Source organism: Enhygromyxa salina (assembly GCF_002994615.1).
GTDB classification, from domain to species: Bacteria; Myxococcota_A; Polyangia; order Nannocystales; family Nannocystaceae; genus Plesiocystis; species Plesiocystis salina_A.
Genome location: NZ_PVNK01000201.1, coordinates 1 through 43,401, shown reverse-complemented (window position 1 = coordinate 43,401; position 43,401 = coordinate 1). Strand labels below are relative to the sequence as shown.

The window sequence follows — 43,401 nt, the reverse complement described above, 5'->3', positions numbered from 1 at the left end:
CCGCCCCCCTCATCGGCCCCCGGGCCCCCGGTCTCGGCGGTCTCCTCACCGCCAGCGTCCGCGCTCGTGTCGGTCGGATCTGCGTCGCCATCTCCGTCGCCTGGGTCGCCGTCGCCGTCGCCGTCGCCGTCGCCTGGATCCCCGTCGCCATCGCCGTCCCCGGGGTCCCCGTCTCCGTCGCCAGCGGCCTCGCCGGGCTTGAACGCGTCCTCATCGAGGGGCGGCGGGACCACGCCGGTCCACTCGTAGGCGCCGATGTCCGGGCTCGCGTCGCGCTCGAAGCCGGCGAAGTCGAGGGCGACCGTGGCCATGGCCACGCCGTCGACCAGCGCGCCGCCCTCGCTCGGGACGAGGTAGCCAGGCTCGCCGAAGATCGACGACTGCACGGCCGCGCCGTCGACCATGACCGTGCCCGGGGCTCCGTTGGCGTTGGCGTCGGTCGCGTTGGCGTCGACGGTGGCCGCCGCGGACGGCGGCCGCAGCCCGTCGGCGCCGTTGCTGACCAGCGCGAGGTTGCCGACGAAGCTGCTCGGCCGCGCGCCGTCGTCGAGGGCCCAGTCTGCGGCGGTCCAGCGGATCCCGTGGGCATCGGCGCCGCCGACGGTCTGGACCACGGTGTTGTGCAGGACCTCGAGCGAGCCGTAGTAGGTCGAGCCGCCGTAGCTGCGCGGCTGCAAGAAGATTGCGATGCCGCCAGCGTCGATGACGATGTTGTTCTCGATCGTGGCGCCGGCCGCCGCGTTGATGCCCTCGTTGCGCGGCCGGACCAGCAGGTTGCCGACGATCCGGTTGCTGCCCGCGAGCTCCGAGCCGACCGGCTTGGGCGCGCTGTGATAGACGATGATCCCCGCGCGCGTGGTCCCGCCGACGTCGACCATCACGTTGTCGGCGATCAGGTTGTCGTGGTTGCCGCTCTTGAGCTGGATCCCGTAGTGCGTGTCCGAGGCGTCGTCGGCCGGGCAGCGCTCGAGCAAGTTGGCGACGATCTGCGAGTGGTGAGCCCAGCGCAGCGGGTTGTCGTCCTCGTAGTAGCCCCAGTAAAAGCACGACCCGCCGATGTCGTGGATGTGGTTGGCGGTGACCACGATGTCGTGGATCTCCCGCGCCTGCGAGCTGATCGCCACGTTCCCGGTGTCGTGGAGCTCGAGCTTGTCGATCACGACGTGGTGGCTGGCCTCGCCCATCCCGCCGAACTTGATCAGATCCACGCCGTTGCCCGTCGTCCCGCCGACGAAGCTGAGCTCGAAGTCACGCAGCTCGACGTAGCTCGACGAGATGATGTCGATGACGTTCGAGCCGCTCGACTGGCCGATCACGTGGCTGAGCCGCTCGCCCGCCATGCTCAGCGTCCCGCGGATGACGATCGGCGCGCCCTCTTGGCCCGCGAGGCCGTCGAGGGTGAGGTTGTCGAGGGGGAATTCACCGGGCTCGAGGGTCAGCGTGTCGCCGGGTCCGAGCCCGGCGAGGCAGGCTTGCAGCGCCGCGGTGTCGGCCGCGCTGCAGTCGGCAGCCGACGCGGGGCTCGGGCGGGCGCACAGCAGCGTGAGGACAGATAGCGGGATCAAAGCACGAGCGCAGGACATACCCGACCATCGCACGCCGCTGGCCCGGTCGAAGGCCGCCAGGGGGCCACACATACGATCGCGTACAACGGGCGCCGAGGAGCGAAGCGGCCGGGCGCGCAGTTTCCGCAGCCGCCGAGATGCGAAAGTGTCTGTGGGGGTCTAAAGGTTAGGGGTGAGGCTCACGAGCGCAGCGGCGCTGTCGATCTTGGTCACGATCACCGCGTGTGGCGGGGCGTCAGCGCCTACCGCCGCCGACGCCCGCGGCCAGGGGTCCGACAAGGGCGACGACGGCGACGACGGGCCGGGCTCACGAGACAAGACCTTCGCCCCGCCCAAGGTCCACCTGATCCGCTACGCCTGCCAGGGCTTCGACGCCGCGGTCGCCGACGCGGCCCCACCCGATCAGCTGCTCTCACGCTCGGCTGCCCGCGCGGTCGAGCTCGGCGGCGCGCCGGTCGAGGCCGCGACTCGGCGCTGGGCCCTGCTCCCGCCGCAGGGCTTGCTCAAGGAGATCGAGCGCTACGAGGGCCAGGCCGAAGCCAGGGCCGACGAGTGCGCGGGCTTGCGTGCGCACCTCGAGCGCATGGCGATCCGGTCGAGCAGTCACTGAGCTGCGTCTTTGCCACCCGGCTCGCGGCTGGTCGCGCCCGGCGGTGGCCCGACCGCGCGCAGGTGGGCGAAGCTCGAGTGCTTCGGGGGCTCGAGCGGGGCATAGCCGCTCTCCTCGATCAGCTCCTGGGCTTCGGCCGAGAACACGAAGGCGATGAACTCGGCCGCCAGCGGGTCGGCCTCGTCGGCCGGGACCACGAACGCGAGGTCCTTGTAGATCGGGTAGCTGCCCGTGCGCACGGCCTCCTGGTTGGGCTGGTGGCCCTCGAACTCGAGCACGACGATCGGCAGGTCCTGGATCACCGCCAGGCCCTGATCGAACAGCCCGACCGCGCCCGGGGTCGAGATCAACGCCTCTTGCATCGCGCGATCGTTAAACAGCTTGCGGCCGCGGTCGGCGGCCCAGGCCTCGGCTTCGACCGCCTCGAACTCGGGCACGACTTTTTGGGCCGCGCGATGACTCGAGTCGCCGGGCTCGCGCTTGAGCAGCACGATCGGCGAGCCGTCGGACCAGTGCTCGCGCCGACCGGCGTAGAGGTCGAGCAGCTCTTCGCGGGTGATGCCGCGGACCGGGACCGAGGAGTTCGCGGCCAGGACCACGGCCACGCGCGCGTAGGGGATCGCAACCAGCCCCTGGTCGACCTCGGCCGGCTCGAGCTCGCGCGAGATCAACCCGATCTCGATCGCGCGCTCGAAGGTCGCGCGCACGCCCCCAGCCGAGCCGATGCTCTCGTGGACCCGGACCCGCAGCCACGGGCGCTTGGCCACGAACGCGCCCGCGAGCGCTCGCGTCAGCGGCAGGTTGCTGCCCGAGCCCGCGAGCCGCAGCAAGTTGGCGGGCTTGGGTGCGGCCTGAACGATCGAGAGCTCGGGGTCGACGCCCTCGGCGCCGTCGTCGAGGTAGGGCGGCTGCGGGCTGCTCTCGACCAGGCGGATCAGCAGCCAGCCCGTGATCAGCAGCAGCGCCGAGCCGATCAGGGCCAGCGCCCACCCGACCGCCCGCGCTCGCTCAGTCATCGTCGTTGCGCGAGGTCGGGCCCGAGCCTGGCGGCGGCGGCCGTCGGAGCTCGCGCAGGAGCTCGGCCTCGGGGCTGTCGGGCTCGGGCTCGTGGGCGTAGGTCCAGCGCACGCGCGGCGGCAGCGACATCAGGATCGACTCGGTCCGTCCGCCGGTCTTGAGCCCGAACAGCGTGCCGCGGTCGTAGACGAGGTTGAACTCGACGTAGCGACCGCGACGCAGCTCCTGCCACTCGCGCTCGCGCGGCGACGAGGGCGTGCCGACGCGACGGTTGACGATCGGGACGTAGGCGTCGAGGAAGCGCCGGCCCGCGTCACGCACGAACGCGAACACCCGCTCGCGCCGCTGCGGCTCGTCCTTGGACACCCACAGATAGTCGAAGAACAGCCCCCCGACCCCGCGCCGCTCGCCGCGGTGCGGCAGATAGAAGTAGCGGTCACACCAGTTCGACCACGCCGGGTAGTCGCCGACGCCCTCGTGGGCCTCGCAGACCTCGCGCCAGACCTGGTGGAAGTGGAGCTTGTCCTCGGCGTGGAAGTAGTAGGGCGTGAGGTCGGCCCCGCCGCCGAACCACGCCTTGTCGCCGTGCTCGAGGTGGCGAAAGTTGGCGTGGACCGTCGGCACGTGGGGGTTTCGCGGGTGCAGGACCAAGGACACCCCGCTGGCCCAAAACGACTTGCCCGAGCCGGGGACCTTGGCCGCGAACTCGTCGCTGAACTCGCCGTCGACCTGCGAGAACGAGACCCCGCCCTTCTCGAACACCATCCCGTCCGAGAGCACCCGGCTGCGCCCCCCGCCGCCGCCCTCGCGCTGCCACAGATCTTCACGAAAAGAGGCCGAGCTGCCATGCTCGCGCTCGATCGCCTCGAGGCCCGAGCAGATCTCGTCCTGGAGGGCGCGCATGTAGCTCTCGACCTCGCCGCGGAACGCCGCGTTGGCTGGATCCGTCATCGGCGAGAGTGTAGCGCCAAGATCGAGGCTGTGGGCGCCGGCCGGCCTGAACGGAAATGCACAGGAATCGAACCTGCCCGGGACGCTCTCGCGCCCCACACCGGTTTTGAAGACCGGGGGCCGCACCAGCGGGCCATGCACTTCCGTCGGCGACGATAGCCCTCGAACGCCAACGGCGCCAGGGGCTGGCCAACCCGGTCAGCCGCTGGCTGCTTCAGACGGGAAGCAAGACTGCGAGCAGGCCTCGAGATCCGGGACGCCGTCGTCGTTGAGGTCGACCTCGGTCCAGACCGTGTCGGCCTTGATCTGAAACACGTGCTTGGCGAGGTCGCCGTCGCTGTTGAACAGGCCCATGGGCAACGAGTGGAACTCGTAGGTCGCGCTCAAGTCCCCGAAGCTCGAGAGCGAGAGATCGTGCGAGTCGCCCTCCATCGTGCCGCCGGTGTCACCCGTGCCGCCATCGCCGCTCGGAATGCCGACGACCGGCGGGGGCTCGCCCGGCGCGAACTCCTGCCAGATCATCGTCGACTCCTCGTAGGTGTAGGCGAAGCACTGACAGCTCCACGTCGACAAGCCCGCGTTGACACAGGTCGAGCTGTTGACGTCGATGTCGGTGCCCTGCTCGTGACACGCGGCGGCCGCGACGACGCCGTCGTCGGGCTTGAAGCGGAGCAAGAAGCGGTTTTTGCGGCCCTGATCGATGTCCTGGTAGGGCATCCCCTCGAGCGAGTACTTCTCGAGCGTCCACACGCCAGCCTCGTCGAACAGGCGGGTGTCTTCCTCCTTGCAGCTCGTCAAACTAGCGAGCGCGATGGCGACGGCGGCGACGGTGATGGCAACGCGGGGGCTGGGCATGACGCTTCTCTCGTGAGGCTGGCAATCCCGCAATCGGGGCCGGGACCATACCACAGGGGGAGTAGTAGCCATCCCCGCCAGGGCCGCGCAACAGCGCTGGTTGACACACACTCTACCCGGCCTTAGCTTCCCGCGCGGTGTCCGCAAAACGGGATTACTACGAAGTCCTTGGAGTCTCGCGGGAGGCCACCTCGATCGAGATTAAACGCGCTTATCGCAAGCGTGCGATGGAGTTTCACCCCGATCGCAACCCTGACAACCCCGAGGCGGAAGACCTGTTCAAGGACTGCGCCGAGGCCTTCGAGGTCCTCAGCGACGATCAGAAGCGTCAGCTCTACGACCAGTTCGGCCACGAGGGTCCGCGCGGCGCCGGCTTCCAGGGTTTCTCCGGAACCGACGAGATCTTCGCGCACTTCGGCGATCTGTTCGGGGATCTGTTCGGCAACCTCGGCTTCAACGGCGGCGGGCGCCGACGCGGCGGCCCCCAGCGCGGCGCCGATCTCAAGATGGCCATGGAGATCCCCTTCATGGAGGCCGTCGAGGGCAGCGAGCACGAGATCACCGTGCCCAAGCGGGTCGAGTGCGAGGCCTGCGATGGCACCGGCGCCGAGCCGGGGACCTCGCCCACGACCTGCCCCGACTGCAAGGGTCACGGCCAGGTCGTCCACGCCCAGGGCTTCTTCCGGGTCCAGACCACCTGCCCGCGCTGCCGCGGACGCGGCCAGATCATCGAGACCCCGTGCAGCACCTGCTCCGGCAGCGGCGCGGTCCAAAAAGAGACCAAGCTGACCGTCCGGATCCCCGCGGGTGTCGACGACGGTCAGACCCTGCGGGTGCCCGGCGGCGGACAGCCCGGCGTCTTGGGCGGACCAGCGGGCAACCTCTACGTGCTCCTGCGCGTCGAGCCCGACGAGCGGTTCGAGCGCGAGGAGTACGACATCTTCAGCGAGATCGAGATCTCGATGTTCCAGGCCACGCTCGGCACCAAGGTCACGATCCCGACCCTGACCGGCGAGACCGAGCTCGACATCGATCCCGGCACCCAACCCGAGAGCGTCATCACCCGCCGCGGCGAAGGCATCCCCGTGCTCGGCGGCCGCGGCAGCAAGGGCGATCACCACATCCGCGTGCGCGTGACCGTGCCCAAAAAGCTGACCAGCGAGCAAGAAGAGACCCTGCGCGAGCTGGCCAAAGAGATGGGCCTCGACGTCGCCGCCAAGAAAAAAGGCCTCCTGGGCTGGCTTTCTTAGACCCCCCCGGGCGTTGGCGACTCTGCCACGCACGGCCGCAAGCGGCCGGTCGCTCCTCGCTGCGCTCGTCGCTCGGTGGGCTGGTAGGAGCTGCGCAACGGTCTGCGTGGCCCCCTAAAAGGGGGCTTGGCTTCTTTGACCCCCCCGGGCGTTGGCGACTCTATCGGGATAGGGGCGCCGGGTCTCCCCGGCGGGCCCCTCCCACACCACCTGGCATGCGGGTCCGCACCAGGCGGTTCGATCGCTTGAGGTCACTTGACCAGGGTTGGGACCCCCAGTGCAGCGAGGTACGAGTTCGTGAGCACGCGATTCACCCTGCCTGTCGAGATGCGCCACTTGTGTCGGATGTGTGCGGCCACCCTCCGGGCGACCTTGTCCGAGGCTCCCAGAGCCCGCAGCGCCTTGTAGGCCCGCTTCGGTTTCTTGTACTGGGAGAGGATGAGGCACCGCACGCGGCGCCTCATCCATCCCTCTACGGCCTGGATCTTCCCAGGCGCTTCCGTGATTCCGAAGTAGTTCCACCATCCCAGCAGGTAGGCGCTCAGCTCGGCGACGACCTGCTTCACCGCACGGCCGCGAGTCCTCTTCGTGAGCTCGCGGACCCGTTCCTTCATCGCGCCCATGGCCTTGCTCGCCACCCCGATTTTCGGGCGTCCTTCCTTGTCTTCCCACAAGGAGAAGCTCAGGAACGGCCGCTCGTAGACCCGGGCGACCGTGCTCTTCGATTCGTTGACCCGAAGTTTGAGCTTGCCGAAGCGCTTGACCAGCCAACGCATCACGCGCTCGCCGGCTCGCTTCGACTTCACGAGCACCCGCAGGTCGTCCGCATAGCGGACGAACGCGTGCCCTCGCTGCTCGAGCTCCTTGTCCACCTCGTCGAGGTACACGTTCGCAAGAAGCGGCGACAGCGGACCTCCTTGCGGTGTCCCGTCGTCCCGCACCACCTTCACCCCGTCCACCATCACGCCGGCGTTGAGGTAACGGCGGATTACCCTCAGCACCTCTCGGTCCTCCACCCGCTTCGCCAGCCTGTCCATCAGTATGTCGTGGTTGACCCGGTCGAAAAATTTCTCGAGGTCGATGTCCACGACCCACACCCGGCCTTCGACGACGATGTCCCGCATCTGCGAGACCGCGTCATGGGCCGAGCGGCCCGGACGAAAACCGTAGCTGTGGTCACTGAAGGTTGGGTCGATGTGCGGCTGCAGCACCAGCAAGATCGCTTGCTGGATCAGCCGGTCGATCACCGTCGGGATGCCGAGCATTCGCTCGCCACCCCCGCGCTTCGGGATCATCACCCGTCGCACCGGTGAGGGCTCGTACGTTCCCGCGAGCAGCTGCTCGCGGACCTCCGGCCAGTGCTTGTGCACCCAGCCGGCGAGCTCGCCGACCGGCATACCGTCGATGCCTGGGGCTCCCTTGTTGCTCATCACTCGCTTCGCCGCGCGTTCGATGTTGAGGTGGTCAACCACCTCGCGCATCAGCGCGCGCGTGCCTGGGCCTTCGTTTCCAGTCGCCGCCGTCGAAGTCTGCTCGCTTCGTTGGGTCTCGCGGGATGCACCGGTCGACCACAGCGGGAGCTTCAGTTGTTTGAACGTCTGAGCCATGACTTCTCTGAGACTCCTGGGCGTCGCGCCCTCGCTCTCGTTCGGTCCTTCAGCGCGCTGCGCGCCTACTATGACCTCTGCTGACTGCTCGCTCCGCGTGCGTGACCACGTTGCCCTTTCAGGCCCTAGAGCGAGCTCTCCCTGGGTAAGAGCACTGACCTTCCCAGCACGCCGCCGGATATACGTGATGCCCTTTCTTGACCGTGATGAGCTCGCGCTGTGGCGCACGCTCGCCCGGACACCCCGCCTCAAATCCGATTTCTGTACGTCGACCCGCTGGTTCGTTTCACGCTTCCTCCAGACCCTCCGGCCCCTGTGGACCTTCGCGTCCTTGCGCTTCCCTTTCCTCGTTCACGGTCTCCTTGGGGAGGACTCTCACCTCCTGGTCAGTGCCCATGCCAGGCACACGCCACGCACGGCCGCAAGCGGCCGGTCGCTCCTCGCTGCGCTCGTCGCTCGGTGGGCTGGTAGGAGCTGCGCAACGGGCTGCGTGGCCCCCTAAAAGGGGGCTTGGCTTCTTTGACCCCCCCGGGCGTTGGCGACTCTGCCACGCACGGCCGCTGCGCGGCCGGTCGCTCCTCGCTGCGCTCGTCGCTCGGTGGGCTAGTATCAGCTGCGCAACGGTCTGCGTGGCCCCCTAAAAGGGGGCTCGAAACTTGCCCTCGGTCGGCACCACTCGACCAACGGTCCGTCCGAATGGTGCGCGACCGGACCGGCCGCAAGCGGCTGGTCGCTCCTCGCTGCGCTCGGCGCTCGGTGGGCTGGTAGGAGCTGCGCAACGGGCTGCGTGGCCCCCTAAAAGGGGGCTAGAAACTTGCCCTCGGTCGGCACTACTCGACCAGCGGTCCGTCCGAATGGTGCGCGACCGGACCGGCCGCAAGCGGCCGGTCGCTCCTCGCTGCGCTCGGCGCTCGGTGGGCTGGTAGGAGCTGCGCAACGGGGGGCTCGAAACTTGCCCTCGGTCGGCACCACTCGACCAACGATCCGTCCGAATGGTGCGCGACCGGACCGGCCGCGCAGCGGCCGTGCGTGGCAGAGTCGCTAACGGCCGCGGGGGGTCGAAGAAAGGGAGAGGCGCTTGCCTCTCCCTCTGGTCGCCCCGGGCGGTCCCGGTTCCTCGTTTCGAGGTCCCCCGCGGGCCTCGGGTTGGTTATCGCGCGTCATCAAGGGCGGGGGCTGACGCGGTGGCCGGGATCATCGGCCGGGGTTGTTGTGGCTCGTCTGGAGCCGATTCACGGGCAAGCACCCGTGTCAGGAGTGTGATCGTGGGGAGGCGGTGGCGCGCTCGAAGTTTGTTGGCCGACCGCCCAGCCGTGGACTAGGAGCTGCCTCCTTTCGCGGCGCAGGCTGTCCAAAAGCGGGAAGGGGAAAGGATCGGGGCTCGTGTTTCGATCATGTACACCTCCTGTACCGGGTGCCTGTGGCGACAATTCGATCCTAGCAGTGACTGCGGGTCGCGGCCAAAGCAGATCCTCAACCGCGGACGCATCGCCCCGAGCTGCGGAGCCGCTACCTCCGCAGTTCGGGGCCCTTTCCTTGGTCGGACGAGGTGGTCGCGGCGCCACGAACTCGAGTGCGGAATTTGCTTGCTGCCGATCAGCCCGCGATTGGCTATTCTATGCGTCTGTCCGTAGACGCGAGCCCGGCGCACAACGACATGTGTGTGCTGTCGCCATGAGCGGGTTCGCGGCCAGTCCAGCGTTGACTTGCCCCCGCGCGCGTGGCAACGCAGCGTGGTGAGCGAGCGCCGCCCCGATCACCTGCTCGTCCGCGACGATCCCCAGCGCTTTGGCCTGCGCATCGTCGATGACAACCTGTACATGGAAGACGTCGATCTGCGCACGATCGCGGCCGAGGTCGGGACCCCGGTCTACGTCTACGGCGCGGCCCACATCGAGCAGCGCTACCGCGGCCTGGTCGAGGCGCTCGCGGCTCGCCCAACCTTGATCTGCTACGCGGTCAAGGCCAACAGCAACCAGGCCGTGCTGCGCACGCTCGCGCGGCTCGGTGCCGGGGCCGACATCGTGTCCGGTGGCGAGCTCGAGCGCGCGCTCGCGGCCGGGATCCCCGGCGACAAGATCGTGTTCTCCGGCGTCGGCAAGCAGCCCGCTGAGATCGACGCCGCGCTCGCGGCCAAGGTGCGCTCGATCAACCTCGAGTCGGCCGAGGAGCTCGAGCTCGTGGCCGAGCGCGCGGCGAAGCTCGGGGTTCGGGCGCCGGTCAGCCTCCGGATCAACCCCGACGTCGATCCCGACACGCACCCCTACCTCGCCACTGGCCTCCGCGAGGCCAAATTCGGCATTGCGATGGAGCAGGGTCTCGCGCTCGCGCTGCGGGCTCACGAGCACCCGGCGCTCGAGCTCGTCGGCCTCGCCTGCCACATCGGCTCGCAGATCGTCGACTCCGCGCCCTTCCTCGACAGCCTCGCGCGGATGCGCGAGCTGATCGACGCGCTCGCCGAGCGCGGCGTCAAGCTCCGGCAGCTCGATCTCGGCGGCGGCCTCGGGATCGCCTACGAGGGCAACGACCCGGTGCTCGAGGCGGATCGTTGGGGCCGCGCGCTGGTCGACGCGACGGCCGATCTCGACTGCGAGCTGGTCCTCGAGCCGGGCCGCTACCTGGTCGGGAACGCGGGCGTCTTGCTCTCGCGGGTGGTCATGCGCAAGCAGGGCGAGACCAAAAAATTCGTGATCGTCGACGCGGCGATGAACGACCTCCTGCGCCCCGCTCTATACGAGGCCTATCACGCGATCGTTCCAGTCGAGCTGCCCGCCCCCGACGCCGCGCTCGAGCCCGTCGACGTCGTCGGCCCGATCTGCGAGTGCGGCGACTTTCTCGCCCGCGAGCGTCCGATCCCGTGGCCCGCGCGCGGGGAGCTGCTCGCGGTGCTCGGCGCGGGTGCCTACGGCATGGCCATGGCCAGCACCTACAACACGCGCCCCTTGGCGTCCGAGGTGTTGGTCAGCGGCGATCGCTGGGCGGTCGTACGTCCCCGACGCCGAGTCGAAGAGCTGCTCGGCGACGAGCGCTACCCCGACTGGCTGAGCTGAGCCCACCCAAGCGCCCGACTTGCGTGGCGCGAGTTCGGGCTTACCGTGAGGCACGTGAACCCCCCCTTGTTCGCCAAGCCCACCGCCACGGACCGACGCGATCGCTGGTCGTGGCACCTCGGCCGGATCCTGGGCATCCCGACTCGCATCCACGCCAGCTTCGCGCTGGTGTTGGTCTGGATCGGGATCTCCACCTGGAGCGCCGCGCACTCGTCCGCCGCGGTCTTGTTCGGCCTCGCGTTCTCTCTCGCGGTGTTCGCCTGCGTCTTGCTCCACGAGTTCGGCCACGCCCTCGTCGCTCGTCGGTTCGGGATCGAGACCCGGCGGATCACCTTGCTGCCGATCGGCGGCGTCGCCGAGCTCGAGCGCTCGCCCGAAGATCCCCGCGCCGAGATGTGGATCGCTGGCGCCGGCCCCGCTGTGAACTTCGCGATCGCCGCCGCGCTCGGCCTGGTCGGCGCCGCAACCGGAATCTTCGCGGGGGGCGGGTTGCTGGCTGTCGTGTTTCAGGGCCTGGTCTGGGCCAACCTGATGCTCGCGCTGTTCAACCTCGTGCCCGCGTTCCCAATGGACGGCGGCCGCGTGTTCCGGGCCTGGGCGACCAGCCGCTACGGTCGCGTCCGCGCGACCGAGCTCGCCGCGAAGCTCGGCCGCTGGCTCGCCGTCGGCTTCGGCGTGTGGGGCCTGTTCGGCGGCAACCCGGTCCTCGTGCTCGTCGCCGCGTTCGTGTGGTTCGCCGCCGGGCGCGAGCTCGCGGCCGCGCGCCGGCTCGCCGCGTTCGAGGGCCAACGCCAGGCTCGCGCTCAGTGGATCGACGCGCACTACCGTCGCCCCAACCCCCAGGGTGTCGACCCTCGCGCTGCTCACGGCCCCCGCGCTGCTCACGGCCCCCGCGCTGCTCACGGCCCCCGCGCGGCTCACGGCCCCCGCGACCCCAGGTACGTGGACGTCCACTTTCAAGCGCCGCGTTCTTCGGCTTCGGCTTCGGCCACCAGCCGCCCGCGGGTCGTGCAGCTGTGGCCGCCCCACCGCTGAGCGGTCACGCAGCGGTCACTGCAAGGGCAAGGTCCGCTGCGCGCGGACCTCGACGAACACGTCGACGAGGCCAAAGCGGCCGGCGCTGACGTGCTCGGCGTCAAAGCGGCTCGCGCTGACGCGGAGCAGCTCGGCCTCGGCCCCCTCGACCCCGAGGCCCGCGCTGGCCAGGGGCGCGAGCGCGAGGTCGGCCCGACCGGTGTCGGCGACCAGGCAGGTGACCTCTTCGCCGGCCAGCTCGCGGACGCCGTCCTCGCCCGGCGCGAAGGCCTGGAGGCGCAAGACGATCGTGCGCGAGCTCTGACCGGGTGGGCGCCAGTCGATCGTCAGGCGCCCGTCGCCGACCCGAGCGGCCTCGAGCGCGAGCTGAACGGGGACATCGACCGCGGCGCTGAAGCCCTCGAGGGTCCCGTCGGGCGAGCCATCCACGCTCACGACGACCGGCGAGGTCCCGTCGGGCTCGACGGCCAGGCGCGGGATGCGATCGTCGACCTGCGCGTACTCGACGCCCGAGAGCCAGGGCAACAGATCCGGGACCAGCGCGAGCGGAGCGACGAGCTCGCGGTTGCCGAGCAGGACCCGCAGATCCCCGGCGTCGATCATCGAGAGCTCGCGCGCGCCCTCGTCCTCGCGCGGGGTCGCAGCCGAGGGCAGCAGCTCCTCGCTGGCGATGCACTGACCCGGGACGAGCTGCTCCCAGGCGGGGACCGGGAGGTTGGTCCGGGCCCGGACGAAGTCCTCGGATACGCCGCGGTACTCGACGAAGCGGCCGAGGACCTGAAGCTGCGGCTCGGGCTCGATCTCGTCGGGCCAGGGCTGGAGGACGACGTGGACTCGACCGAGGTGACCGACGGTCGCCTCGTCGGCCGCCGCGGCCTCGGCGTGGAGCGGGCGACCGATATCCGCCGGGTCTTCGGCGCAGCCACCAACCAACGCACAGACCACGGCGAGGCCCGCGAGCCGCGCCATCGTGGTGCCGGGGTGGGACGTCGGCATGGCATTAGGGATAACGCGCCTTTGCCAATGTGTCAGCAAAGCGGACAGATCAGGGCCAGGTCCCGGGCTCGGCGTGCGATGTCCGCGGTCCGGAGCGCTCGGCGCAGAATCCTCCCCGGAGCTCGAGGCCCCTGCGCGGGCGATTTCGCGGGTCCGAGCGGCCCATCTCGGCGGCCTCTGGCTGTCTGACCTGGAGTCGTGGAAACCCGCCGACGGGTGCTCTAACCTGCCGCCCGCATGCCTGACGCAGCCAGTCCGCTCGTGCGGGAGCTCGCCAGCCTGGCCCGCCTCGAGCTGTCCGCGGAAGAGGCTGCAGGCTTCGGCGCCCAGCTCGAGACGATCCTGGGCTACATCCAGCGGCTCCAGAGCGTCGAGGTCGAGGGTGTGCCCGAGTACCTGACCGCCGAACAGGTGCGATCGGGTCTGCGCGATGACCTCGAGCGCCCGGAGCTCGATGCGGAGCAAGCGCTGGCTGGAGTGCCCGTGGTCCGCGATCGACTGGTCGCCGTGCCCCGGTTCAAGGACTGACGAAGTGGGCGCAGCGGGCGACATCCTCGAGCTCTCGGCCCGCGGCCTCGCGGCGGCGATTCGCGGCGGAGAGCTCTCGGCCAGCGAGGTCGCGCGCGCCTACCTCGAGCAGATCGACGCGCTCGAGCCCAGCCTCCACGCCTATCGCCGCGTGACCCCGGAGCTGGCCCTGGCCCAGGCGGCGGCGGTCGACGACGCTCGGCGAGCGGGTCAGGCGCTCGGTCCCCTCGCCGGGGTCCCCGTCGCGCTCAAGGACATCTTCGTGACCGAGGGGGTCGAGACCACGAGCGGCTCGGCGATCCTCGCCGGCTGGATCCCGCCCTATCAGGGCGCCCACGCCCGACGCCTGGCCGAGGCCGGCGCGGTCCTGCTCGGCAAGCTCACGATGGACGAGTTCGGCATGGGCTCGGCCAACGAGAACACGCCCTTCGAGCCGGTCCACAACCCCTGGGCCCTGAGCCACGTCGCGGGCGGCAGCTCGGGCGGCAGCGCGGCCGCGGTCGCGGCTCGCTCCTGCGCGCTCGCCCTCGGCAGCGACACCGGCGGGTCGATCCGTCAGCCCGCGAGCCTGTGCAACCTCGTCGGCCTCAAGCCGACCTACGGCCGGGTCTCGCGCCACGGCATGATCGCGTTCGCGTCGAGCCTGGATCAGGCCGGGCCGATGGCGCGCGAGGTCGGGGACGCGGCCCTCGCCCTCGGCGTGCTCGCGGGCGCGGACCCCCTCGACGCGACCAGCCTCGACGCGCCCGTGCCCGACTACCTCGCCGCCGTCGATCAGGGCGCGCGCGGGGGGCTCGACGGCGCGAAGATCGGTGTCCACCGCGGGGCGCTCGAGCTCGAGGGTCTCGACGCCGACGTGCGCGCGCGCTTCGAGGCCAGCTTGACGCGCCTCGAGGACGCGGGCGCGCGCGTCGTCGACATCGAGCTGCCGCACTTCGAGCACGCGGTCGCGACCTACTACGTTCTGGCCACCGCCGAAGCGAGCAGCAACCTCGCGCGCTACGACGGCGTCCGCTACGGCCACCGCAGCGCCGCCGACAGCCTGCGCCAGACCTACGAGGCCACGCGCCACGACGGCTTCGGCCCCGAGGTCAAGCGCCGGATCCTGCTCGGGACCTTCGTCCTGCGCGCCGAGTCCTACGCCGACTACTACGGCCGCGCGATGAAGGTCCGGACCCTGATCGCCCGGGACTACGCCCGCGCGTTCGAGCGCTGCGACCTGATCGCGAGCCCGACCGCGCCCATACCGAGCTGGCCGCTCGGGGCCAAGATCGACGATCCGCTCGCGCTCTATCTGCTCGACATGTTCACGATCGGCGCCAACTTGGCCGGGCTCCCGGCGATCTCGATCCCGGCCGGGTTCACGAGCGCCGCCCCGCGCCTGCCGATCGGCGTCCAGCTCATCGGCCCGCGCCTCGCCGAGCCCGCGCTGCTGGGCGCGGCCGCGGCCCATGAAGCGCGCTGCGATTGGCACCGCGAGCAGCCCCAGCTCCTGGAGGCGCGAGCCTGATGCCGATCCCCGACTACGAGGTCGTGATCGGGCTCGAGGTCCACTGCCAGCTGGCGACCGCGACCAAGATGTTCAGCGCCTGCGCGTGCTCGATCGGCGGCGAGCCCAACACCCGGATCGACGCCTACACCCTCGGCCTGCCCGGCACGCTCCCGGTCCCCAACCGCGTCGCCGTCGACCACGCCCTGCGCCTCGCGCTCGTGCTCGGCTGCGAGGTCCAGCCGCTGTCGCGCTGGGCTCGCAAGCACTACTTCTACCCGGATCTGCCCAAGGGCTATCAGATCACCCAGTCGGATCAGCCCTACGCGACCGGCGGCGCGATCGAGATCCCCGACCACGCCGCGGCCGACGACCCGCTCGCAACCAAGCGCATCCCGCTCCAGCGCATCCACATGGAGGAGGACGCGGGCAAGAGCACCCACACGGGCGAGCACAGCCTCGTCGACTACAACCGCGCGGGCGCGCCCCTGGTCGAGATCGTCTCGTTGCCCGCGCTGCGCTCGGCGGCCGAGGCGGCCGACTACATGCGTGAGCTCCGGACGATCGTCCGCTACCTCGGGATCTCCGAGGCCAACATGGAAGAGGGCACGCTGCGCTGCGACGCCAACGTCTCGCTCCGAGCCTGGGGCGCGGCCGAGCTCGGGACCCGCTGCGAGATTAAAAACCTCAACTCCTTCAAGTTCCTCGAGGCCGCGATCCAGGCCGAGGTCCGTCGCCAGGCCGACCTCCTCGATCGTGGTGAGCCCGTGGTCCAGTCGACGATGAGCTACGACCCCGGCCGGGATCAGACCAAGGTCATGCGGACCAAGGAGGCGGCGGCCGACTACCGCTACTTCCCCGAGCCCGACATGCCGCCGCTTCGGATCGACGCGGCCTGGATCGCCGCCGCCCAGGCCGAGCTCCCGCGCCTGCCGTGGCCCCGTCGCCGCGAGCTCGTGGCCCTCGGGCTGACGGCCTACGACGCCGGCGTGCTCACGGCCGAGCGCGAGCTCGCCGACTACTTCGACGCCGCGCTCGACGACCCGAGCCGCGCCAAGGCCCTGTGCAATTGGATCACCGGCGAGCTGCTCAAGCTGCTCAACGCGAGCGAGCGCGGCGTCGCCGACTGCCCCGTGACCCCGGCCGCGCTCGCCGAGCTCGTCGGCCTCGTCGAGGACGGCACGCTCTCGGGCCGCGTGGCCAAGGTCGTGCTCGACGAGGTCTTCCGTGACCCCTCGCTGTCGCCGCGCGCGATCGTCGAGCGCGACGGCCTCCGCCAGGTGTCCGACGCCGACGCGATCACGGCCATGGTCCGCGAGGTCGTCGAGCAGCACCCCGAGCAGCTCGCCCAGCTGCTCGCGGGCAAGGACAAGGTCCGGGGCTTCTTCGTCGGCCAGGTCATGCGCGCGTCGCAGGGCCGGGCCAACCCCCAGCTGGTCCAGCGCGCGCTCGCGACGGTGCTCGACGAGCTCCGCGCCGCCCGCGGCGAGGTCGAGGACTGACATGACCATCACCACCAAGCTCGACACCAACCCCGACACCTACGCCGGCCTGCGCCCGGTCCAGCTGCGCGAGGACGGGCGCGCCCTGGTGCTCCTCGATCAGCGCCAGCTGCCGCGCGAGAGCGTGTGGCTCGAGCTCGACGCGCTCGAGGACATCGCCGTCGCGATCGAGACGCTCACGGTCCGCGGCGCCCCGGCGATCGGCTGCGCGGCGGCGATCGGGCTCTACGTCGTCAGCCTCGGCCTGCCCGAGACCCAAGCCGAGTTCCTCGCCGAGCTCGAGGCCGCGAGCGCGCGCCTGGCCGACACCCGACCGACGGCCGTCAACTTGTTCGTCGCCCTCGACCAGCTCCGCGCGGCCGTGCAAGAGCAGCTGCGCCGCGAGCCCGAGGCCGAGGTCGCCAAGCTCCGCGAGGTCCTGCGCGCGACGGCCCTCGACCACGTCCGCGAAGACTTGCGCGCGTGCCTCGAGCTCGGCGCCCACGGGGCCGCCAAGCTCCCAGCTGGGGGGATCTTGACCCACTGCAACACCGGCGCCCTCGCGACCTCGGGCCACGGGACCGCGCTCGGCGTGGTCCGCAGCGCGTGGGCGCTCGGGACCAAGCTCCACGTGTTCGTCGACGAGACCCGGCCGCTCTTGCAAGGCTCGCGGCTGACGGCGTGGGAGCTGGTCCACGACGGCATCCCCTGCTCGCTGATCTGCGACAACATGGCCGGCGCGATGCTGGCCCGCGGAGAGATCCAGGCGGCGATCGTCGGCGCCGATCGCATCGCCCGCAACGGCGACGCGGCCAACAAGATCGGCACCTACACGGTCGCGGTCTTGTGCAAGCACCACGGCGTGCCCTTCTACGTGGCCGCGCCATGGACGACGATCGATCTCTCGCTCGCGTCGGGCGCGGCGATCCCGATCGAAGAGCGCAGCCCCGACGAGGTCCGCGTTCACGGCGGCGCGCTCCGAGCCCCGGCCACGGTCCCGGTCCGCAACCCGGCCTTCGACGTCACGCCGGCCGAGCTGATCACCGGGATCATCACCGAGCGCGGCGTGTTCGAGCCCGGGCAGCTCGCGCGAGCCGGGCGCTGAGGTAGTACAACCGCGGGCATGGATCTCGACCCGATCTCCGCGCTCCATCCCCGCCTCGACGCCGACCGCCAGCTGCTGATCCTCGAGCTCGATCACGGCAAGGCCAACGAGATGGGCAGCGAGCAGCTCGCCGCCTTCGAGGCCCTGTGCGCGGGGATCGAGCAGCCCGGCGAGGCCGCGCCGATCACCTGCCTGTGCACGACCAGCCGCCGCGTCAGCAAGCGCGGCACGCCGATCTTCATCGCCGGCGCCAACGTGACCGAGCGCGTCGGCTGGGACGACGCCCGGGTCAAGGCCCACGTGATCCGTCAGCGCAAGCTGATGCAGCGCCTGCGTCGGCTGCCGCTGTTCAACGTCGCCCTCAGCACGGGCGTGACCCTGGGCTGGGGGACCGAGTACATGCTGACCGCCGACTACTCGATCGCGACACCCGCGGCCAGCTTCGCGCTGCCCGAGACCGGCCTGGGCATCATCCCCGGCGCGCGCGGAACCGCCGAGCTCGCGAGCCTGGTCGGCCCCGCCCACGCCCTGCGCCTCGGCTGCACGGGCGAGTCGATCGACGCGAGCGAGGCCCAGCGCGTCGGCTTGATCCAGGAGCTCGCGCCCGACATCGAGGCCGGCCTCGCGCGGGTCGAGGGCTTCGCCGCGAAGCTCTGCCGTCGCTCGCCGCTCGCGGTCGCGAGCTTCAAGGCCGCCCTGCTCGACGGACTCGGTCGCTGCGAGGCCGAGCGCATCGAGCTCGAGGAGGCCGCCTACGAGCGCTGCGTCGATCGGGGTGAAGCGGCGATCGGCCGCGCCAGCTTCGCGGCGATTCGCGCGGGCGAGACCCCCGCGTGGGGCAAGCACAGTTAGACTGAAGTCTGAGGGGCTCGTCGTGATCGGGTTTCGCGCGCGCCCTCTCGGGCGGTATCAACCCCCGCGATGGGGCGTAGTGCCATGGGGCATCTCGTCCCCGTCACCACACGGCGCGTGGGTCAAACCGTCATTTTGATCACGAACTCGTTCCGGGGTGGCGGGGGTGGCGAGGGCGCACGAGCCTGAAGCTCGCATTGCTCCCTGGCTTTGGATCAATTCACGTTCTTTTGGCCAGTATTGGTGCTCCGCCCACCTACTGTACGCCCGCGCTACTAGCCAGTGCTTTTTATTGGTGTAATAAAAGTGATCCGAGATACCCAGAGTTTTCCCTCTCATCATCCACCAGTCGACGGCGCTGTTGTGCCGGCCAATCGCGGTGGATACAGTCCAGCCGCGGCCAGCGCAGCTACGCGTCGATGACCGATATCCCGAAAAAAATCGCGGGGCGCTACGAGATTAAAGAGCTCCTCGGGAAGGGGGGCTTCGGAGCGGTCTACCGAGCGGAGGATGAGCTCGAGGATCGCGAAGTCGCGCTCAAGGTGATCCGGACCGACGCGTCCCTGGACCCGCGTGGAACCCGCTCGAAGTCGGCCGAGCCGCAGTCCTCCGGTCGCTCGGCCTCATCGTCACGCTCGCGTTTCAGGGGCTACAGCCGAGCGAGTCCGCGCACGAGTCGTGGGTTTGTGTCCGGCGCCTCGCCGACGCCGAACGACGACATCACCGAGGCGTTCAAGGACGAGTTCCTCCTCCTGACCAAGCTCCACCACCCGAATCTCGCGACGGTCTACGAGTTCGGTCGATGCGACGAGTTTGACGGGGTCTACTTCACGCAGGAGCTCGTCGAGGGCGTCTACCTCAGCGACTTCCTCGACGGCAAGCCGCGCGAGGTCGTGGTCGACATGTTCGTGCAGCTCGCGCGGGCGCTCGACTACATCCACGCCCTCGGCCTCGTCCACGAGGACATCAAGCCGACCAACGTGCTGATCGCAACCCGCGACGACGCCCAGGCTCAGGCCAAGCTGATCGACTTTGGCCTCGCCCGCGTCCTGCGCAAGGGACCCGACGGCGAGAAGAAGCGGGCCCAAGGCGAGGGCGACGAAGAAGAAGACGAAGACGACGACGAAACCGTGATCGGGACGCCAGGTTTCTCCGCGCCCGAAAAGATCCGCGGCGAGAAGACCGACAGCCGCTCAGACATCTACTCCCTCGCCGCGACGATGTACGCGGCGATCCGCGGCAGCAAGCCCTTCCCGTCGCGCGACTTCGAGGAGGCCCTGCGCGCCCAGAAGGACTGGCGGCCCGAGCTCGCCGGGGCCCTGCTCAAGCAGTCGGGCCCGGTCGTCGCCGAGCTGATCGGCCGGATGCTCCACCCCGATCCCGAGCGCCGGCCCCAGAGCGCCCGCAGCATCGTGCTCGAGCTCCTGCGCCGCGAGCCCTCGCACATCCGCGAGCGCCAAGACAGCAAGGTCGACCGGGCTGACTTCGCGCGGGTGTTCGTCGAGCACCTGCCCTTCGCCGATCGTCAGAGCTACCTCGATCTGCTCCTGACCCGGGCGACCGACGTGCTCCTGCCCGAGGACTCGGCCGAGAGCAGCCGGACCCGGGGCAGGAACCGGCTGATCCGCACGATCATCATCGAGGCGCCCGAGGGCATGGGCAAGAGCCGCCTGCTCGACGAGCTCCGCCGCGAGATCCAGATCGGCGGCGGGCTGTTTGTCGAGAGCTCGTGCTGGACGACCGAGCGCACGGCCCTCGGCGCGTTCGGCCCGGTCGTCGTCCAGCTCGCGACCGCGCTCGGTGAGCGCTCGAAGGTCGTCGCCGACTACGCCGAGCTGCTCCAGCTCGCCCGCGACCGCGGGACCGACGAGCGCGCGGCCGGGCGCCTGATGGAATTTTTGATCGCCGCGTGCCGCGAGCGGCCCTACTGCCTCCACCTGTCCGAGCTCGCCAGGGGTCAGACCGAGTTCATGCGCTTCGAGCAGCTCACGCGGGCGGTCGATCACAACGAGGCCCCGCTGCTGCTGTGCGCGAGCTCGACCCCGCACACCAAGCTCGCCCCGCTGCTCGCGACCTTGACCCGCGACCAGCTGGCCGAGACCTGGAACCTGCGCCCCTTCACCCGGCGTGAGATGCACTCGGTCCTCCAGGGCGTGCTCGGCGACACGAACGCGATCCGCGACCTGGTCAAGGCCCTCGACAACCTCACCGGGGGCCACCCCCTGAGCTTCCGCGAGACCCTGCGCGTGTTGATCGAGGAGGGCATCCTCGTCCGCGACGCCGACGACTGGTCGTTCCGCTCGAACTCGCCCGCGGCCCAGAACCTCCACCAGACCCTGGCCCAGCGGTCCGAGGCCCGGCTCGACGCCCAGGGCGTCAGCGCGTGGGAGATCGCCAGCATCCTCTACCTGATCGAGGCCCCGATCGAGGAGACCCAGCTCGAGCAGCTCAGCGATCTGCGCAAGAGTCGGTTTCGCCGGGCGCTCGATCGGCTCGAGGGCGAGGGCCTGATCGTCCGCAACGCGTCGTCGGGCAACAGCCAGATCACCCTCGCGCACGAGTCCGTGCGCGAGGCCGTGCGCCGCCGCTACTGCGACTCGCTCGACGAGACCCGCCTCGACCTCGCCTCGCGGATCGACGAGCTCGAGGTCATCGACAGCAACTTCGTGTTCCTCAAGGTCCGGCTGCTCGACGACGCGGGCGAAGGGCTCGAGGCCGTCGACACCCTCGAGGAGGCCGCCGCCGGGCTGTTCGCGGTTGGCCAGGCCCAGCTCGGCGCGGCCGTGCTCGAGCGCCTGATCCGGCGCCTGCGCCAGCACGGCGGGACCGCGGCGATCCCCCGCCTGCTCGAGGCCAAGCTCTTGCTGCTCAACCAGGGCGCGGGCGCCCTCGACGACCCCCGCCGCGAGGCCGCCCACTACGAGGCCGGGATCCTGCTCGCCGAGCTGATGCGCGACTTCCGGGCTCAGTCCTTGTTCTGGCTCGGGCTCGCCGATCGCTACACCGCCGACTTCCTCGACGACATGGAGGTCACGCTCTATCGCCTCGAGCGCGCGGCCGCGGCCGCCGAGCGAGCCCGCGACCGGGTCCTCGAGCTGCGCATCTCCAACCGCCGAGCCGAGGTCCTGCTCCAGGCCGGCGAGATCGAGCAGGCCGGGTCCTACTCGCGCAAGGCCATGGCGATCCTCGACCTCGACGACGCCAACGACGTCGACGTCTGCCACATCATCGGCGTGCGCCTGCGCTGTCTGTCGCTCTCGGGTCAGCTCGGCGAGGCCCGGCGCCTCCACGAGATGGGCAAGCCGATCGCCGCCCGCGTGCCCGTCGTCCAGCGTCAGAGCTACCTGTCGGGCATCGCCTTCCTCGCCGTGCTCGGCGGCGATCCGGATCGGGCGATCCCCGAGACCGAGCAGGCGATCGACCAGATCCGCGCGGCCAAGGTGCCCCGCTTGTTGCACACCCCGCTGCACAACCTCGGCGACCTCTACCTCCGGGCCGGCCAGCTCGAGCCCGCCGCCACGGCCTTCAACGAGGCGATCGACATCGCCGCGCTGTTCGGCCTCGACCAGGCCGTACACCTCAACCGCGGGTTCCTCGGCTACACCCTCGCGCGCCTCGGCAAGGTCGAAGACGGCGCCGAGCAGCTCGCGTCCGCGCGCCAGAGCATGCAGCAGGGCTCGGGTGACCAGGTCACGCTCCAGCAGCTGCGCCTGCTCGACGCCGAGGTCGCCCACATGATGGGCCAGACCCCGCGAGCCCGGCGCGAGCTCGAGGAGATGCTCGCCGACTTCCACTCGACCAACGAGATCAGCTTCGTCCACTGGGCCCAGGACGCGCTCGCCCGGATCGAGCGCGACATCGGGACCAACTTCATCGAGGCCGCGAGCACGCCCGAGCTCGCTAGCACGCCCGACGAAGACACCGTGCGAACGCGGCCGATTTAGACCGCCGCATCGAGCTCCTCATCTGCCCGGTATCGAGCTCCTCATCTGCCCGGCATCGAGCTCCTCATCTGCCCGGCATCGAGCTCCTCATGAGCTTGGCCGCGAGCGGCTCATGAGCTTGGCCGCGAGCGGCTCATGAGCTTGGCCGCGAGCGGCTCATGAGCTTGGCCGCGAGCGGCTCATGAGCTTCGCCGCGAGCGGCTCATGAGCTTCGCCGCGAGCGGCTCATGAGCTTGGCCGCTGGGTTAGGTCGCGTCGGAGGGCGAGTCGGTGCCCGCGCGGCCTACGCGATGGGCGAGCCACAGGCACAAGGCGGCGTTTCCGGCCAGCCACAGGCGGTCCCAGCCGGCGCCGCCGGGGACGCCCTCGATCAGGGTTGGGAGGACGACGGCGCCGTGGACGAGGAGGGCGGCCCAGCCGAGGCTGAGGCCGGCCAGGAAGCCGCGCAGCGACTTGATCTGCAGGAGCACGACCGTGAGCAGGACCGGGAGCAGCGCGGACAGGAACAGGCCCGAGCCCAGCCAGGTCGTGAGGCCGCCGAGCATGTAGGCGGCGGGCATGGTCACGGCGCCCACGCTGAGGCCGAGGCCGGCGACGAGGCCGGTGCCGGCGATGAGCTTGCGGCGGCGGGCGCTGCCGGTCATCGCGGCTGCGCCGATGCCTGCGAAGCCGAGGCCGCCGAGACCGACGAGGCCGAGGAGTCCGGCGAAGCCGAGGCGCTCGCCGCGGTAGCTCGAGCGGGCCGCGATCGCGGCCGCCTCGGCGTCGATGATCCCGGCGCCGTACTCCTTGTCCCACTCCTTTTTGTTGGGGTGGACGGCGGTCTCCTTGAGGATCCGCTCGACCTCCTTGGGGTTGGTCACACCCTGCGCGACGATCATCCCGGCGACGCCGGCCGCGTGGGGCGAGGCCATCGAGGTGCCCTGGAACCACAGGTAGTCGTTGCGCGAGGGATCTTGGATCGCGATCGTGTTTTGAAGCACGCCGTCGGGCTGGCCGTCGCCGTTCTTGTCGCTGCGGGTGTCGCCGCCAGGCGCCGAGATGTCGAGCTGCTTGCCCCAGTTGGAGTAGAAGCTGCGCTTGCCCTCGTAGTCCGTGGCCGCGACCGCGACCGAGCCCTCGTAGGCGGCCGGGTAGGACACGCGCGAGCGCTTCTCGTTGCCGGCCGCGCACACGACCGTCACGCCCTTGTCGTGGGCGTAGGCGACGGCCTTGGCCATGACGCGCGAGGGCAGCGGGCCGCCGAGGCTCATGTTGATGACGTCGGCGCCGTTGTCGGCCGCGTAGCGGATCGCGTTGGCGATGTCGGCGACCGAGCCGCCCCCTGTCGCGCCGAGGACCTTGAGCGGCATGATCTTGGCCTTGTGGGCGATGCCCGCCACGCCGACCCCGTTGTCGGTCGCCTGGGCCACGGTCCCGGTCACGTGGGTGCCGTGGGCGTGGTCGTCGAGGCCGTCGGGCAGGCCGTTGCTGACGAAGCTCTTGCCGTGGACGAACTCGATCCCGGCGAGGTCGGGCACGGCCTTGGCGCTAACCTTCTTCCACTCGAGGTCCTTGTAGGCGACGCCCGTGTCGATGACCGCGACGGTCGCCCCGCGCCCGCGGGTGTGCATCCACGCCTCGGGCACGTTGATCGCGTCGAGGTGCCACTGGAGCTTGTACATCGGATCGTTGGGCACGAAGCGCGGCCGGGGGGGCTTGGCGATGTCGGCCCCGTCGTCGACCTGATCCTGATCGAGGACGCTGAACGTGCCGCTTGGCAGCGAGTAGGTCACGTCGGCCTCGACGCCCTCGATCAGCGGGTGATCCGCGAGCTCGCGCTGGAGCGCCGCGAGCTGCTCGGGGCTGCCATGGACCCGCCACAGGTGCTCGGTCTCGCTGTAGAAGCCGGCCGGCTCCGCGCGCAGCCCGAGCGAGCGAACCAGGCGCTCGAGCTCGGCCTCGGACCCGCCCTCGCCGTCCTCGGGCTCGACCAGATCCAAGAGCAGCTGGCGCCCGTCCTGACCCTCGGCGAGCTCTTGCTCGATCGTGGTCTGCGCGATGTCTTCGGCGCGGAGTCCGTCGTCGACGTCTCGGTGTTGCCAGGCGAGCAGGCAGCTGAGCCCAAACAGGGCGCTTCCAGCGAGGGCGAGGCGAGTGCGTGTGACGACGGGGGCGTTTCGTTGCATGGACGTTGGGGCCGCGCTCGGGCAGCGGCGGGAATTATAGGGCGCGTGGGGTCCTGGTGCACGCCCGGGCTCAGCGCCAGCTCAGGCACATCAGGATCCTGACCCAGGTTGATCTCGATCGTCTTCGACAGGGCCCCGAGCGGCAGCGCGGGCCCGAAGGTCATGAAGGGATCCTCGAGCACCCGGCCGAGCTCCGAGATCAGCGCGAAGCTCAGGCCCACGAGGATCGTCAGCGGGATCGCGATCCAGCCGTTCCCGTAAAGATCAGGCGGTCGGCGGAAGAGGCCGTGTTCTCGACCCGCTCGCACCCGCCTTGGATGTCGAGCAGATGCTCGAGACCGCGGGTTGAGGCGTCGACTCGGAGCCTGCGTCCTCCACCGCCGGTCAGCCACTCACGGCCTCGCGCTCGCCCTCGCCCTCGGGCTCGTACGAGGTCGAGACCAGCTGAGGGGGGAATCGACGCGGAGCCTTGAACGTCGACGGCGACCATGTCGCAGCGAGATCCCCGGCAGCTCCTCTCGCTCCCGCTCGTCGCTGCGACCCGCACTCGATGAGAGCCCGCGGTCACCACGCATCCCAACCCGAGGGCTGGCACATCCGACAAGGACAAAAAGACCCCGCAGACGAGGTCTGCGGGGTCAAAATGGGTGCCCAGGGACGGAATCGAACCGCCGACACGGGGATTTTCAGTCCCCTGCTCTACCGACTGAGCTACCTGGGCGCTCGGCTGCGGGGGCGTAGGGTTACTCTGTCGGCGAACACCCGTCAAGCGTCGAGGTCCCGCGACGAGCCCCCGATCGGCCAGCGCTCGGGTGGGGGGCGCCGCGAGCGGCGCAGTCGAGCCCAGACCCGGAGGTCGGGTCCGCAGGGCGGCGTTCCGGACCCGCGTCACCGATGGTGTCACCGACGGACCGACGCTGACGAAGAACCCGCGAGTTTCCGCCGCGGGTTGCAACACTTGCATGCAATCAGTCGCGATATTCAATCGCTACATGATATCTTCGAAATCACCCACTTAGCCTGGGCTCGAGCCCCCACCAGCGGGTGGGCCTCGCCGAGCTCCAAACGAGGGAACATCGCGGTCTGTCGGTCGAGGCGGCGAACGGTGACGAACGGTGACGAACGGTGACAGCGCTTCGCGTCGGTGATCCCCCCGTGACAATGGGGTCAATGACCGTCAGGGGGTCGAGGGTGCATATTGACATCGCTTGGAGGTTTTCGACCCATGCTGTTGAGATTGCCAGACCCCGCCACCCGGGCCCGCGCCCGCGCCGACGATCCTGAGACCGACCCCGGGCCCGAGCCTGGCCGGGGAGCGAGCCCGACCGCCGAGCCTGGTCCGAGCCTCGCGACCGAGCGCGAGCTCGCGGTCGAGTTCGTCGGCTGCTTCGAGGGCTGGAGCCTGGTCACGGTCGCCTGCGACCACCGACCCTACTGGCTCCTGACCGAGCTCAGCGGCGCGCTCGGGGTCGAGGATCCGACCCACCTGCTCGCGGCCCTGGCCCAGCGCTGGCTCGAGTCCTGCCCCGAGGGCGCGATCGTTCAGCTCGTCGGCGGCGACCGACGCGAGCTGCTCGACAAGCTCGACCGCGCCCACGTCGTGCTCGCGCCCACCCACCATCGCAAGCCGATCACGCTCCTCGGTCCGCCGGCGATCGACGAGCTGTGCGCGTGCTTCGACAGCGCCACCGCCCGGCGGCTCAAGGCCCACCTGCGCGACCAGGTCGTGCCCGAATTCCACGCGTGGGAGCGAGCCACCCGCGCGCTCGAGCGGCCGATCTTGTCGGTCGACGCAGCCGCGATCGCGGCCAACCGGCTCGAGTTCGAGCGACGCTGCTTCGAGGCCGCGGTGCTCGAGCGCCTCCTCGATCGCCTCGAGCAGGCCGGGCTGGTCGCGCCCGATCTGCTCACGGCCCACCGCGTCGTCGCGAGCGAGCTCGCGCTCGGTGGCTGTCTCGAGGACTACCGAGAGTCCCTCGCCCACGGCTGGTCGACGCCGACCCAGATCGCCGAGAGCTGGTGCGGGATGACGGCCATGCGGGTCGGAAAAGTAATCGCTCACCTCGGCCTCAAGGGCAGCCGCGCCCACTCCCGGGCCTTCCTCAACAAGGCCCGCGGTCACGACCGCACGGTGATCAGCCACGTCTACAGCCCGGCCGCGGTCGGGCTCATCGAACGCGAGCTACGAAGTCGAGGTCACCGCCGCTGCGCGGCGCTCGACGAGCTCGAGACCACAGGAGCCGCTACATAGATGGGTACATCCAACAAGGTTCGCGTCCGCTTTGCCGTCGACGATGACGAGCACGCCGACAAGATCATCGCGCTGCTCGAGGCCCTCGGCTACGCGCCGGTCCGCGAGATCGACCACGACTCGACCCAGACCCGGCTGCGCTGGGCGGTCGCGCGGCTGACGACCCAGGCCCGGCTGACCGAGCGCGAGCGAGACATCCTCAGCCGCGTGCTCCATGGCCGACAAAACGCCGAGATCGGCGATGAGCTCGGGATCAGCAAGGCGACGGTGAAGTGGCACATGCACAACATCTTCACCAAGACCGGCGCGGGCTCGCGCGAGGCCCTGCTGCGCGAGGCCCTGCAGCTCGGCGGCGGCGCCCGACGCGAGAAGCCGCGCGGTGACGAGCGTGAGCTCAGCTCGACGACGCCAGTCAGCGACGACGGCGACAAGGCCGACGCCGGCGACCCCGGTGACGACGAAAACGCGTGACCCTGCTACAAGCGCGGGTCGATGACCCAAGCGCCCCCGGACCCGCCCAAACGCCCCGTCTCACGCGAGCTGTTCGGTGAGCGCCTCGTCGACGACTACGCGTGGCTACGCGACCGTGACGATCCGGCCGTCCGCGCTCACCTCGAGCTCGAGACCGCCCGCGCCGAGGCGCTGCTCGACGCGCGCACGGGCGAGCTGAGGGCCCAACTCTACGCCCAGATGCGCGCGCGCATCAAAGAGGACGATCGCTCGGTCCCGAGCCCGGACGGGCCGTGGTGCTACTACTCGCGGACCGAGGTCGGCGACGAGTACCCGCGCCACTGCCGACGGCCCCGGGCGTCCGAGTCGGCGCCCGAGCAGGTCTACCTCGACGAGAACCGGCTCGCCGAAGGCCACGAGTACTTCGGGCTCGCCGCCCTCGCGATCAGCCCCAACCACCGCCTGTGCGCCTACGCGGTCGATCTCGACGGCGACGAGATCTACACGATCCACATCCTCGACCTCGACACGGGCGAGCTGCTGCCCGACACCCTGCCCGGCTGCGGCAGCTCGCTGGCGTGGGCCGACGACGGCGTGCTGTTTTACACCCGCCTCGACGACGCTCACCGCCCGTGGCAGGCCTGGCGCCACCGCCTCGGCCAGGCTCCGAGCGACGACCAGTGCGTCCACGACGAGCCCGACGAGAGGTTCTACGTCTCGCTCTACCGCACGCGCTCGCGCGCCTACGTGGCCCTGAGCATCGACTCGAACGCGAGCTCGGAGATGTGGCTGATCCCGAGCGCGGCCCCCGAGGCCGCGCCGAGCCTGGTCGCGGCCCGACGCGAGGGCGTCGAGTACGGGCTCGCCCACCGCGGCGAGCAGCTCTTCGTGCTGACCAACGACGGCGCGCGCAACTTCGCCGTCGAGCTGTGGCCGCTGCCGGGCGCCGCGGGCCCGAGCGCCCGGGTGTTCATCGCCCACCGCGACGAGGTCCTGATCGAGGACATCGAGGTGTTCGCCGATCACCTCGTGGTCTGGGAGCGCTGCGAGGGTCTCCAGCGCATCCGCGTGGTCCCGCTCGCGCCGATGCCCACCCACGCGGGCGACGACGACGCGCCCGCCCCGGGCGAGCACCTGATCAGCTTCCCGGATCCGACCTACAGCATCTGGTCCGGAGCCAACCGCGAGTTCTCGACCTCGACCTTGCGCTTTGGCTACACCTCGCTGACCACGCCCGCGTCGATCTACGACTACAACCTCGACAGCCGAGAGCGGGTCCTGCTCAAGCGCCAGGAGGTCGTCGGTGGCCACGACCCCTCGGACTACGAGAGCGCGCGGGTCTGGGCGACGGCGCCCGACGGCGCGCGCGTGCCGATCTCGCTGGTCTGGCGCGGGTCCCTCGACGGCCCCCGACCGCTGCTGCTCCACGGCTACGGGGCCTACGGCATGACCATGGATCCGAGCTTCTCGCGCATGCGCCTGAGCCTGCTCGAGCGCGGGCTCGTGGTCGCCATGGCCCACACCCGCGGCGGCGGCGAGCTCGGCCGTCACTGGTACGAGGACGGCAAGCTCGCGCACAAGCACAACACCTTCGATGACTTCATCGCCTGCGCCGAGCACCTCATCGCGGACGGCTGGACGAGCGCCTCGCAGCTGGCGGCGACCGGGGGCAGCGCGGGCGGGCTCTTGATCGGCGCGGTCGCCAACGCGCGCCCCGAGCTGTTCACCGCCCTCGTCGCCGACGTCCCCTTCGTCGACGTCCTCAACACCATGCTCGATCCCAGCTTGCCGCTGACGATGATGGAGCGCGACGAGTGGGGCGACCCGACCACGCCCGAGGGCTTCGCCTGGATCCGGGCCTACTCGCCCTACGACAACGTCCGCGAGCAGGCCTACCCCGACATGCTCGTGCTCGCGGGCTGGAACGATCCGCGCGTCGGCTACTGGGAGCCAGCCAAGTGGGTCGCGCGCCTGCGCGAGCGCAAGACCGACGCGCGCGAGATCTTGCTGTGGACCAACATGGGCGCGGGCCACGGCGGCGCCTCGGGCCGGTTCGAGTATCTGCACGAGATCGCGCTCGAGTACGCCTTCTTGATCGATCGCCTCGGCCTCCCGGAGCAGCCCCCGGCCTGACCCAGCCCGGCCTGATGCAGCCGGCCTCGATGCAGTAGCATTCGAGCGTGGCGAGCTGCCCGAGCTGCGACGCGATGATCGAGGCCGGCGCCGAGGAGTGCTGGCATTGCGGCGCGACGATCGAGGGCGCGCAACGCGAGCGGCGTCAGCTCGTCGGCGCCAACACGGCCAGCGGCGCGCCGACTGTCCCGGTCGGCGATCTCGACCTGTCCCGCAGCTTCCACGGCCCGTCGATGATCGGCCGCGAGGTCATCGGCCAGTACGTGATCCGGGCCAAGCTCGGCGAGGGCGGCATGGGTGAGGTCTACCTCGCCGATCAGGCCGCGATCGGTCGCCAGGTCGCGATCAAGATCGTCCACGCCCAGATCCGCGAGCGCGACGTCGACGACCACGTCACGCGCTTCCGCAACGAGGCCAAGGCCGCGGCCAGCCTCGAGAGCCCGCACATCGTCCAGATCTTCAACTGGGGGGAGCTCGACGACGGGACCTTGTTCATGGCGATGGAGTACCTCAGCGGCCAGACCCTCGCTCAGGTGCTCCGCGAGCAGGGGCCCCTCGACGCCGAGCGCTGCGTCGACATCGCAACCCAGATCTGCGCGGCCCTGACCGAGGCCCACGGCGCGGGGATCATCCACCGTGACCTCAAACCCTCGAACATCATGCTGATCGAGCGGGCTGACGCGCCGGGCCAGCGCTTCGCCAAGGTCCTCGACTTCGGCGTCGCCAAGCTCGAGGGCTCGGACATCACCCGCAGCGGGGCGATGTTCGGGACCCCGCAGTACATGTCGCCCGAGCAGCTGCGCGCCGAGGGCGTCGACGGGCGCAGCGACCTCTACTCCCTCGGCGTGATGCTCTACGAGATGCTCGTCGGTGAGCTGCCCTTCGCGTCGCCGACGGCGATCGGCTTCATCACGGCCCACCTCCACGACGAGCCGCCGCCGCTGCCGTCAACGGTCCCGCGGGCGCTGGCCGAGGTCGTGATGCTCCTGCTGGCCAAGAACCCCGACGAGCGCCCGGCCGACGCCGCGGCGGTGGCCTTCGAGCTCCGCGCTGCGTTGACCGGTCGCTCGCCCGCCGCCCGCCGCCGCGCCCGTCGCAAGACCCTCCGCCGCGCGCTGGTCGTCACGCTCTCGCTCGTCGGTCTCGCCGCGCTGGGCTTGGGCGGCTGGCAGCTGTGGCAGTCGCGGGCCCAGACCGAAGACGCCCTCGCCCTCGAGCGAGCCCGCGCCCGCGCGCTCGAGCAGCAGGTCCGCGAGCAGCAGGCCGCGGTCGCCCAGGCCCGAGAGGAGGCCCGCGCCCGCGCCGAGGCCCAGCTCGAAAACAGCACCAAGGTCCGCGAGCAGCGACGCGAGGTCCAGGACACGAGCAAGCGCCGAGATCGGGCGCCGAGGCTCGACAACGAGACCCGCGCGCTCCTGACTCGCTCGCGCGCGCAGCTCGAGCGGCAGCTGGGCGAGATCCTCGACGGCCGCCGGATCCCGCCGTCCGAGGTCGCGGACGTCTGGCGTAGCCACGCCACCCGCGTCGCCGCGCTCGACGCGGGCGAGATCGACGAAGACGATCTGCGCGAGGAGCTGGTCTCGATGATCGCGCTCTACCGCAAGAACTTCGACCTCAAGCGGCGCGGCGACCAGCTCCCGCTCGCGCAGCTCGAGGCCCGCTTCTTGACCATGGCGACCAAGTCCGAGCTCGGCGAGGACGAGCGCCGGGCCCTGCTCGACGCCGTCTACGAGACCTTCGACAACCAGGACCTGCCCGACAGCGATCGCGCCTACTTCAAGCGGCTCGAGGTCGCCAAGCTGATCCGCGAGCACGAGGCCGAGCCCGAGCCGGAGCCCGAGCCCGAGCCCAAGCCCAAGCCCAAGGACGAGGGCTCGACGACCGCCGTCGCCCCGGGCCCCGGCGATCCCCAACCTCCAGCCGGCGAGAACGAGCGGGGCCTCGGCGAGCTACCTGCTCCAGACGGCATTTGAGTGAGTCCAAGCACGCCAGGGCCTCGAAGGTCTCGAGCGACGAGCGTGTAAGTTTGGCGACCAGCCGAGACGTTGCGAGGCCCACGGCCGCGCCAACCTCTGCGGCCCCGGAGGCCCATGCGCAAGCTCGCAATCGTCACCCTGTTCGCCCTTCCCCTGTTGACTGGCTGTGCCGGGCGCACGCCCTTCCCGACCGTCGACGATCTCGAGCTCGACACGGTCGTGCTCTACCGCAACGGCATCGGCTACTTCGAGCGCCGCGGCAAGGTCAACGACGAGGTCCTGCGGCTCAAGGTCCGCAAGGATCAGGTCAACGATCTGCTCAAGAGCCTGACCGTCGTCGACCGCGACGGCAAGGCCGTGAGCGTGTCGATGCCCCTCGATCCCTCGGCCTGGGCCAACGCCGCGATGGCGACCCTGGCCCCCGGTCGCGGCTCGCTCGCCCAGGTCCTCGACAGCATCCGCGGGACCTCGATCACGGTCCGGACCCACGGCGGGCGGATCATCCGTGGCCGCGTCGTGATGGTCGAGCGCAGCGTCAACGAGCCCGATCCGACCACGCGGTCGGGCAGCGCCCTGGTCCCGCCTGCGCAAGGCGGCGACTCCCGCGACTGGAAGCTGACGCTGCTGTCGAACGGCCAGATGCAGGTCGTGCGCCTGTCCAAGGTCAAGGGGGTCACGCTCCACGACGGCGACCTCGCCATGCAGCTGCACCGCAGCCTCGACGCGTCCGCGGGCGAGGGCATGTTCGAGCAGGTCGAGATCGAGGTTCGCCTGACCGGCGCCCGAAGCCACGAGCTGACCGTCAGCTACGTGGTCTCGGCCCCGATGTGGAAGCCGACCTACCGCGTGGTCCTGCCCGAAGACGGCAAGGGCAAGGCGCTGCTGCAAGGCTGGGCCGTCGTCGACAACATCTCGGGCGAGGACTGGAGCGACATCAGCCTGAGCCTGACCTCGGGCGCCCCGATCGCGTTTCGCTACGACCTCCACACGCCGCGCGACGTCTACCGCAGCGACATGACCGAGAGCGGCGTCCACAAGCAGGCCGCGGTCGCGATCGGCGAGACGACCTGGGCCAACGAGGCCGTCGTCGATGCCAGCAAGCTCGAGGAGCGCGAGGAGGCCCCGGCCGAGTTCTACGGCGGTGAAGGCGGCGACTACTGGGGCGAGATGCTCGCCGACGAAGAAAAGCGCAGCGTCGATTTGCCCAAGGCCAAGGCCAAGGACAAGAAGTCCGTCGGCTCCGGTGGTCGGGCGGCGCGTCCGTCCGCGGCGCAGCCCGCCCCCGAGAGCCTCGCGCAGGGTCCGAGCCTCGACCTCGAGTCGCTGCGCCGCAGCACCGACGCCTCGGCCCGCTCGCAGCGGATCTCCGGCCTGACGCGGGTCGATCTGACCACCCCGGTGACCGTGCCCGACGGGACCTCGACGATGGTCGCGCTGATCAACGAGCAGATCGCCGCCGAGCAGACCTTCCTCTACAAGCCCGGGGGCGGCGGCTACGGCTACGAGACCAACCCCTACCGGGTCGTGCGCTTCACCAACTCGACCGAGTATGTGCTCGAGCCCGGGCCGATCTCGATCTACTCGGGCGGCAGCTTCGTCGGTGAGGGCCTGTCCGAGGCCGTCGGCGCCGGGACCTCGGTCACGATCCCCTTCGCCGTCGAGGCCGGGATCATGGTGACCTCGGCCAAGCAGTACAGCGGCCAGGAGATGACCGTGACCCGGATCGTGCGCGGCGTGCTCGAGGTCGAGAGCTTCTACCAGACCACGACGACCTGGGACGTGCGCGGGCCGGCCAAGCCCGACGCCTACAAGGTCCTGATCCGCCAGCCCCAGACCGGGCCCAACTACGAGCTCGCGCAGCGGCCCGAGGGCACCGAAGACCTCGAGGGCGCGTGGCTGATCCCCGTCGAGCTCGGCGCCAACGCGCGCAGCGCCTCGATCAAGGTCGTCGAGCAGACCCCGTCGAAGATCAGCATCGCGATCTGGGATCAGCAGGCCCTCGAGCTGCTCGAAAAATTCCTCGCCGCCGACAACCTCGACGCGGCCGCGCGCAAGAAGCTCGCGCCGATCGTGGAGCTGCGCCGCGAGATCGGCCGGATCGACACGGAGGTCGACGGCCTCCGCCGCCAGCAGGCCGAGCTCGAGCAGCGCGCGGATCAGACCCGGCGCAACCTCGAGGCGATCAAGAAGGACTCGGCCGCGGGCAGCCTGCGCAACAAGCTCAACAAGCGCCTCGACGAATTCTCGAGCGACGCCGACGCCAAGGGCCGCAAGATCGTCGAGCTCGAGAGCAAGCGGCTCGAGAAGAAGATCGAGCTCGAGGACATGATCCAGGACCTGGATCTGCGCGCGCCGGTGACCCCCGGCAAGCCCGGGTCAACGGGCTCCAAGTAGGGCGACGCAACAAACCCGGCAGGTCGGGCGACCTGCCGGGTTTTTCTTGCGCTGGACGTTGGACGTTGGACGTTGGGGTTGGGACTGGGCTCAGGCCCCGAAGCGGTTGCGGAGCGAGGTCATGATCTCGTCTTCACGCAGGTTCGAGGAGTCGGGCTCGGCGAGGCGGTCGCGGATCAGCGCCTCGAGGACTTCGCTGCGGTGGGGGTGCGGGGGCAGGTGCTCGGCGAGGCCGAGCTTGCGGCTGACGAGGACTTTGAGGAAGGGCTCGATCTTGCGGACTTCTTGGGCGATGCGGACCGTCGCGGCCTTGCCTTCGCCGCGGCGGAAGGGATAGCGCGGGGCGCTGGCTTCGACGGCGATGACGACGTCTCGGGCGAGCTCGACGTCGACGTTGTCCTCTACGCCGAACGAGGCAATGACGATCGGACGGCTCTGCGCCTTCTTGTTGCCTTCGCCGGACCACCACACGTTGTGAGCGATCGAGAGGTAGGTTCGGCGAGAGTCGCCACAGCGGACTTTGTTCTTTCGCAAGTACATTCGAGTAATCCTTGTCTGTTTGCTTTTTCAGCGGTGTCAGTCCCGGGACCCGGTGGGCTTCGACGACCTACCGGAGCAAAACTTCAAGTTTCGTACCGGGCTCGATCTGCTCTGTCGTCGACCCAGTTTCAGGCTAGCTCAGCACCTCCCGCTCGCCAGGGGACCTGACGCAATTTTACAATTGCTTGAAATTGTTGAGGAAACGTCAACATCAGGTCTCGCTATAGTTAAGATGGTGGGCTCCATCACAAACACGTCGGTATCCAGTCGCGAAAAAATTCCCTCGATCTGGCCAAAAGTGTGGCTCCAGGCCCCCAATCACCGCGTGATGTGCAAACTACACACAGTTAGCCGGTCCGGAGTGTTGCAATACGCAACAATACTATGCGCTTTTTCGACCGGGCGCAGAAGGTGCGAATGCGACCCCGCAGGACACCAATGTCGTAGGCACGACAGCGAGGTCGGGCGATCACCCCTGGCGGTCGAGCAGCTCGGTGATCAGCGCGGCGGGCAGCGCGAGCTCCGGCGTGCGCGAGACGAACACCCCGGCGCGGCCGCGACGAATGAAGGATCCACGCCCGAGACGCGGCCCAAGGACCTCGAGGACACGAAGCTCGGCCCCACCGAGCGTCCGCGCCGCGCTGCGCTCCTCGAACGCGGGCTTGGACAGAGGACCCTCCTCTACGAACACTTCGCTCAGGAATTCGACGGGCACGGCAAAGTCTACGCGCTTGCCCTGGAGCTGATCCTGCAGGCCACGCTCGATGCCGGGGGGCAGCTCGCCGTCGACCTTGGCGACCACGAAGGGGCTGAGGATGTCGGCGTCGGCCAGCTCCGCGCCCGCGGGCGCGACGACGATGCCGAGCTCGTCGAGGACGTAGGGAAGATCTGCGTGGATCGAGTCGGCCTTGGCCTGGCGAGCCTCGAGCTCAGCCTGGTGCTCGGCCGCGCGACGCTTCTTGTCGTCTTCGACGCTCGCGCGCTTGGGCGCGGGCGGGCCGGCCTCGGCGTCGGGCGCGGACCCGGCGGGGCCACCGGCCTCGGGCTGACCGCCATCTTCGCCGCCGGGCTGCTGACCGACGAGGGTCATCAGGAGCTCGCGATCGTCGCCCTCGCGATCGAGGAGCGAGAGCTCGACGCGGGGACCCCCGGCGAAGCCACCCGCGAGCTCCTCGGGCTCGAGCTGGAGCTGCGTCAGCAGCTGCGCGACCGGCCAGTCGGCGGCGGTGGCCTCGGGCGGGAGCTGATCCTGAGTGGCGTCCTGGGCGTGGAGCACCTGGCCGCGCTGGGCGACGATGAAGCCCTGGCGGGGCTCGGGCTCGCCCGCGACCCAGTACAAGAAGCACTGGCGCGGCAGGACCTGCGACGCGACCACGCCGAGCTCGACGTTCTCACGCCAAAACGCGGCCGGATCATCACCGACGACCCCGCCGATGATCCGCACGAGCACGAGCTGGATCTCGGGGTGACGGACGAGCTCGAGCTTCGCGTCGACGATGTTGCGGGCCTGGCTGATCAAACCCTCGGCGATCGCGGCCGCGAGCATCGTCGGGCGAAACATGTCGAGGGGGAACACGATCCCGCCGTGGTTGCTGGGCATGCTGATGTCGTCGACCATGGCGCCCGGAGTGTACGCAAACACGAGCAGAGGGAAAGCCGAAGCAGCTGCGCTCCTCGCGCTACCCGGCGTCGACGATGGCGATCGAGACTTGCCAGGCGCGCTGGTCGAGGTCGCGCGGAAACCGAGCGAGGACCAGGTAGGGTCCCTCGGGCAGGCTACAGCGGAGGAAGCTCTCGCCTTTTGTGCCCTCGAGATCCACGAAACGACCGGCGCAGCGCTCGTCGAAGCGCGCGCGGGCAGACTCGAACAGCTCGTCGCTCTGGCCGTCGTCGAGCTTGACTGAGCTGAGCGAGAGCACGCCGCTGCCGGCCTCGAGGGTCAGCTGCTGGTCATCGAGGCTGACCCGGCAGCTCCAGGCGTCGTCGGGCGCGGCGATGACCTCGGTCGGGACGAGCTGCCCCTCGCTGTTGGGCTCTCGACACAGACCCCGGGCCTGCTCGTCGACGAGCGACCACTCCACCCCCGCGCGCATGATCTCGATCATGCTGGAGACCGCGACGTCGAGCTCGGTCGAGTCCGGGGAGTTCGACCCGCCCGAGTCCGCGGCCGGACCGCCCTCGCCGTCGAGCTGTTCGTCGCCACCGGCCGCGGGGCTGAGCTCGCCCCGCTCCCACAAGCAGCGCTCGCTCGAGTCGTACTCGCAGTCGCTGCGCTTCGCCGGGCACGAGGCCCCCCCGGCCATCGGCAGCGCGAGCAGCAGCAGCAGCAGCAGTGGCAGTCGGCGACGAGGCATCCGCTACGCCTCAGATCCTGCGCTTGCCGCCGACCCACACCTGCGAGATCGGCTCGGCGGTGCCCGCGAGGAACAGGGCGTCCACGACCCGGTCTTCGGCCACTCCATCGAGCATCGGGTGACCGAGATCGAGGGCGAGCGCGTCGAAGGGCGAGCCCACGGCCAGGCGGCCGAGCTCGGGTCGGGCCAGGGCTTGGGCGCCGCCGGTCGTGGCCGCCGCGAGCAGGACCGGCGCGACCTGGCCCGCGTCGTCGCGCAGGCGCAGGCGGGCCTGGTCGCGGAGGCGCGCGTGCATCTCGAGCAGCCGCGCCTCCTGGACCAGATCGATGACCGCGTTGCTGTCGCTGCCCAGGGCCAGGGTCGCCCCGTGCTCGCGCCAGCGGGCGGCCGGGACGACGCCATCGCCGAGGTCGGCCTCGGTCGTCGGGCACGCGCAGACCTGCTGAGCGCGGAGCAGCTCGAGCTCGGGCGCCTCGACGTGGATCGCGTGGACGGCCGTGAACGCGCGCTCGCGCGCGAGGCAGCCGGCGTCGGCGAACAGCTCGAGCGGCGCCCGGCCGTGCTCGTCGCGACACTGCTGGTTCTCGACGGGCTGCTCGGACACGTGGGCGTGGATCGGCAGGCGGTGCTCGTTGGCGTAGGCCGCGAGCCGAGCGAGCTCGTCGGCGCGCACGGCCCGGACGCTGTGCGGGGCCACGCCGAGCTCGAGCCAGGCCACGCTCGCGGCCAGCTCGCGCAGCGCGTCGACGCGGGCGAGGTAGGCGTCGGTCGAGCCGTCACAAAAGCGGCGCTGCTCGGGCTGGGGGCCGTCACTGCCGGGGCCAGACCGGGCGTAGTAGACCTCGAGCAGGCTCAGGCGCAGGCCGACGTCCTCGGCCGCGCGGATGACCTGGCGCGAGAGCTCGTTGGGGTCGGCGTAGGGTCGACCGTCAGGCCCGTGATGAAGATAGTGAAACTCGCCGACGCAGGTGATCCCGCGTCCGAGCATCTCGGCGAAGCAGGCCCGAGTCTGGGCGTAGACGGCGTCGGGGTCGAGGGCGTTCGCGGCCTCGTACATCGCCGCGCGCCAGGTCCAGAAGCTGGACGGATCCGTCGCGGCGCGGCGGTGGGTCGCGCCACGGATCGCGCGCTGAAACGCGTGGCTGTGGGCGTTGACCATGCCCGGGAGCAGCAGCGCGGGGCCGAGATCGTGCAGCGGCGTCAGGCCTTGCCCGGGCGCGGGGGCGTCCTCGAGCGACGCGTTGGGCCGCGACGCGTTGGGCCGGATCGAGAGGATCGTCCCGGTCGCGCGGTCGAAGCGGATCTCGGGCTCACGAACCAGCTGTGGCCGGCCATCGAGCTCGACCCAGGCGAGCCTCGCGGTGACGCCCACGACCTCGCTCGCGCTCACCAGGGACCCTCCAGCCAGGCGGGGAGCTCGGCCGCGGTGTCGAGCACGTGCTCGTCGGGCAGCGCGTCGAGGAAGCTGCTGCGCGCATCGACGCCCGTGTGGTGCTCGGGCCCCGTGCGGACCCCGACGAAGCGCAGCCCGGCCGCGCGCGCGGCGAGGTGGTCGTCTTCGCGATCGCCGACGTAGAGCGCCCGCTCGGCCATGGTCGAGCCGAGCGCCTGCCAGACCGGCGCGAAGCAGCGCGGGTCGGGCTTGGACGCGGGCTGGTCTTCGATGGCGAAGATGCCCTCGAACAGATCCTGGCCCAGGCCGGCCTGGTTCATGCGCTGGGCCAGGCGACGGCGCGAGCGCTTGGTCACGATCCACAGGCTGTGGCCCTGGGCCCGCAGTCGCGTCAGCGCCTGGGGCACGCCCGTGATCGCGGGGTAGCAGTGCTCGTCGGCGAGCTCCTCGTAGCAGGCCATGAAGGGGTCGAGCCCGAGCCCGGGCCACAGCCGCGCGAGGGTGTCTTCCCAGGTCGGCCCGTAGTGGACCAGCTCCGCGGCGCTCGGGACCCGCCAGCCGAGGTCGGCGGCGATGCGCTGGTGGAGGCGTACGTACTCGGGGAAGCTCTCGATCAGGGTGTCGTCGAGATCGAAGATCAGCACCGGGTAGCGCATGGTCGCGTCACTGCTTGGGCTTGGGCGTCGCCGCGGGCTCGGGCTTGGGCGTCGGCGCGGCGGGGTTGAGGTACAGGCGCTGCTGCTCGTAGTCGAGGGTCCAGCGCCCGCGCCCGAGGGCCTCGAGGCCGAGCATCCCGTCGAGGCGAAAGCCGTCGCTGGTCGCGTTTTGTTGGAGGAAGCCCCAGGCCGCGCCGAGGTCCTGGCGCTCGAACTCGCCGAGCCCAAACTGCTCGACCCGCGCGAGGGTCGGCGCCCCGGCGTGCATCGGCGGCGCCCCGATCCCGGCGTGGGCGTAGGCGGCCTCGTTGGCGGTCAGATCTGCCCCGCGCATGCCCGTGTTGAGCAGGTAGAAGCCCTCGGCGCCGTTCATGTGGCCGACGACGTAGAGGTAGTGGGTCTCGTGGATCCAAAACGGGACCCAGCTGCCGCTGCGGTTGCGCTCGAGCTGCTTCTTGCAGCGCTTGGAGGGCTCGACGATCTCCATCGTCGCGGCCTCGCGGTCGACGCTGATCTGGCGCCCGGCGAAGGGCCGGATCCCGAGGACCCCGTCGACGCCCTCCATGCCGACGACCGAGCCGAGCTGGTCGTTGGGGAACATCGTGATCGGGACGTTAGTGACGGCGAGGTCGCCGATCGTGAGGCTGTCGAGCTGGCCCTGCTTGAGCGGCGGGCCGCCGCCGACCAGCGGCGCCTCGGCGTCGGTCCCGATGACCAGGCTGTGGGCCTGCTCGTCGGAGATGATCAGGTCGGAGGCGCCGGTGTCGAGGAGCAGGCGCAGGGCGTCGCCGTCGGCGCCGACCTCGACGACGACCGCACCGCCCGCGATCTCGATCGGCAGCGTGGTCGAGCAGCCGTCGCCGCCCATCTTGGCGACCAGCGGCTTGCCATTAAAGGCTTCGTAGCGCCGGGCGAGATCGGGGCTGCCGGCCTGGTTCAGATCTTTGGCGGCCTTGGCCCACTCGCCCTTGCGCAGGTGGATCCAGGCGAACTGACGCGCGGCCTCGTCCTCGCGCAGGCCCTTGGCGGTCGCCTGGCGCAGGAGCTTGTCGGCCCCGCGGATGTCCCCGCGAAGCAGGGCGATCCGCGCGAGGATGTAGATCGCCTCGAGCTCGTTCTTGTCGATCTTCAGCGCGCTCTTGGCGGCCGCCTCGGCCTCGTCGAAGTGGACCGCGGCGAAGGCCAGGCGGGCGTGGACGACCTGGGCGAGGGCGTCACCCTTGGACTCTGCGGCGTCCGCGGCGGCCTGCTCGAGGGCGGCGAGGAGCTGGTCGGGCTCGGGCTCGGTCGGGGCCAGCTCCGGCAGCGCGAACAGCTCCTCGCGGACCGGGCGGTGGTGGATGACCTGCATGTTGAGCTCGACGACGTGGTCGGGGTAGCCCTCGACCTCGGTGATCTGCTCGATCCGCCACGGGACCTGGACGCCGTCGACGTCGCGGTAGTCGCTGTAGACCCGGCGGACGACGTCGCCGGTCTCGGTGTCGCGCTCGACCTCCTCATAGAGGAGCCCGGTCGCGCGATCGAACCATTTTTCGCTCTGGGGCATGACCGGCGAGGCCGCGAACCACATCACGCCGTCGAGCTCGACGCCCTCGTCGGTCTTGCGGGTCGGGAGCAGCTCGAGCGCGAGCTCCTCGCGGGTCTCGACGTCGAGGTACCAGTGCAGCAGCGCGTCCTCGCGCAGGACCGGGGTCGCGGAGGGGTCCTCGATGACCAGCATCTGGGGCTCGGCCTGCATCTGCCAGCCGGTCTCGCGGTCGAAGCCCCGCTCGAGCACGTTGTCACCGACGACCATGCGGCGGTACATGCGGCCGTCGGCGGTCGTGTAGAGCACGAATTGCCCGGTCGTCTCCTCCCAGACACAGTTGGGGTCGCCCTCCTCGCAGCCCTCTTGGGCCTTGAACACGACCCGGGCCTCGACGGTGCGCTGCTCGATGGCACGCAGGGCCTCGGCGCCGCCGCTGGCGGCCACGTGACGGTCGAGGAGCTCCTGGACGGTCGACGGAGCGACCGGCGCGGCGTTGGGGTCGTCGAGATCTTCGGGGATCGTCAGACAACCGACCGGGGCCAGGGCCGGCAGCGCCAGCGCCAGCGCCAACCACAGCGGCAGGACGCGAGCTGTGGGCGAGGGGGGGGGAAGCATGCGCGAAGATTGCCCCCGCGCCGCGGGGGTGTCCAGGCGCGCAGCTTTGCTCCGGGCGCGCAGCTTGCTCCGGACGGATCGTCGCGATTCAAGAGCCAGGCCGGGGGCGCGCTCGAAAGGACTCTCACACCGTCGAGGTCCATGCGCTCGCGGCCCCTGCTATGGTTCGCCCGTGTTCGGTCTCGGCATGATGGAGATCGGCCTCATCATCGCGCTCGCGGTGATGTTGTTCCCGCCGACGGAGCTGCCCAAGCTCGTGCGTTCGATCGCCCGGATCTACGGTCAGGTGCGCAAGACCGCCGAGGACTTCCGCAACACCGTGCTCGAGGACGAGGACCTCCGCGAGCCGATCGACCAGATCAAGGGCGCCTACAACGACGCCCGCTGGGAGGTCCGTGACGCCGAACGCAAGGCCCGCCAGCAGCTTGCGAAGGCCCAGATGGACATGCGCATGGCGACCGCGCGCCGGATCCAGGCCGAGCGCGAGGCCGAGGCCAAGCAGGCCGAGGCCGCTGAGGACGCCGCCGAGGGTTCCGCCGAGGACGCCGCCGAAGGCGCTGAGGCCAGCGAGCCTGGCGGGGCCAGCGACAACGCCGAGCCGCCCGCCAGCGGCAGCGCGAGCCCCGCGACCCCGGTTCGGATCGCCTCGGACTCCGGGTCGAACTCCGGGCCGAACTCCGGCTCGAACGCCAGGCCAGACGCCGCGTCGAACGCCAGCGGCTCGGGCAGCGAGCCCCACGACAACCTGGCACCTGGCGGCGCCGTCGCGGGTGCCGACCCGCGAAGGATCGCCCCGCGCCCGCCGGGGGCCTACACTGCGCCGACGAGCACCCCCGACGCCGCAGCAGGCGACGAGTCCGACGACAACGGCGAGGCCCGCGAAGGGGTCGCCTGAACACATCCATGGCCCGCGACGACGAGCAGGACAACAACGGCCAGGAGGGCCTGGCCGAGGGCCCCGAGGGCGACAAGCCCATGGCCTTCCTCGATCACGTCGGCGAGCTGCGCGGGCGGCTGATCCGGATGGTCCTGGGGATCGCGGTCGGCTTCTTCAGCAGCTTCTACTTCGCCCCGCAGATCTCGGCCTTCCTGCGCCTGCCCCTCGACCGTGCGTGGCAGTCGGTCGGCATGGGCGACATGGCCGAGCTGCAGGCGCTCGCGATCCAGGACCCGCTGATGGTCGACGTCCGCGTGGCCGTGACCGCGGGGATCTTCATCACGGCGCCCTACCTGTTCTTGCAGCTGTGGCTGTTCATCGCCCCGGGGCTGTTCGCCAGGGAGAAGCGCTTCGCGGTCCCCTTCGTGATCGTCTCGATGATCATGTTCCTGGCCGGGGCCGCGTTCGCCTACACGGTCGTGCTGCCCTTCGTCTACGAGTGGATGATGGAGTACTCGCAAGGTCGCGGAGAGTCGATCCAGCTCGAGCTCCACAACTACTTCAAGGGCACCACGCGGGTCCTGCTCGCGTTTGGCCTGGTGTTCGAGTTCCCGCTGCTGGTCGCCTTCCTGGCCAAGGCCCGGGTCGTGACCGAGAAGACCCTGCTGCGCTTTTGGAAGGTCGCGGTCCTGATCATGTTCGTGGTCGCGGGGATCCTGACCCCGCCCGAGCCGGTCAGCCAGGTGCTGATGGCCGGGCCGATGGTCGTGCTCTACTTCATCTCTGTCGGCATCGCCCGGATCATCAACCCCGCGGCCAAGGTCGAGGCCGAGCTCGCTGCCTACGACGACCCCGACGACGACCCCGACGACGACGACGAGCCCGACGACGACTAGCGCGGGCCTGTACAAAGAGGGCTGACCCGGGTCCGGACAAGCTGATACAGTCCCGGGCCATGAAACTACGCGCCGTCCTCGCGCTCAGTGGCCTGCTCGCCTCCACCGCGCTCATCGCCTGCGGTCCTCCGCCTGCCAAGAACACGGCCAAGAAGGTCGGCAAGGAGGCCAAGATCGACGACAACGCCCCGAGCGCTCTGACGGACATCAAGTTCAAGGAGAGCGAGCGCGGCGGCGACCCGAAGGTCGTCGGTTGCGCCGACGGTCAGCGCGAGGGCTTCGCCGACATCGAGAAGTTCCCGACGATCGCCGGCTGCCTCGGCGTGTGGGACGGAACCATGACCCTGCGCAAGGGCCCGACCAGCAAGGCCTGCGGCGACGACCTCGACGTCTGCAGCTCGCCGGCCGACGTGTGCGCGCCGGGCTGGCACGTGTGCGCGCGCAACGGCGACTACCACGACCTCAGCGACCGCGTTGACGACAAGCAGTGCAGCGAGGGCGCGGGCCCGGGCAAGTTCATCGCCGCGATCAGCCACGTCAAAAAGAAGAAAGAGTGCGCGCCCCCGCCCGGGCCGACGACCCGCTACCCCTGCCTCAAGGACGGCTACGGCGCCGAGCCTGTGTGCTGCGGCGAGAACTGTCGGACCGGCGAGTGCAAGGACGCCGTCTGGCCCAAGAAGACCCGGATCTCGGTCGGCAAGGCCCAGGGCTGCGGCTCGGTCACCTCCGAGCGCAACGGCGGGATCCTGTGCTGCCAGGACGCCGAGAAGCCGGCCCCGGCCCCAGTCGCCCCGATCCCCGCGACCGACACCACCGCGGAGCCCGACACCACGGC

31 protein-coding genes, 2 tRNA genes and 1 pseudogene are annotated in these 43,401 nt (G+C 70.3%); 18 read left to right on the top strand and 16 right to left on the bottom strand.

The features are described 5' to 3' along the window. Nucleotides 1–1,565: right-handed parallel beta-helix repeat-containing protein (locus ENSA5_RS23430; RefSeq protein WP_146156027.1), on the bottom strand; the 1,565-nt coding region annotated here is incomplete at its 3' end. Nucleotides 1,566–1,737: 172 nt separating this feature from the next. Here ENSA5_RS23430 and ENSA5_RS23425 point away from each other — a divergent pair. Then, entirely contained in the window at nt 1,738–2,175 is a 438-nt protein-coding gene (locus ENSA5_RS23425; RefSeq protein ID WP_106393917.1) for a hypothetical protein, read from the top strand. On the opposite strand, the gene ENSA5_RS23420 is transcribed toward ENSA5_RS23425, so the two are convergent. The 4 genes from ENSA5_RS23420 to ENSA5_RS23410 all read right to left on the bottom strand — a co-directional run bounded on the left by ENSA5_RS23420 (nt 2,169) and on the right by ENSA5_RS23410 (nt 4,998). Then, nucleotides 2,169–3,191 (bottom strand): PstS family phosphate ABC transporter substrate-binding protein, encoded by a 1,023-nt coding sequence (locus ENSA5_RS23420; protein ID WP_106393916.1) that lies wholly within the window; start codon nt 3,189–3,191, stop codon nt 2,169–2,171. The two genes, ENSA5_RS23425 and ENSA5_RS23420, sit on opposite strands and share 7 nt — an antisense overlap. Then, on the bottom strand, nt 3,184–4,143 hold the full coding sequence (gene hemF, locus ENSA5_RS23415) for an oxygen-dependent coproporphyrinogen oxidase (RefSeq protein ID WP_106393915.1): 960 nt from the start codon (nt 4,141–4,143) through the stop codon (nt 3,184–3,186). Before hemF ends, ENSA5_RS23420 begins: the two co-directional genes overlap by 8 nt. A 51-nt stretch (nt 4,144–4,194) precedes the next feature. Then, nucleotides 4,195–4,288 (bottom strand) — tRNA-Sec (locus ENSA5_RS38105). A 53-nt stretch (nt 4,289–4,341) separates the two neighbouring features. After that, complete coding sequence (locus ENSA5_RS23410) at nt 4,342–4,998, bottom strand: hypothetical protein (RefSeq protein WP_106393914.1); 657 nt, start codon at nt 4,996–4,998, stop codon at nt 4,342–4,344. A gap of 137 nt (nt 4,999–5,135) precedes the next feature. Here ENSA5_RS23410 and dnaJ point away from each other — a divergent pair, with 137 nt between their 5' ends. Continuing rightward, nucleotides 5,136–6,248, top strand: coding sequence for a molecular chaperone DnaJ (gene dnaJ / locus ENSA5_RS23405; protein ID WP_106393913.1), 1,113 nt, complete (start codon nt 5,136–5,138; stop codon nt 6,246–6,248). A 251-nt stretch (nt 6,249–6,499) separates the two neighbouring features. Here dnaJ and ltrA read toward each other — a convergent pair whose 3' ends face one another. After that, the gene (gene ltrA, locus ENSA5_RS23400; protein WP_219906843.1) at nt 6,500–7,855 is read right to left on the bottom strand and encodes a group II intron reverse transcriptase/maturase; all 1,356 of its coding nucleotides are present in this window, start codon (nt 7,853–7,855) and stop codon (nt 6,500–6,502) included. A 1,736-nt stretch (nt 7,856–9,591) separates the two neighbouring features. Here ltrA and lysA point away from each other — a divergent pair. Both lysA and ENSA5_RS23390 read left to right on the top strand, forming a co-directional pair. Then, a complete protein-coding gene (gene lysA, locus ENSA5_RS23395; RefSeq protein WP_258182992.1) occupies nt 9,592–10,905 on the top strand; it encodes a diaminopimelate decarboxylase in 1,314 nt (437 codons plus the stop codon). Nucleotides 10,906–10,959: 54 nt separating this feature from the next. Continuing rightward, on the top strand, nt 10,960–11,940 hold the full coding sequence (locus ENSA5_RS23390; protein ID WP_181198059.1) for a site-2 protease family protein: 981 nt from the start codon (nt 10,960–10,962) through the stop codon (nt 11,938–11,940). Nucleotides 11,941–11,955: 15 nt separating this feature from the next. Here the strand turns inward: ENSA5_RS23390 and ENSA5_RS23385 are convergent, their stop codons facing one another. Further along, on the bottom strand, nt 11,956–12,936 hold the full coding sequence (locus tag ENSA5_RS23385) for a hypothetical protein (protein ID WP_106393911.1): 981 nt from the start codon (nt 12,934–12,936) through the stop codon (nt 11,956–11,958). A 237-nt stretch (nt 12,937–13,173) separates the two neighbouring features. Here ENSA5_RS23385 and gatC point away from each other — a divergent pair, with 237 nt between their 5' ends. The 6 genes from gatC to ENSA5_RS23355 all read left to right on the top strand — a co-directional run bounded on the left by gatC (nt 13,174) and on the right by ENSA5_RS23355 (nt 22,335). After that, nucleotides 13,174–13,464 carry an Asp-tRNA(Asn)/Glu-tRNA(Gln) amidotransferase subunit GatC gene (gatC, locus tag ENSA5_RS23380; protein ID WP_106393910.1) on the top strand — a complete coding sequence of 97 codons (291 nt, stop codon included), beginning with the start codon at nt 13,174–13,176 and terminating at the stop codon, nt 13,462–13,464. A gap of 4 nt (nt 13,465–13,468) precedes the next feature. Then, a complete protein-coding gene (gene gatA / locus ENSA5_RS23375; protein ID WP_258182991.1) occupies nt 13,469–14,974 on the top strand; it encodes an Asp-tRNA(Asn)/Glu-tRNA(Gln) amidotransferase subunit GatA in 1,506 nt (501 codons plus the stop codon). Continuing rightward, nucleotides 14,974–16,455 (top strand): Asp-tRNA(Asn)/Glu-tRNA(Gln) amidotransferase subunit GatB, encoded by a 1,482-nt coding sequence (gene gatB, locus ENSA5_RS23370; protein WP_106393908.1) that lies wholly within the window; start codon nt 14,974–14,976, stop codon nt 16,453–16,455. Before gatA ends, gatB begins: the two co-directional genes overlap by 1 nt. Nucleotide 16,456: 1 nt before the next feature. Continuing rightward, nucleotides 16,457–17,539 carry an S-methyl-5-thioribose-1-phosphate isomerase gene (gene mtnA / locus ENSA5_RS23365; RefSeq protein WP_106393907.1) on the top strand — a complete coding sequence of 361 codons (1,083 nt, stop codon included), beginning with the start codon at nt 16,457–16,459 and terminating at the stop codon, nt 17,537–17,539. 18 nt (nt 17,540–17,557) lie between these two features. Then, nucleotides 17,558–18,391 (top strand): enoyl-CoA hydratase/isomerase family protein, encoded by an 834-nt coding sequence (locus ENSA5_RS23360; RefSeq protein WP_106393906.1) that lies wholly within the window; start codon nt 17,558–17,560, stop codon nt 18,389–18,391. 686 nt (nt 18,392–19,077) lie between these two features. Further along, nucleotides 19,078–22,335, top strand: coding sequence for a serine/threonine-protein kinase (locus ENSA5_RS23355; protein ID WP_181198058.1), 3,258 nt, complete (start codon nt 19,078–19,080; stop codon nt 22,333–22,335). A 245-nt stretch (nt 22,336–22,580) separates the two neighbouring features. Here ENSA5_RS23355 and ENSA5_RS23350 read toward each other — a convergent pair whose 3' ends face one another. The 3 genes and pseudogenes from ENSA5_RS23350 to ENSA5_RS23345 all read right to left on the bottom strand — a co-directional run bounded on the left by ENSA5_RS23350 (nt 22,581) and on the right by ENSA5_RS23345 (nt 25,224). Then, nucleotides 22,581–24,503, bottom strand: a complete 1,923-nt coding sequence (locus ENSA5_RS23350) for a S8 family peptidase (RefSeq protein ID WP_106393904.1) — start codon at nt 24,501–24,503, stop codon at nt 22,581–22,583. A gap of 116 nt (nt 24,504–24,619) precedes the next feature. After that, nucleotides 24,620–24,811: pseudogene (locus tag ENSA5_RS39950) on the bottom strand (hypothetical protein); the annotation flags it as partial. Nucleotides 24,812–25,151: 340 nt separating this feature from the next. After that, a tRNA-Phe gene (locus ENSA5_RS23345) sits at nt 25,152–25,224 on the bottom strand. Between the two features lie 504 nt (nt 25,225–25,728). Here ENSA5_RS23345 and ENSA5_RS23340 point away from each other — a divergent pair. The 5 genes from ENSA5_RS23340 (at nt 25,729) to ENSA5_RS23320 (ending at nt 33,707) form a co-directional block, all read left to right on the top strand. After that, nucleotides 25,729–26,754: a hypothetical protein gene (locus ENSA5_RS23340; protein WP_181198057.1), complete on the top strand. Its 1,026-nt coding sequence runs from the start codon at nt 25,729–25,731 to the stop codon at nt 26,752–26,754. Beyond that, nucleotides 26,755–27,225: a LuxR family transcriptional regulator gene (locus ENSA5_RS23335; protein ID WP_106393902.1), complete on the top strand. Its 471-nt coding sequence runs from the start codon at nt 26,755–26,757 to the stop codon at nt 27,223–27,225. Nucleotides 27,226–27,246: 21 nt separating this feature from the next. Then, complete coding sequence (locus ENSA5_RS23330; RefSeq protein ID WP_106393901.1) at nt 27,247–29,337, top strand: S9 family peptidase; 2,091 nt, start codon at nt 27,247–27,249, stop codon at nt 29,335–29,337. A gap of 47 nt (nt 29,338–29,384) precedes the next feature. Next, a complete protein-coding gene (locus tag ENSA5_RS23325) occupies nt 29,385–31,310 on the top strand; it encodes a serine/threonine-protein kinase (RefSeq protein ID WP_106393900.1) in 1,926 nt (641 codons plus the stop codon). Between the two features lie 117 nt (nt 31,311–31,427). Further along, nucleotides 31,428–33,707, top strand: a complete 2,280-nt coding sequence (locus tag ENSA5_RS23320; protein WP_106393899.1) for a DUF4139 domain-containing protein — start codon at nt 31,428–31,430, stop codon at nt 33,705–33,707. A 90-nt stretch (nt 33,708–33,797) separates the two neighbouring features. On the opposite strand, the gene ENSA5_RS23315 is transcribed toward ENSA5_RS23320, so the two are convergent. The 6 genes from ENSA5_RS23315 to ENSA5_RS23290 form a co-directional block, all read right to left on the bottom strand. Continuing rightward, nucleotides 33,798–34,247 (bottom strand): hypothetical protein, encoded by a 450-nt coding sequence (locus ENSA5_RS23315; RefSeq protein ID WP_106393898.1) that lies wholly within the window; start codon nt 34,245–34,247, stop codon nt 33,798–33,800. A gap of 469 nt (nt 34,248–34,716) precedes the next feature. Continuing rightward, nucleotides 34,717–35,865, bottom strand: a complete 1,149-nt coding sequence (locus ENSA5_RS23310) for a hypothetical protein (RefSeq protein ID WP_106393897.1) — start codon at nt 35,863–35,865, stop codon at nt 34,717–34,719. 61 nt (nt 35,866–35,926) lie between these two features. Then, nucleotides 35,927–36,601 carry a hypothetical protein gene (locus tag ENSA5_RS23305; protein ID WP_106393896.1) on the bottom strand — a complete coding sequence of 225 codons (675 nt, stop codon included), beginning with the start codon at nt 36,599–36,601 and terminating at the stop codon, nt 35,927–35,929. A gap of 10 nt (nt 36,602–36,611) precedes the next feature. Further along, nucleotides 36,612–37,991 carry a formimidoylglutamate deiminase gene (locus tag ENSA5_RS23300; RefSeq protein WP_181198056.1) on the bottom strand — a complete coding sequence of 460 codons (1,380 nt, stop codon included), beginning with the start codon at nt 37,989–37,991 and terminating at the stop codon, nt 36,612–36,614. Next, nucleotides 37,988–38,650: an HAD family hydrolase gene (locus ENSA5_RS23295; protein ID WP_106393894.1), complete on the bottom strand. Its 663-nt coding sequence runs from the start codon at nt 38,648–38,650 to the stop codon at nt 37,988–37,990. The genes ENSA5_RS23300 and ENSA5_RS23295 overlap by 4 nt, the downstream gene beginning before the upstream one ends. A 7-nt stretch (nt 38,651–38,657) precedes the next feature. Further along, the gene (locus ENSA5_RS23290) at nt 38,658–40,793 is read right to left on the bottom strand and encodes a retropepsin-like aspartic protease (protein WP_146156025.1); all 2,136 of its coding nucleotides are present in this window, start codon (nt 40,791–40,793) and stop codon (nt 38,658–38,660) included. A gap of 172 nt (nt 40,794–40,965) precedes the next feature. Between ENSA5_RS23290 and ENSA5_RS23285 the strand changes: the two genes are divergently transcribed. The 3 genes from ENSA5_RS23285 to ENSA5_RS23275 form a co-directional block, all read left to right on the top strand. After that, complete coding sequence (locus ENSA5_RS23285) at nt 40,966–41,688, top strand: Sec-independent protein translocase subunit TatA/TatB (RefSeq protein ID WP_106393892.1); 723 nt, start codon at nt 40,966–40,968, stop codon at nt 41,686–41,688. Between the two features lie 8 nt (nt 41,689–41,696). Then, nucleotides 41,697–42,566: a twin-arginine translocase subunit TatC gene (gene tatC / locus ENSA5_RS23280; protein WP_106393891.1), complete on the top strand. Its 870-nt coding sequence runs from the start codon at nt 41,697–41,699 to the stop codon at nt 42,564–42,566. 59 nt (nt 42,567–42,625) lie between these two features. After that, nucleotides 42,626–43,401, top strand: a 776-nt coding sequence (locus ENSA5_RS23275) for a hypothetical protein (protein WP_146156024.1), incomplete at its 3' end; no start/stop codon positions are given.

Bases quoted from the DNA above. Each gene is read 5' to 3' on its own strand.
- ENSA5_RS23420 (WP_106393916.1), bottom strand. From the start codon at position 3,191: ATGACTGAGCGAGCGCGGGCGGTCGGGTGGGCGCTGGCCCTGATCGGC.
- hemF (WP_106393915.1), bottom strand. From the start codon at position 4,143: ATGACGGATCCAGCCAACGCGGCGTTCCGCGGCGAGGTCGAGAGCTAC.
- ENSA5_RS23410 (WP_106393914.1), bottom strand. From the start codon at position 4,998: ATGCCCAGCCCCCGCGTTGCCATCACCGTCGCCGCCGTCGCCATCGCG.
- ltrA (WP_219906843.1), bottom strand. From the start codon at position 7,855: ATGGCTCAGACGTTCAAACAACTGAAGCTCCCGCTGTGGTCGACCGGT.
- ENSA5_RS23385 (WP_106393911.1), bottom strand. From the start codon at position 12,936: ATGCCGACGTCCCACCCCGGCACCACGATGGCGCGGCTCGCGGGCCTC.
- gatC (WP_106393910.1), top strand. From the start codon at position 13,174: ATGCCTGACGCAGCCAGTCCGCTCGTGCGGGAGCTCGCCAGCCTGGCC.
- gatB (WP_106393908.1), top strand. From the start codon at position 14,974: ATGCCGATCCCCGACTACGAGGTCGTGATCGGGCTCGAGGTCCACTGC.
- mtnA (WP_106393907.1), top strand. From the start codon at position 16,457: ATGACCATCACCACCAAGCTCGACACCAACCCCGACACCTACGCCGGC.
- ENSA5_RS23360 (WP_106393906.1), top strand. From the start codon at position 17,558: ATGGATCTCGACCCGATCTCCGCGCTCCATCCCCGCCTCGACGCCGAC.
- ENSA5_RS23350 (WP_106393904.1), bottom strand. From the start codon at position 24,503: ATGCAACGAAACGCCCCCGTCGTCACACGCACTCGCCTCGCCCTCGCT.
- ENSA5_RS23340 (WP_181198057.1), top strand. From the start codon at position 25,729: ATGCTGTTGAGATTGCCAGACCCCGCCACCCGGGCCCGCGCCCGCGCC.
- ENSA5_RS23335 (WP_106393902.1), top strand. From the start codon at position 26,755: ATGGGTACATCCAACAAGGTTCGCGTCCGCTTTGCCGTCGACGATGAC.
- ENSA5_RS23330 (WP_106393901.1), top strand. From the start codon at position 27,247: ATGACCCAAGCGCCCCCGGACCCGCCCAAACGCCCCGTCTCACGCGAG.
- ENSA5_RS23320 (WP_106393899.1), top strand. From the start codon at position 31,428: ATGCGCAAGCTCGCAATCGTCACCCTGTTCGCCCTTCCCCTGTTGACT.
- ENSA5_RS23315 (WP_106393898.1), bottom strand. From the start codon at position 34,247: ATGTACTTGCGAAAGAACAAAGTCCGCTGTGGCGACTCTCGCCGAACC.
- ENSA5_RS23310 (WP_106393897.1), bottom strand. From the start codon at position 35,865: ATGGTCGACGACATCAGCATGCCCAGCAACCACGGCGGGATCGTGTTC.
- ENSA5_RS23305 (WP_106393896.1), bottom strand. From the start codon at position 36,601: ATGCCTCGTCGCCGACTGCCACTGCTGCTGCTGCTGCTGCTCGCGCTG.
- ENSA5_RS23295 (WP_106393894.1), bottom strand. From the start codon at position 38,650: ATGCGCTACCCGGTGCTGATCTTCGATCTCGACGACACCCTGATCGAG.
- ENSA5_RS23290 (WP_146156025.1), bottom strand. From the start codon at position 40,793: ATGCTTCCCCCCCCCTCGCCCACAGCTCGCGTCCTGCCGCTGTGGTTG.
- tatC (WP_106393891.1), top strand. From the start codon at position 41,697: ATGGCCCGCGACGACGAGCAGGACAACAACGGCCAGGAGGGCCTGGCC.